This is a genomic window from Streptomyces sp. NPDC029216, from assembly GCF_040648015.1.
In the GTDB taxonomy this organism is placed as follows: domain Bacteria; phylum Actinomycetota; class Actinomycetes; order Streptomycetales; family Streptomycetaceae; genus Streptomyces.
In genome coordinates this window covers 1-57,529 of the sequence record NZ_JBEZWL010000033.1, presented here as the reverse complement: position 1 = coordinate 57,529, position 57,529 = coordinate 1, and the positions used below count along the sequence as shown (strand labels likewise).

49 protein-coding genes and 3 tRNA genes (1 of these 52 cut by a window edge) are annotated in these 57,529 nt (G+C 72.8%); 19 read left to right on the top strand and 33 right to left on the bottom strand.

Translation table 11 applies throughout. From position 1 onward, the window contains the following. Both AB0F18_RS15195 and AB0F18_RS15190 read left to right on the top strand, forming a co-directional pair. Positions 1-909 carry the 3' portion of a hypothetical protein gene (locus tag AB0F18_RS15195; protein WP_362059785.1) on the top strand. 663 nt of this gene lie to the left of the window's left edge, so the window shows 909 of its 1,572 coding nt (coding positions 664-1,572); its start codon lies off the left edge, out of view; the stop codon is at positions 907-909. Then, complete coding sequence (locus AB0F18_RS15190; protein WP_362059782.1) at positions 906-2,237, top strand: AAA domain-containing protein; 1,332 nt, start codon at positions 906-908, stop codon at positions 2,235-2,237. Before AB0F18_RS15195 ends, AB0F18_RS15190 begins: the two co-directional genes overlap by 4 nt. A gap of 42 nt (positions 2,238-2,279) precedes the next feature. On the opposite strand, the gene AB0F18_RS15185 is transcribed toward AB0F18_RS15190, so the two are convergent. Continuing rightward, a complete protein-coding gene (locus AB0F18_RS15185; protein WP_362059779.1) occupies positions 2,280-2,762 on the bottom strand; it encodes a MarR family winged helix-turn-helix transcriptional regulator in 483 nt (160 codons plus the stop codon). A 136-nt stretch (positions 2,763-2,898) separates the two neighbouring features. On the opposite strand from AB0F18_RS15185, the gene AB0F18_RS15180 reads away from it, so the two are divergent. The 4 genes from AB0F18_RS15180 (at position 2,899) to AB0F18_RS15165 (ending at position 4,661) form a co-directional block, all read left to right on the top strand. Further along, on the top strand, positions 2,899-3,456 hold the full coding sequence (locus AB0F18_RS15180) for an NAD(P)H-dependent oxidoreductase (RefSeq protein WP_362059776.1): 558 nt from the start codon (positions 2,899-2,901) through the stop codon (positions 3,454-3,456). 74 nt (positions 3,457-3,530) lie between these two features. Further along, a complete protein-coding gene (locus AB0F18_RS15175) occupies positions 3,531-3,875 on the top strand; it encodes a hypothetical protein (RefSeq protein WP_362059773.1) in 345 nt (114 codons plus the stop codon). Between the two features lie 134 nt (positions 3,876-4,009). Beyond that, positions 4,010-4,597: a bifunctional DNA primase/polymerase gene (locus AB0F18_RS15170; protein WP_362059770.1), complete on the top strand. Its 588-nt coding sequence runs from the start codon at positions 4,010-4,012 to the stop codon at positions 4,595-4,597. Continuing rightward, positions 4,588-4,661, top strand: a tRNA-Lys gene (locus AB0F18_RS15165). Before AB0F18_RS15170 ends, AB0F18_RS15165 begins: the two co-directional genes overlap by 10 nt. 73 nt (positions 4,662-4,734) lie before the next feature. Here AB0F18_RS15165 and AB0F18_RS15160 read toward each other — a convergent pair. After that, positions 4,735-5,976: a M6 family metalloprotease domain-containing protein gene (locus AB0F18_RS15160; RefSeq protein ID WP_362059767.1), complete on the bottom strand. Its 1,242-nt coding sequence runs from the start codon at positions 5,974-5,976 to the stop codon at positions 4,735-4,737. Between the two features lie 330 nt (positions 5,977-6,306). On the opposite strand from AB0F18_RS15160, the gene AB0F18_RS15155 reads away from it, so the two are divergent. Next, positions 6,307-8,253, top strand: coding sequence for an EAL domain-containing protein (locus AB0F18_RS15155; RefSeq protein ID WP_362059809.1), 1,947 nt, complete (start codon positions 6,307-6,309; stop codon positions 8,251-8,253). A 103-nt stretch (positions 8,254-8,356) separates the two neighbouring features. Here the strand turns inward: AB0F18_RS15155 and AB0F18_RS15150 are convergent, their stop codons facing one another. Both AB0F18_RS15150 and AB0F18_RS15145 read right to left on the bottom strand, forming a co-directional pair. After that, positions 8,357-10,057 carry a glycosyl hydrolase family 18 protein gene (locus tag AB0F18_RS15150; RefSeq protein WP_362059764.1) on the bottom strand — a complete coding sequence of 567 codons (1,701 nt, stop codon included), beginning with the start codon at positions 10,055-10,057 and terminating at the stop codon, positions 8,357-8,359. Between the two features lie 276 nt (positions 10,058-10,333). Then, entirely contained in the window at positions 10,334-11,458 is a 1,125-nt protein-coding gene (locus tag AB0F18_RS15145) for an LLM class flavin-dependent oxidoreductase (RefSeq protein ID WP_362059761.1), read from the bottom strand. A 250-nt stretch (positions 11,459-11,708) separates the two neighbouring features. Here AB0F18_RS15145 and AB0F18_RS15140 point away from each other — a divergent pair, with 250 nt between their 5' ends. Next, positions 11,709-12,467 (top strand): IclR family transcriptional regulator C-terminal domain-containing protein, encoded by a 759-nt coding sequence (locus AB0F18_RS15140; protein ID WP_362059759.1) that lies wholly within the window; start codon positions 11,709-11,711, stop codon positions 12,465-12,467. Between the two features lie 95 nt (positions 12,468-12,562). Here the strand turns inward: AB0F18_RS15140 and AB0F18_RS15135 are convergent. From AB0F18_RS15135 to AB0F18_RS15110, 6 genes are all read right to left on the bottom strand, one after another. After that, a tRNA-Lys gene (locus tag AB0F18_RS15135) sits at positions 12,563-12,636 on the bottom strand. Between the two features lie 58 nt (positions 12,637-12,694). Further along, on the bottom strand, positions 12,695-13,414 hold the full coding sequence (locus AB0F18_RS15130; RefSeq protein WP_362059756.1) for a hypothetical protein: 720 nt from the start codon (positions 13,412-13,414) through the stop codon (positions 12,695-12,697). A gap of 50 nt (positions 13,415-13,464) precedes the next feature. Then, positions 13,465-15,258 carry an AMP-binding protein gene (locus AB0F18_RS15125; protein WP_362059753.1) on the bottom strand — a complete coding sequence of 598 codons (1,794 nt, stop codon included), beginning with the start codon at positions 15,256-15,258 and terminating at the stop codon, positions 13,465-13,467. Between the two features lie 26 nt (positions 15,259-15,284). Next, positions 15,285-15,896, bottom strand: a complete 612-nt coding sequence (locus tag AB0F18_RS15120) for a lytic polysaccharide monooxygenase auxiliary activity family 9 protein (protein WP_362059750.1) — start codon at positions 15,894-15,896, stop codon at positions 15,285-15,287. Between the two features lie 226 nt (positions 15,897-16,122). Continuing rightward, a complete protein-coding gene (locus AB0F18_RS15115; protein WP_362059747.1) occupies positions 16,123-17,298 on the bottom strand; it encodes an SPFH domain-containing protein in 1,176 nt (391 codons plus the stop codon). A gap of 2,198 nt (positions 17,299-19,496) precedes the next feature. Continuing rightward, a complete protein-coding gene (locus AB0F18_RS15110) occupies positions 19,497-20,984 on the bottom strand; it encodes a peptidoglycan-binding protein (RefSeq protein WP_362059806.1) in 1,488 nt (495 codons plus the stop codon). A gap of 248 nt (positions 20,985-21,232) precedes the next feature. On the opposite strand from AB0F18_RS15110, the gene AB0F18_RS15105 reads away from it, so the two are divergent. Beyond that, positions 21,233-21,306, top strand: a tRNA-Lys gene (locus AB0F18_RS15105). A 66-nt stretch (positions 21,307-21,372) separates the two neighbouring features. Here the strand turns inward: AB0F18_RS15105 and AB0F18_RS15100 are convergent. From AB0F18_RS15100 to AB0F18_RS15040, 13 genes are all read right to left on the bottom strand, one after another. Continuing rightward, positions 21,373-22,035, bottom strand: a complete 663-nt coding sequence (locus tag AB0F18_RS15100; RefSeq protein ID WP_362059744.1) for a class F sortase — start codon at positions 22,033-22,035, stop codon at positions 21,373-21,375. Beyond that, on the bottom strand, positions 22,032-22,637 hold the full coding sequence (locus AB0F18_RS15095; RefSeq protein WP_362059741.1) for a hypothetical protein: 606 nt from the start codon (positions 22,635-22,637) through the stop codon (positions 22,032-22,034). The genes AB0F18_RS15100 and AB0F18_RS15095 overlap by 4 nt, the downstream gene beginning before the upstream one ends. A 138-nt stretch (positions 22,638-22,775) precedes the next feature. Continuing rightward, positions 22,776-23,555, bottom strand: a complete 780-nt coding sequence (locus AB0F18_RS15090; protein WP_362059738.1) for an HAD-IIA family hydrolase — start codon at positions 23,553-23,555, stop codon at positions 22,776-22,778. Positions 23,556-23,662: 107 nt separating this feature from the next. Further along, entirely contained in the window at positions 23,663-25,249 is a 1,587-nt protein-coding gene (locus AB0F18_RS15085; protein WP_362059735.1) for an alkaline phosphatase family protein, read from the bottom strand. A 94-nt stretch (positions 25,250-25,343) separates the two neighbouring features. Continuing rightward, a complete protein-coding gene (locus tag AB0F18_RS15080; protein WP_362059732.1) occupies positions 25,344-26,423 on the bottom strand; it encodes a 2-aminoethylphosphonate ABC transporter substrate-binding protein in 1,080 nt (359 codons plus the stop codon). A gap of 42 nt (positions 26,424-26,465) precedes the next feature. Next, positions 26,466-27,263, bottom strand: coding sequence for an ABC transporter permease subunit (locus AB0F18_RS15075; protein WP_362059730.1), 798 nt, complete (start codon positions 27,261-27,263; stop codon positions 26,466-26,468). Further along, positions 27,250-28,065 (bottom strand): 2-aminoethylphosphonate ABC transporter permease subunit, encoded by an 816-nt coding sequence (locus tag AB0F18_RS15070; RefSeq protein ID WP_362059803.1) that lies wholly within the window; start codon positions 28,063-28,065, stop codon positions 27,250-27,252. Before AB0F18_RS15070 ends, AB0F18_RS15075 begins: the two co-directional genes overlap by 14 nt. A gap of 178 nt (positions 28,066-28,243) precedes the next feature. After that, positions 28,244-29,293: an ABC transporter ATP-binding protein gene (locus AB0F18_RS15065; RefSeq protein ID WP_362059727.1), complete on the bottom strand. Its 1,050-nt coding sequence runs from the start codon at positions 29,291-29,293 to the stop codon at positions 28,244-28,246. Continuing rightward, entirely contained in the window at positions 29,290-30,033 is a 744-nt protein-coding gene (locus tag AB0F18_RS15060; protein WP_362059724.1) for a phosphonatase-like hydrolase, read from the bottom strand. The genes AB0F18_RS15065 and AB0F18_RS15060 overlap by 4 nt, the downstream gene beginning before the upstream one ends. Positions 30,034-30,038: 5 nt before the next feature. Continuing rightward, positions 30,039-31,160, bottom strand: coding sequence for a TIGR03364 family FAD-dependent oxidoreductase (locus tag AB0F18_RS15055; protein ID WP_362059721.1), 1,122 nt, complete (start codon positions 31,158-31,160; stop codon positions 30,039-30,041). 147 nt (positions 31,161-31,307) lie between these two features. Next, on the bottom strand, positions 31,308-32,081 hold the full coding sequence (locus tag AB0F18_RS15050) for a GntR family transcriptional regulator (RefSeq protein ID WP_362059718.1): 774 nt from the start codon (positions 32,079-32,081) through the stop codon (positions 31,308-31,310). A gap of 582 nt (positions 32,082-32,663) precedes the next feature. Further along, positions 32,664-33,425, bottom strand: a complete 762-nt coding sequence (locus tag AB0F18_RS15045) for a hypothetical protein (RefSeq protein WP_362059715.1) — start codon at positions 33,423-33,425, stop codon at positions 32,664-32,666. 1,151 nt (positions 33,426-34,576) lie between these two features. Then, positions 34,577-36,082, bottom strand: coding sequence for an ROK family transcriptional regulator (locus AB0F18_RS15040; protein ID WP_362059712.1), 1,506 nt, complete (start codon positions 36,080-36,082; stop codon positions 34,577-34,579). 56 nt (positions 36,083-36,138) lie between these two features. Between AB0F18_RS15040 and AB0F18_RS15035 the strand changes: the two genes are divergently transcribed. Together AB0F18_RS15035 and AB0F18_RS15030 are read left to right on the top strand one after the other, a co-directional pair. Next, positions 36,139-37,254 (top strand): Gfo/Idh/MocA family oxidoreductase, encoded by a 1,116-nt coding sequence (locus AB0F18_RS15035; protein ID WP_362059709.1) that lies wholly within the window; start codon positions 36,139-36,141, stop codon positions 37,252-37,254. Between the two features lie 192 nt (positions 37,255-37,446). Further along, positions 37,447-37,890: a hypothetical protein gene (locus AB0F18_RS15030; RefSeq protein WP_362059706.1), complete on the top strand. Its 444-nt coding sequence runs from the start codon at positions 37,447-37,449 to the stop codon at positions 37,888-37,890. An 84-nt stretch (positions 37,891-37,974) separates the two neighbouring features. Here the strand turns inward: AB0F18_RS15030 and AB0F18_RS15025 are convergent, their stop codons facing one another. The 4 genes from AB0F18_RS15025 to AB0F18_RS15010 form a co-directional block, all read right to left on the bottom strand. Continuing rightward, positions 37,975-38,832, bottom strand: a complete 858-nt coding sequence (locus AB0F18_RS15025; RefSeq protein ID WP_362059703.1) for a fumarylacetoacetate hydrolase family protein — start codon at positions 38,830-38,832, stop codon at positions 37,975-37,977. 132 nt (positions 38,833-38,964) lie between these two features. Continuing rightward, positions 38,965-39,723: a YidC/Oxa1 family membrane protein insertase gene (locus AB0F18_RS15020; protein ID WP_362059701.1), complete on the bottom strand. Its 759-nt coding sequence runs from the start codon at positions 39,721-39,723 to the stop codon at positions 38,965-38,967. A 121-nt stretch (positions 39,724-39,844) separates the two neighbouring features. Then, entirely contained in the window at positions 39,845-40,105 is a 261-nt protein-coding gene (locus AB0F18_RS15015; protein WP_362059800.1) for a DUF6412 domain-containing protein, read from the bottom strand. A gap of 123 nt (positions 40,106-40,228) precedes the next feature. Continuing rightward, complete coding sequence (locus tag AB0F18_RS15010) at positions 40,229-40,747, bottom strand: class E sortase (RefSeq protein ID WP_362059797.1); 519 nt, start codon at positions 40,745-40,747, stop codon at positions 40,229-40,231. 395 nt (positions 40,748-41,142) lie between these two features. On the opposite strand from AB0F18_RS15010, the gene AB0F18_RS15005 reads away from it, so the two are divergent. From AB0F18_RS15005 to AB0F18_RS14980, 6 genes are all read left to right on the top strand, one after another. Further along, positions 41,143-42,147 (top strand): SEC-C domain-containing protein, encoded by a 1,005-nt coding sequence (locus tag AB0F18_RS15005; RefSeq protein ID WP_362059698.1) that lies wholly within the window; start codon positions 41,143-41,145, stop codon positions 42,145-42,147. A gap of 108 nt (positions 42,148-42,255) precedes the next feature. Continuing rightward, positions 42,256-43,788 (top strand): ATP-binding protein, encoded by a 1,533-nt coding sequence (locus AB0F18_RS15000; protein ID WP_362059695.1) that lies wholly within the window; start codon positions 42,256-42,258, stop codon positions 43,786-43,788. After that, a complete protein-coding gene (locus AB0F18_RS14995; RefSeq protein WP_362059692.1) occupies positions 43,781-44,758 on the top strand; it encodes a PD-(D/E)XK motif protein in 978 nt (325 codons plus the stop codon). The genes AB0F18_RS15000 and AB0F18_RS14995 overlap by 8 nt, the downstream gene beginning before the upstream one ends. A 16-nt stretch (positions 44,759-44,774) precedes the next feature. After that, positions 44,775-47,732, top strand: coding sequence for a Z1 domain-containing protein (locus AB0F18_RS14990; protein WP_362059689.1), 2,958 nt, complete (start codon positions 44,775-44,777; stop codon positions 47,730-47,732). Between the two features lie 24 nt (positions 47,733-47,756). Next, positions 47,757-48,743: a DNA cytosine methyltransferase gene (locus AB0F18_RS14985; RefSeq protein ID WP_362059686.1), complete on the top strand. Its 987-nt coding sequence runs from the start codon at positions 47,757-47,759 to the stop codon at positions 48,741-48,743. A gap of 55 nt (positions 48,744-48,798) precedes the next feature. Further along, positions 48,799-50,076, top strand: coding sequence for a DNA cytosine methyltransferase (locus AB0F18_RS14980; RefSeq protein ID WP_362059683.1), 1,278 nt, complete (start codon positions 48,799-48,801; stop codon positions 50,074-50,076). A 21-nt stretch (positions 50,077-50,097) separates the two neighbouring features. Here the strand turns inward: AB0F18_RS14980 and AB0F18_RS14975 are convergent, their stop codons facing one another. The 6 genes from AB0F18_RS14975 to AB0F18_RS14950 all read right to left on the bottom strand — a co-directional run bounded on the left by AB0F18_RS14975 (position 50,098) and on the right by AB0F18_RS14950 (position 56,282). Further along, the gene (locus AB0F18_RS14975; RefSeq protein ID WP_362059680.1) at positions 50,098-50,988 is read right to left on the bottom strand and encodes a DUF6339 family protein; all 891 of its coding nucleotides are present in this window, start codon (positions 50,986-50,988) and stop codon (positions 50,098-50,100) included. Positions 50,989-51,044: 56 nt separating this feature from the next. Then, on the bottom strand, positions 51,045-51,974 hold the full coding sequence (locus AB0F18_RS14970; protein ID WP_362059677.1) for a hypothetical protein: 930 nt from the start codon (positions 51,972-51,974) through the stop codon (positions 51,045-51,047). 50 nt (positions 51,975-52,024) lie between these two features. After that, positions 52,025-54,118, bottom strand: a complete 2,094-nt coding sequence (locus AB0F18_RS14965; protein WP_362059675.1) for a helix-turn-helix transcriptional regulator — start codon at positions 54,116-54,118, stop codon at positions 52,025-52,027. A 79-nt stretch (positions 54,119-54,197) separates the two neighbouring features. After that, entirely contained in the window at positions 54,198-54,659 is a 462-nt protein-coding gene (locus AB0F18_RS14960) for a very short patch repair endonuclease (RefSeq protein ID WP_362059672.1), read from the bottom strand. A gap of 37 nt (positions 54,660-54,696) precedes the next feature. Then, entirely contained in the window at positions 54,697-55,692 is a 996-nt protein-coding gene (locus AB0F18_RS14955) for a hypothetical protein (RefSeq protein WP_362059669.1), read from the bottom strand. Between the two features lie 38 nt (positions 55,693-55,730). Further along, entirely contained in the window at positions 55,731-56,282 is a 552-nt protein-coding gene (locus AB0F18_RS14950; RefSeq protein ID WP_362059666.1) for a GNAT family N-acetyltransferase, read from the bottom strand. Positions 56,283-56,431: 149 nt separating this feature from the next. Here AB0F18_RS14950 and AB0F18_RS14945 point away from each other — a divergent pair, with 149 nt between their 5' ends. Both AB0F18_RS14945 and AB0F18_RS14940 read left to right on the top strand, forming a co-directional pair. Beyond that, on the top strand, positions 56,432-56,608 hold the full coding sequence (locus tag AB0F18_RS14945) for a hypothetical protein (protein ID WP_362059663.1): 177 nt from the start codon (positions 56,432-56,434) through the stop codon (positions 56,606-56,608). A 74-nt stretch (positions 56,609-56,682) separates the two neighbouring features. Further along, the gene (locus tag AB0F18_RS14940) at positions 56,683-56,982 is read left to right on the top strand and encodes a hypothetical protein (RefSeq protein ID WP_362059660.1); all 300 of its coding nucleotides are present in this window, start codon (positions 56,683-56,685) and stop codon (positions 56,980-56,982) included. Positions 56,983-57,529: the final 547 nt, after the last annotated feature.

Sequence of the window (57,529 nt, the reverse complement as noted above, 5' to 3'; positions counted from 1 at the left end):
TCGGGCGCCGCATGGGCGCTGCGGGCGGAGCTCGGCCGGGACCGGGACGGCCAGCTGCTGGTCCCGCCGGCCGGCCCGGCCACCGACCCGCTCTTCGACAACAAGCTCCTCGCACCGGCGATCGCCAGGTTCGACGCGGCGCGGGCGGCGGGAGAGCCGCGTGACGGCGACACCGCGCGGCTCGCCGAGCGGGCGGTCCGGCGGCTGGTCGTGGACCAGATGCAGAGCACGTGGTGGCAGACCTGGGAGGCGATCGACCTGCTGCGCGCCCTGCCGCCGGGTGAGCGGACCGAGGAACGCTGGACCCGTGACCGCTGGTCCTTCACCGGCCACCGCGACCGGATCCGGGCGGGCGAGCCGCCGCAGCCGCGCCGCGACGACGCGGTGACAGCGGCCCAGAAGCTGGCCACGCGGGAGACCGAGCAGGTACGGCTGGACGCGCAGGAGGCCCTGGACGACCCGCTGGTGATGGCGGGCCGGCGGTTCGCGGGCGAGGCCTTCGCCGGTGAGGTCACCGAGGTGGTGATGGAGTGGACGGAGGGCAAGCGGCCCCGGCCGCGTCCGCTGCTGACGGTGTCCACCGAGGACCGGCCGCAGCTGGCGGACGAGGGCGGCGGGAAGGTGTTCCGCTCGCTGGACGGCCGCCAGCAGGCCTTCGAGTTCGTCGGCCGCGAGGAGGACGGGCAGCTGCTGCTGCGCGTCCTCGACAAGATGGGCGCGGGCCGGGAGCCGGTGGCGGGTTCGGTGCCGGAGAAGGGCGACCGGGTGTGCTGGACCCTGTTCGAGCACGACGCGCGCGGCGGCCCGAAGCTGCCCGACCCGGAGAACACCCCGTGGACGCACGGCGGGCCGCCGGGCTCCGCGACCGCCCCCGCCCTGGACGCCGTGACCGACGAGGACCTGCTGTGACCACCGCCTTCGACCCGGGCGCGGCCGCCGGCCGGGCGACCGACGCCATCCTCCACGACACCCTGCACGGCAGCGAGCGGGGCGTGGTCGTCGACTCCCCGCCCGGGGCCGGCAAGTCGACGCTCGTGGTGCGCGCGGCCCGGGAACTGGCCGCCGCCGGGCGCCGGCTGATGGTGGTCGCGCAGACCAATGCGCAGGTCGACGACCTGGTGCTGCGGCTCGCCGCCAAGGACCCGGAGCTGAAGGTCGGCCGCCTGCACAGCAGCGACGCCGACGCCTACGACCCCGCGCTGCGGGAGCTCCCGTCGGTCACCCTCTCCGCGAAGCCGGCCGACCTCGCGGAACTGCCGATCACCATCTCCACGGCCGCGAAGTGGGCGTACGTGAAGGCGGAGCCCTGGGAGCACGCGATCGTCGACGAGGCGTACCAGATGCGCTCCGACGCGCTGCTGGCCGTGGCCGGGCTGTTCGAACGGGCGCTGTTCGTGGGCGACCCGGGGCAGCTGGACCCGTTCAGCGTGGTCGGCGCGGAGCAGTGGGCCGGGCTGTCCTACGACCCCTCCGCCTCGGCGGTGAGCACCCTCCTGGCCCACAACCCGCAGCTGCCGCAGCACCGGCTGCCGGTGTCGTGGCGGCTGCCGGCGACGGCCGCGCCGCTGGTCTCGCGCGCCTTCTACCCGTACTCGCAGTTCCGCAGCGGGACGGGTCCGGGCGAGCGGCGGCTCGCGTACGGGGTGCCGTCGGACGGCTCCGGCCCGGACCGGGTGCTGGACGAGGCGGCCGAGTCGGGCTGGGGCCTGCTGGAGCTCCCCGCCCGGCACACCCCGCGCACGGACCCGGAGGCGGTCGGGGCGGTGGCCCTGGTGGTCCGCCGCGCCCTGGACCGCGGGGCGGTCACCGCGGACGAGCAGTCCCCCGCCCCCTCCCCGCTGACCCCGGCCCGCGTCGCGGTGGGCACCGCCCACCGGGACCAGGCGGCCGCGATCCGCTCGGCCCTGGCGTCCCTGGGCGTCACGGGGGTCACGGTGGACACGGCGAACCGCCTCCAGGGCCGCGAGTACGACCTCACGGTGGTCCTGCACCCCCTGTCGGGCCGCCCGGACGCGACGGCGTTCCACCTGGAGACGGGCCGCCTGTGCGTCCTGGCCTCCCGCCACCGCCACGCCTGCGTGGTGGTGGCCCGGGCGGGCATAGCGGAACTCCTGGACGACCACCCGTCGACGGAACCGGTCCAGCTGGGCGCGACGATCAAGTTCCCCGACGGCTGGGAGGCCAACCACTCGGTCCTGTCCCACCTGGCCGAACACCGGGTGGCCTGGCGGCCGTAGGGGCTGATTCGGCCCGCGGGACGGGGGCGGCCGTGCGGCGGGCTATTTGCGCGTGGCGCCGAAGGTGCGGCGGAGGGTCTCGCCGATCTCGGCGAGGACGCGCAGTTGATCCGGCGTCAGGACGTCGATCAGGTGGCGGCGCACGGATTCCACGTGGTGGGGCGCGGCCGTGGTGATGGCGCCCACCCCGGCCTCGGTGAGGACCACCTCCGCGCCGCGGCCGTCGGTGGCGACCTCCTCGCGGCGTACCAGGCCGCGCTGTTCCATGCGGGTGAGCTGGTGGGACAGCCGGCTGCGGGACCATCGCATCAGCCCGGCGAGCGCGGTGATGCGCATGCGGTGGCCGTCGGTCGAACCGAGCACCGACAGGACGTCGTAGTCGGCCTCGGACAGCGCGCTGTCCTGCTGGAGGTCGCGGGCGATCTCGGCGTTGACGAGGGGGAACATCCGACGCCAGGCGTACCAGGCGTCCTGCTCGGACTCGGTGAGCCAGCGGGGGTGGGCGGGCTCGGGCACTTCGGTCATGGGGGCAGCCTAGCGAAGTGGGTGACACATCACTTACCTAGTTGACATATCACGCACTGTCGACTTCCCTAGGTGACACGTCAACAACAAGACTGTGCATCACACATCACGTCCGCATCCCAAGGGAGTTCACGCCATGACCCGCCTGCACGTCATCTCCTCCGCCAACCGCCCCACCTCCGCGGGCCGCCCGCTCGCCCGGTGGATCGCGGACCTCGCCCGCGAGCACGGCACCTTCGAGGTCACCCCGGTGGACCTCGCCGAGATCGCGCTGCCGTTCCTGGACGAGCCGGAGTTCCCCTCCAGCGGCAACTACGCCCACCAGCACACCCGCGACTGGAGCGCGCTCATCGACTCCGCCGACGCCTTCGTGTTCGTCCTGCCGATGTACAACGGCGGCTTCACCGCCCCCTTCAAGAACGCCGTCGACTTCCTCTACAGCGAGTGGCAGGGCAAGCCGGTCGGCCTGGTCAGCTACAGCGCGGGCGGCACGGGCGGCACCCCGGCCGCCGAGATGCTGCTGCCGGTGCTGACCCAGGTCGGCCTGGTGCCGGCCGCCCGCTCGGTGGCGGTCCCCGGCGTCCTCGGCCTGCTCGGCGCCGAGGGCTTCGAGGCCCCGGAGGGCCTGGCGGCGGAGGTCTCGGGCGTGCTCGACGACATCGCGGCGCTGGTGAAGGAGCCCGCGACGGCGTGACGCCGGGCACCCTTGCGCGGCGTTGGACAATAGAGGGTGGCCCCGGAGGACTACGTACGCGCAGGAGGACACGCATGGCTGAGCCCGAGCGGACCGAGCGGAGGCAGCGGCCCGCGCCGCTGCTCTTCGAGCCCTCGGAGGCCGTCGCGGACCCGGAGCACTTCTTCGACCTGGAGTCGATCGAGGACCCGCGGGAGCTGCTGGCCCGGGCGACGGAACTGACGCTGGCCTTCCGGGCCGCGCAGAACCGGGCGGAGGAGTTCCAGGCCCTGGCCGCGGCCCAGCTGGCGGACCCCCGCCGCTTCGACCGCCTGTCACCGGCAGCCATCGCCGAGGCGGCGGAATGGACCGAGGACTACGCCCGCCGCATGATCGAGTTCGGCGAAGACCTGCAGCGGGGGGCTACGCCGGAGGGGTGAGGGGGCGGAGTCGGGGGTCCCACCCCACCCCTACCCCCACACGCGCCGCGCAAGATAGCGCAATCCACCCCACCCCGTCCCGGTTTTCGGTAACTCGTGGGAACGGACACACTACGCGCGGTAGACAATGGCATATGACGATCCTGACGACGGCCCCCGGCCCGGCTACCGGTTCCGCGCCCGCCACCCAGGTCACCCCGCAGGGCGCCGCCTGGCTGGCCTCGGCTTCCGCGCATCCGAGGAGCACCCTCGCCGTGTGGGAGGGGAGGCCCGATGCCCCCGCGGTGCTGCCCTGCGGGACCGCGTTCGACGTCGTCAACGTTCCGGTCGTCCTCGGCCGGCGCATGCTGGACCTGCTCTGGGAGCGGGGCCCCGGCTCCGGGCCCGCCGCCGTGCACCGGGGGCGGATGCTGCTCTTCGCCTCCCCCGGCACCGCCCAGCGGCTCCCCGCGCTGCTCGCCTGGGAGGAGTGGGGGCCCACCGCTCCGGCCCCGGCCCCCCTCTGCCACGGCCACGGCGACGCCGTCACCGTGCCCCCGCTGGAGCCCGGCCGCGGGCCCTCGCGGTGGCTGGTGGCTCCGGACACGCGGCTGCCCTGGCTGCCCGGTCCGGACTGCCTCCTGTGGGCGTTCCTGCACGCCGCACGGGGTCTGGCCCCGGTATCGATTTTTGGTTCGGCGGATTCGGATGCTAATGTCTACGACGTCAGCAAGCGCCGCTAGCTCAGTTGGTTAGAGCAGCTGACTCTTAATCAGCGGGTCCGGGGTTCGAGTCCCTGGCGGCGCACAGACGGGAGAAACCCCCCACTCTTCGGAGTGGGGGGTTTCTTCGTTCGGCGGGGACGGGAGACGGCGGCGCCTCAGGTCGTGATCTTCACCGTGTACGCCCCCGACTGCGTCCGGTCCGCGACCTCGATCGTGATCCGCTCCCCCGGGACGGTGAAGGTCTCCCCGACCTCCAGCGGAGCGTCGGCCAGCGGTGGGTACACCGAGCGGTCCCAGCAGGCCTCCGTGCGCGGATGGCCGTCCAGTACCTCGATCGGACCGCCACCCGACGCCGCCTCGTTGCGGACCCGGTAGACCAGGACCCCCTCCGTGCAGGTGTCCCCGTCGTTGCCGGCGGAGCCCCGCGCCTCGACCGCGATCGCGCTGCCCGGGCCCGTACGGATCACCGCGAGCCGGGTGCCGCCCGTGCCGCCGGGCTGCAGGGGCTGCGCGAGCGGCTGGAGGGTGTGCAGGGAGGTCCCGGAGCGCACGCAGTCGACCTGGGAGGCGTCCAGCCAGCCCAGCTTCCACTTCTGCCAGGCGAACAGGTCCGGGGCCATCCCGAACTGGCTGCCCATGACGTCCCAGTCGCCGACGTACGTGTCCCAGTCGCCCTTGCCGTCCGTCGGCCGGTGGTAGAGGTCGGGCAGGTCGAAGACGTGCCCGGTCTCGTGCGCCAGCACGTTGCGGTCCGGCGGGTGCCGCTCGAAGACGGTGACGATCCGCCGCAGGTCGGTGCCGTCGGCCCGCAGGGGGCGGTCGAAGTTGACGACCTTGGTGGCGTCGGAGTCCACGCCGGGGGCGTTCGGGTCGGCGACGAAGTACACGATGTCGTACGCACTGAAGTCCACCAGCGGGTCGGCGGCGGCGACCGCGTCCCGCAGGTAGGCGGCCCGGGCGTCCGAGGCCCAGTCGCGCTGTATCCCGTACGCGGTCGACGGCCTGGGCATCCGGATCCACCGCTCCTGCGGGTGCGGGACCAGCCGGAACCGCCCGTAGGAGGCCCGCTCGAAGAAGTCACTGGTCGCCGGGAAGTAGTCGGCCGCCAGCTCGGCGGGGCTGACGGCGGTCTGGTGGTCGGGGAAGGAGAGGAAGACCATCACCGCGTTGAGGGTGCGCACCGGCTTGGGGTAGGCCCGGTTCCAGGTGTCCAGGCCGAGGGAGTGGTGCGCGGCCGTGCGGGTCAGCGCGCAGGGCCCTCCGGTGGCGGGTCCGGCGGCGACGGCGGGTCCCGCGACGAGCGACATGGCGGCGAGCGCCGTCATCGAGGTGAGGATGGCCGCCGTACTTCGCATGCGGGAGCAGTCCACTCCCCCGGGTGTCAGCTGACGCGGCACATCGACCTCCGGTGGTGGATTCGTCCTGTTCCATCCACCTTGGGGCGATTGTCCTACTTATGCACCGTTCCCCTGCCCCACACGAGTGAGCGCTACGGCAAGCCGGTGACCCACGGACTTCACGCCCCTGTCTACAGAACGTCACGATCGATCACGCGAGATCAGACCCGGGCCCGGTGCGCCCCCAGACGAGCGGAATCGATCACGCACCCGCGGCCGACGAGGCGTCAGCAACGGCCCGACGGGGCGTCAGCACGGCGACGGCCCGTGCCCCACACGGCGACGCCGCTGGATAGGGCCTCCGTCAGCCTCTATGATCGGCACACTTTCCTGCACCGACACTCACGAACACTGCGGGAGCCAACGGTGAACGGAAGCTCAGAGGGAACCGGATCGGCGGCCGACAGCATCCGATCGGCCCTTACGGAGCGTCACCCAGCAGTGCCGGCCGTGCCGGGCATGTCGGCGCCGCCGCCGAGGCTCACGGCCGGAGCCGCCGACCCCGGATCCGACGTCAGAGCCGCCTCGGCGATCGGCTGCGGCAGCGGCGAGCCGCGCGACTACCGCGCCGCCTTCGACGCGGCCCACCTCGCCATGGCCCTCGTCGGCCGCGGCGGGGACGTCATCGCCGCCAACCGGGCCCTCGCCGGCCTGCTGGGCAGCGAGCCGCACGAGCTCGCCGGGCAGTGCGCCGCCGACCTGGTGGACCTCGCCGCGGAGGCCCGCACCTGGCAGGCCTACCAGGAGGTGCTGCGCGGACGGCAGGCCCGGCTGCGCTGCACGCGCCGCCTCAAGCACCCCGACGGGCACTCCCTGTGGACCGAGGTCACCCTGGGCCCGGTGCCCGGCACCCCGGACGTCCTGCTGTCGGTCGCCGACATCAGCGACCGGCGCGACCTCCAGGCCCGGCTGCGCCACCTGCAGATGCACGACCCGGTGACCCGCCTGCCCAACCGGGCGCTGTTCTTCGAGCGGCTCTCGGCGGCCCTGGAGGCCTCGTCCTACGGCGGCGGGGCCGGGACGGGCCGGATCGGCCTGTGCTACCTGGACCTCGACGGGTTCAAGGCGGTCAACGACACCCTGGGCCACCGGGTCGGCGACCGGCTGCTGACCGCCGTCGCGGCCCGGCTGACCCAGTGCGCCGACCAGTCCGGGTACGGGCGTTCGGGCGGGCACCTCGTCGCCCGGCTCGGCGGTGACGAGTTCGCGCTGCTGGTCGAGGACTCCACCGGCACGGAACAGCTCGCGGAGCTGGCGCGCAGCGTGCTGGCCGCCGTACAGGAGCCCTTCGACCTGGCCGGGCAGCGGCTGTCGGTGTCGGCGTCGATCGGCGTGGTGGAGCGGGACGCGGCCGGGACCTCGGCGACGGGCCTGATGCAGGCGGCTGACACGACCCTGTACTGGGCGAAGGCCGACGGCAAGGCCCGCTGGACCCTCTTCGACCCCGAGCGCAACGCGCACCGGATGACCCGCCAGGCGCTGTCGAGTTCGCTGCGCCCGGCGGTGGAGCGGGGCGAGTTCGAGCTGGAGTACCAGCCGCTGGTGGACCTGGAGAGCGGGGTGGTGCGCGGGGTCGAGGCCCTGGTGCGCTGGAACCACCCGCAGTTCGGCACGCTGACGCCGAATCGGTTCATCGGCATCGCCGAAGAGGACGGGTCGATCGTCCAGTTGGGGCAGTGGGTGCTGCGTACGGCGTGCCGGCAGGCGCGGCGCTGGCAGATCGAGCAGCCCAGCGACTCGCCGGTGTTCGTGTCGGTGAACGTGGCGGTGCGCCAGGTGTGGGACTCGGACCTGGTGGGCGACGTCGCGGAGATCCTCGCCGAGACCGGGCTGGCCCCTCAGCTGCTGCAGCTGGAGCTGACGGAGTCCGCGGTGATGGGTTCGGCGGGGCGGCCCCTGCAGGCCCTCCAGGCGCTGAGCGACATGGGCGTGCGGATCGCCATCGACGACTTCGGCACCGGGTACTCGAACCTGGCCTACCTGTCGCGGCTGCCGGTGTCGGTGCTGAAGCTGGACGGCTCGTTCGTGCGGGGCTTCCGCTACGAGGAGGGCACGCACCCGAACCCGGCCGACGAGACCATCGTGGAGGCCCTGGTGCAGCTCGCGCACCGGCTGGGGCTGACGGTGACGGCCGAGTGCGTGGAGACCGCCGGGCAGGCGGCGCGGCTGCGGCGGGTCGGCTGCGACACCGGGCAGGGCTGGCTGTACTCGCGCGCGGTGGCCCCGGAGCGGATCGCCGAGATGATCAGCGCGCGGCCGGACGTGCGCCACCTCTGACGGGCGCCGTCCGGCGGACGCCGCCGCCCGGCAGACGCACGGCCGCCCCCGGCCTCGGCGGAGGCGCGGGGGCGGTCGGCGCTCGGCGCCGGGTGGGGGGCGATCAGCAGGCGCCGAGGTCCTTCCAGACACCCCATTCACCGGTGGTGCCGGGCACCTCGTTCTGCGTCCACCACTGGGCCTTCCACTTCCGGCCGTTGTACGAGACCTCGCTGCCGGCGGTGTAGACCTGGCCCGCGACGTACGCCGGGGTGCTGCCGCAGCCGGTGGTCGGCGGGGTCGTCGGCGGCGGGGTGGTGGGCGTCGTGGGCGGGGTGGTGGGCGTCGTCGGCGGGGTGGTGGGGGGCGTGGTGGCGCCGCCGAGGGCGTCGTTGATCTGGTTCAGCAGGGTGGTCTTGTCGTCCAGGCCGAGCAGGGAGTACATCATCGCGCCGGCCAGGCCGCGGCTCTTGCCGTAGTCGACCCGGGCCTGAATGGACTTCTGGTTCAGGCCGGTGAAGAACTCGCCGTCCTTGTAGAAGTACGAGGCCTTGGCCTGGTCGTCCCAGAAGGTGGTCGCCGGGTTGTCGACGATCCCGCCGAGCTCCTTGTAGTTGGCGATGCCGGCCTGCTGGGAGGTCGGACGGGCGCCGGAGGGGCCGGTGGCGGTCTGGGCGAGGCCGTTGGTGGTGCCGGCGGGGACGCCCTTCCAGCCGCGGTAGTAGAACTCGTAGCCGAGGGTCAGCTTGCCGGCGGGGAAGCCGCCCGCGATGCCGTAGGCCGGGTTGCCGTCGAGCCAGGAGTCGATGGCGTTCTTGATGCCGTACTTCTGGGTGCCCGGGGCGATCGGGTCGGTCGGGTCGGCGGCCGAGTTCAGCAGCGGGGACTGGTGGTACGTCGGCCCGTCGCCGTCCCAGGCGCCGTGCATGTCGTACGTCATGATGTTGGCGTAGTCGAGGTACGAGCCGATCTTGTCGGTCTCGATGTACTTGATCTTGTCCTGGCCGGCCGGGAGGGCCGCGGTCAGGAGGTACTTCTTGCCGCCGTTGGCCTGGCCGTAGGCGTCGAGCTGGTCGCGGAACTCCTTGAGCAGCAGCGTGAAGTTCTGCTTGTCCTCGGGGGCGTAGTGGTTGCCGAGGTGGCCGCCGGACGAGCCGGGGTACTCCCAGTCGATGTCGATGCCGTCGAAGATGCCGGCCGCCGCGCCGGGGCCGCCGTAGCCGTCGGCCTTGGGCAGGTTGCCCTTGATGTACTGGTCGATGCAGGAGGACACGAACTTCTTGCGGGAGGCGTCGGTCTTCGCCGCGTCGCTGAAGTACTTGGAGTAGGTCCAGCCGCCGATCGAGATGTTGATCTTCAGGTTGGGGTACTTCGCCTTCAGCTGCTTGAACTGGTTGAAGACGCCCACGATCGGCTGGTCCCACTTGTCGGCGACCCCGCTGACGCTGTCGGCCGCGCTGAAGGACTTGCTGTAGTCGGCGTACGAGTCACCCGCGCCGTCACCGGCGTTGGGGTTGTTGTCGTCGCCCGCCGCCTTGTTCGCCTCGAAGCAGGTGAGGTCGGTGGGGTGGATGTTGCCGAAGGAGTAGTTGATGACGTCGAGCTTGCCCGCGATGCCCCGGGTGTCGAGGTGCTTGGGGTAGAACGCGTTGCCGTACACGCTCCACTGGTCGTAGTAGGCGATCCGCACGCCGCCGGCGGCGGTGCCCGAGGCGGTGGCGGCGTCGGCGGCCTGGGCGGTACCCAGTCCCGCGAAGGCGGCCAGCGCTCCGGCTGCCAGCGCGGCCGTGGCGGCGGCCGCGACGAGGGGTTTACGGATGTGCATGAACTGCCTCCGGGGGGTGGGAGGGGAACGCATCAGCTTCGGGTGAGAGAAGTGATAGCGATCACGGCACACCCCAGTCAATGGTTTGGACCAAAGAAGGACTAGACCACTGAGCCGGTAAATGCCCTCGTCAGAGGCGTGGGAGCACAGAAGAAACCGCCCGCCACCCCGGGTGACGAGCGGTTTAAGGATGCCTTAGGCCATGCTCCGGCAAGGTTTCGGCAACAAACCAGCCAAACCCCGTTCTCCTGCGTCCGGTGGGGATCGAGCCCGGAACTAGAGGCCGGTCGGCATCCTGTACGCATCTGCGACGAGCGCGTACGAGCGCAGCCGGGCGGCCCCGCCGTGCCCGTTGGCGGTCAGCATCAGCTCGTCGGCGCCCGTCCGCTTCACCAGCCCGTCGAGCCCCTCGCGGACCTCGTCGGGGGTGCCGTGGACGACGTTCGCGAGCCAGCCGTCCACGAACTCCCGCTCCAGCGGCGAGAAGGCGTACGCGGCCGCCTCCTCGGGCGTCGGGACCAGCCCGGGCCGGCCGCTGCGCAGCCGGAGCATCGACAGGGCGCCGGCGAGCACCTGGGCGCGGGCCTGCTCGTCGGTGTCGGCGGCGAGCGCCGAGACCCCGATGAGGGCGTACGGGGCGTCCAGCACGGCCGAGGGGCGGAAGCTCTCGCGGTAGAGGTCGAGGGCGGGCAGGGTGCCGGCGGCGGAGAAGTGGTGGGCGTACGCGAAGGGCAGGCCGAGTTCCCCCGCGAGGCGGGCGCTGAAACCGGAGGAGCCCAGCAGCCAGATCGGCGGCCGCGCGGCGGGCCCCTGCACCGGGCCGGGCACGGCGTGGACCCGGGCGTAGGGGTGCCCGTCGGGGAAGTCGTCGTCGAGGAAGCGGGTCAGCTCGGCGAGCCGGCGCGGGAACTCGTCCGCCGCCTCGTCCAGCCGTCCGGGCCCGCGCAGCGCGGCGGCCGTCCGGGGGTCGGTGCCCGGCGCCCGGCCGAGGCCGAGGTCGACCCGGCCGGGGGCGAGGGCCTCCAGGGTGCCGAACTGCTCGGCCACGGCCAGCGGTGCGTGGTTGGGCAGCATGACCCCGCCCGAGCCGAGGCGGATGCGGGAGGTGTGCGCGGCGAGGTGGGCCAGGATCACCGCCGGGGAGGAGCTGGCGACGCCGGGCATGGAGTGGTGCTCGGCGACCCAGTGCCGGTGGTAGCCGCGGGACTCGGCGAGCCGGGATATCTCCACGCTGGTGCGGAGGGAGTCGTACGCGGTGCTGCCCGCGCCGACGGTGACCAGGTCGAGGACCGACAGCGGCACCGGCGCCTCGCCCCGGACGGTCCCGCGGACGGGGTCGGCTCCGGCTGCCGGACCCTCGGGTCCCCTGCCCTCGGGTCCCGTGCCCTCGGTGTCGCTCATCGTCGTCGCTCCCGTTCCGTCCGGCTCTCCTACGCCCCACGCGGCGTCCGTACGGAGAAGGGGAACGGCGGGCGCCGTCCGGTCATTCCCGGCAGACCGGGGCAGGTTCATGACCGTGGCATATGCCAAGTGGGTAGTCCCAGGCAGGGGAACTTGATTAAGCCATCAATCTCCCCAACAGACGCTCCACGTGGGCCTCTTGATGGCTATCGTGGTAGAGCAAGCGGTAACAACCTGGTAGGGGGAAACCGTGGCGCTGAAGCCCGAGCCGACCGCGCCGTTCCACTCGGTGCAGTACGCCCTGCGCGTACTCGAAACGATCTCGCGGCACACCGGCGGTGTGACCGACGTGCAGATCGCGCGTGAGACCGGCCTGCCCGCGGTCCATCTCGCTCCGATGCTCCTCATGCTGCGCCGGGAGGGGTACGTCCTCCAGGTCTCCGACGGCGCCTACGCCATAGGCGACTCCCTCGTCCTGCTCGGGTCCGGGGCCGACCGCCAGCAGGCCCTCCAGGAGAAGCTCCAGGACACCCTGGACCGGCTGCGCGACTCGGTCGGCGCGGCCGTCTACATCAGCCGTTACGTGGACGGCGAGGTCCGGATCACCCAGTTCGCGGACAGCCCGCGCACCCCGAAGGTCCACGAATGGGTCGACTTCCGCTCGGCGGCGCACGCCAGCGCGGTCGGCAAGTGCCTGCTCACCCAGCTCGACCAGAACGGGCGCCGCGACCACCTCTCCCGGCACAAGATCGCCCGGCTGACGTCCAAGACGATCGTGAACGAGCGGATCCTGTTCTCGAAGCTGGACAGCCAGCCGGCCACGGTTCCCGTGCTGGACCTCCAGGAGTACGCGGTGGGCACGGTCTGCGCGGCCGTCCCGATCACGGCCGGGGCGGCCGTGGGCTGTCTGGCGCTGTCCATGCCGGTCGAGCACGCCCACCGGCTGCGTGCCGCCGCCGACGCCCTGAACCGGAAGGCCGCGCCGCTGCTGCTGTCGCTCACGCTCTGAAGGGCGGGCCACCGGGGGCCACGAGGCCCTGCGGGCGGGGCCCGGAAAGCACTTCGGGCGGTTCCCGGTGAACCGGAAACCGCCCGAAGATCAGGTGCGCCGCCAGGGACTCGAACCCCGGACCCGCTGATTAAGAGTCAGCTGCTCTAACCAACTGAGCTAGCGGCGCTTGCTGACAGAGAAAATACTACCTGGTCCCGAGGGGTGCTCCAAACCAGGTTTCGCGGTCACCAGGGGAGGGCGGCGATCTCGGTCCCGTCGGGGGTGCGGACCCGGACCGTGCCGGTGTCCCCGTAGACCTCGTGGCGCCAGTCCGCGAAGACCTGCGCGACCCGGCGGGCGTCCTCGCCGAGGCCCTTGCCGACGGAACCGGTGGTGAAGGCGACCCGGGCCTCCGAGGTCCCGCCGGTCCTGCGGACCCGGACGTCCTTGACGCTGCCGGGCGGCATGAGCCCGTCCGCGCCGGTCCGGTGGCGGTCGTAGTAGGCGCCGAAGTCGCGGGTCATGTCGTACCAGCCGTCCACCACCGCGCAGGGGTGCGCGCCGCCGTCGGTGGGGGGCTGGGGGGTGGTGGCGGTCCGCTCCTCGGTGGGGGGCTCGGGAGGACGGGGCGGCTCGTCCTCCGTGGGCGGTTCCGGGGTGCGGGCCGTCTGCTCCTCCGTGGGCGGCTCGGGCGGGCGGGGCGGCTCGTCCTCCGTCGGCGGCTCGGGCGGACGGGGCGGCTCGTCCTCGGTCGGCGGCTCGGGGGCGCGGGCCGTCTCGTCCTCGGTCGGGGTGTCCGGGGCGGCCTGGCCGCAGGTCGGGGAGGCCGGGAGGGGAGAGGGCGGGGCCGCCCGGCCCGCGACGTGGGTGCCGCAGGCCGCCAGGGCGAGGCTCAGGAGCAGGCCCGCCGCAGCCGCCCATGCCTTCGCGGCCGACGGCTGGGCCGGTGGTGTGGTGGTGGTCATGGGAACCCCCCTTTCCCTTGAAGAGGGGTCCGCGCTCCCCGCGGTTCCGCTCAGCGGTCCAGGAGGTCCCGGCGGCCCTGGGTCCCGTACACCGCCAGCAGCGCTTCCAGGGCCGGCCCGTCGAGGGGGCGGTAGGTCCCGGCGACGCGGTGCCAGACGCGTTCCGGGGCGAGGAAGCCGGTGCGGCGCAGGGCGGCCCGGTGGACCTTGTTCGTCGCCGTGACGGGCATGGCGTCGAGGATCCGGACGTAGCGCGGGGCCATCTTCGTCCCCAGGTCCGGCTGGGCGGCGAGGAAGGCGGTGAAGGCCTCCGGGTCGAAGGAGGCGCCCTCGCGCAGGGCCACGGCCGCCATCACCTGGTCGCCCGCCACCTCGTCCGGGACCGCGTACACGGCGACGGCGGCCGCCGCCTCCCAGCGGGCCAGGATGTTCTCGATCACCGCGGCGGCCAGGTTCTCGCTGTCGACGCGCAGCCGGTCGTCGGTGCGGCCGGCGAAGTAGAGGAATCCGTCCGGGTCGCGAAAGAACAGGTCACCGGTCCAGTACCAGCCCGCACGGGTGCGGGCCGCCTCGGCCTCGGGGTTGCGCCAGTAGCCCTCGAAGTGGCTGCGGCCCCGGTTGACCAGCTCGCCTATGGCCTGCTCCCCGTTGCGCAGGCGGCCCCGCGCGTCGAGGACGGCCGGGGGGCATTCGCGGCCCGTCTCCGGGTCGACGACGGCCAGGTCGTCGCCGGCCCCCGCCCGGCCGAGGGCGCCCGGCGGGGTGTCGGGGGTCCTCTGGACGGAGGCGCCGCCCTCGGTGGCCCCGTAGCCCTCGACCAGGCGGACCCCGAACCGCTCGGCGAAGCGGGCGGCGTCCACGGCCCCGGCCTCGGTGCCGAAGCCGAGGCGCAGGGTGTGGTCACGGTCGTCGGGACGGGGTTCGGTGGCCAGGAGGTACTGGACGGCCCGGCCGACGTAGGTGAAGTAGGTGGCCCCGTAGCCGCGTACGTCGTCCAGGAAGGCGGAGGCGGAGAAGCGGCGGCGCAGTGCGACGGGGGCGCCGGCGGCGAGGGCGGGCAGCCAGCAGGCCATGACGGCGTTGCCGTGGAAGAGGGGCATGCAGACGTAGTGGACGTCGTCGGGGGTGACGCGGAAGTGGCGGGCCAGGGAGTGGCCGGCGGCGGCGAGCCGGCCCTGGCTGCAGACGGCGGCCTTGGGGGCGCCGGTGGAGCCGGAGGTGAAGTAGAGGAGCAGCCGGGTGTCCGGGCGGGGGCCGCCGGGGCGGACGTGGGCTTCGCCGGGCTTGGCGGCGGCGTAGGGGGCGAGCAGGGTCTCGTACTCCTCGGTGCCGGTCACGAGGATGCGGACGCCGGGCAGGTCGAGGCCGCGCAGGAGCGGGAGGTGGGCGGGCTCGGTGACGAGGAGGCGGCAGTCGGTGTGCAGGACGTCGCGGGCCAGTTCGGGGCCGCGCCGGGTGGGGTTGATCCCGGCGACGGCGGCCCCGGCGAGGGCCGCCGCGCCGAGCCAGAAGGGGAACTCGGGGGTGTTGTCGAGCAGCACCCCCACGTGCGGCTCCGCCCCGGGCGGCAGGAGGTCGGCGAGGAGCGCGGCGCGGGCGGCGGCCTCCTGGGCGGCGCGGTGGCGGCTGAGGACGGTGGCGGGCGTCGGGGTGTCCGCCCCGGGGGTGGCCGCCGCGCCTTGTGTGCCTTGTGCGCCTTGGCCGCCTTGGCCGCCTTGCCTGGCTTGCACGCCTTCCGCGCCGTACTTCAGCCCGGGCCGGTGGTCGCCCCACTGGTGCGCGATGAGCTCCGCGACGGTTCCGGCCGCGCGTTCGGCTTCGGTCGTGGTGGTCGTCGTCCGCATGCCGCCGGAGGGTAGCTGACGTTGCGTCAGAACTGAACGTCGGAGCAGGCGTAGAAGGCCATCGCGGTGTCGTTGACGGTCCAGACGGCGAGGATCATGTGCCGTCCGGTCTTGCCGGCGGGCATGGTGCCGCGGTGGATCGTGGTCATGTCGGGGCGGCCGCCGTTGTAGGGGACGACGAGGAAGGGCTGGGGATCGAGGGAGGCCCGGGTGAGGGGCTTGGTGGGGTCCCAGCCGTTCTTGGTGACGTAGTACCTGAAGTCGGTGGTGGAGTGGTTCGCGGTGAACTGCCAGCGGAAGTCGAAGCTCTGGCCGGAGTTCACCCGGGTCGCGGGCCAGGTGCCGCCGCGGGGGTCGTCGAGCTGGGCGAACTCGCTGTGGCCGCCGGAACAGATCTGGCCGTCGGCGGGGCCGGCCGCCGGGAAGCCCTTGTAGCCCTCGACGCTCTGCGGCTCCCACTGGATGGGGCCGCAGTCGGGGACGGTCTTGTTGGCGCAGAGCTTCTGGCGGCTGATGGGGGTGTCGGTGTAGCCGTGGCCGCTGGCGGTGGGGGCGGTGAACAGGGTCGCGCCGGCGAGGAGGGCGGCGCCGAGTGCGGCGGCGCCGGCGGCGCGTCCGGGTATGGGGAAGGAACGCATGGTGCTCCTTGGGCGTGTGGGGGGGGAGGGCCTGGCGGGGCGTACGCGCGCGTGGGGACGGGCGCGGTGGCGGTGCTGGGGATGGGGATGGCGGTGAGCGGTGGGGATGAGCGGGGTTAGGTCTAGACCAAGTCCCACAGTATTGACGGGAGTTGGCCATGTCTATACCAATGTGAAAACGGGTGGTCCGGTCGTTACCGGCCACCCGTTTTCGCTGGTACGGCTGTTACTGGTCGGACCTGCCGGTGTAGAAGGCGACGGTCAGGTCCTTCACGAGGGCCTTGCGCTCGTAGTCGTCGAGCTCGACGATCCCGCGCGAGGTGAGCCGGTGGACGGTGTCGTCCACGGCGTCGACGACGGCGGTGAGGACGGTGTCCCGGTGCTTGGCGTCGATCGCGGCGACCCGGCGGCGGCGCATCGCCTCGGCGACCTCGGGGGCGTACTCGATGCGGGTGGGCTGGGCGGAGAACACCTCGATGCCGATGGCCTCGGTCTCGGCGGCGAGGGTCCGGGTGAGCGCATCGCCGACGGCTTCGGCGTCGCGCAGGGTCGGGGCGTCGTCGTGGAAGGCGTCGGCGGGGAGCCGGGACAGGACGCGGGCCGTGGCCGACTCCACCTGCTCGGCGAGGTACTCGGTGTGGTCCTCGACGGCGAGGGTGGCGCGGGCGGTGTCCCGGACCTGCCAGACGACCTGGACGACGACCTGGAGGGCCAGACCGCCCGAGTCGACGGCGGGCATGGGCTCGCTGCGCCAGTGCCGGAGCCGGACGTCGACGCGCTGGCGCAGCAGGAGGGGGCTGATCCAGGTCAGGCCGGTACGGCGGACGGTGCCGCGGTACCGCCCGAAGAGGGTGAGCACCCAGGCGTGGCCCGCCTTGGCCCGGCCGAGGCCGCCGAGGGCGAGGAGGGTGACGACGCCGAGGAAGGCGAGCGGGGGCCAGTGGGTGGCGCGGAGTCCCGTGTACGGGCGGGGCGGCACCCCGAAGGCGGCGACCAGGGTGGCCGGGACCACCCCGGCCCGCCACAGCACGGTGGCGCAGCCGGTGAGGGCGAGGGCCCCGACGACCACGGCGATCCATCCGGGGAGCACGGGCCCGCGGTGCTCGCGGAGCCGCTCGTCCCCCCGGGGGACCCGCCGCCCGGCCGTCACCGCCCGCTCGGCGGGGCGCCGGGCCGGGGTGGGGGCGGGCGCGGGGGCCTCCGGGCGGGCCCGGAACGGCAGATGGACGGGCACGTCGGTCACGGCGGCCCCGCGCACGGGGCGAACGCGCGCGAGCCCGGGGGTGTCACCCTCCCCGCCCGCCCCGTCCCTGCCCCCGATCCCGCGGGCGACGGCCTGTGCGACGATCTCGGCCACCCCGGGCCCGGGCACCCCGACCCCCTGCGGACGCGGAATCCCCACGCCGGCCTCGGCCTCCCCCTCCCGGGGGGCAGCGGCGGGGCCTCGCGCCTCCGCACGGACGCCGTGCCCCTGCGATCCGCGGGGTGCGGCCGGGTACGACGCCTCGCTGGGGGCTGCGCGGTCGGCGCGGGTGGCCGGCGGCGGCTGCTCCGCACGGGGCGGCGCGTCGGCCGGGGTGGCCGGGTGCGGCAAGTCCGCCCAGGCGGCGGATGCCTGCGGCTCGGTACGGGTCCTCGTGGCGGGAGCGGCGGGGGACGGTTGCTCCGCCCGAGCCGCGGGAGCCTGCGGCTCGGTACGGGCAGCGGGCCGATGCTGGCCGCTGCGGAGAGCTGGGTCCAGCGACTCCGTCCTGGTGGCGCGGTCCTGCGGCCCGCCCTGGGCGGCGCAGGGCTGCGACTCCGCCGACGCGGCGAAGGAACGCGGCCCGGTGCGGTCGGATGGAGTGGCCGGGTGCGGCAAGTCCGCCCAGGCAGCGGAGACCTGCGGCTCGGTACGGGTCCGCGTGGCGGGAGCGGCGGGGGACGGTTGCTCCGCCCGAGCCGCGGGTGGCTGCGGTTCGGTACGGGCGGCGGGCCGATGCAGGTCGGTGCCGAGGGCCGGCTCCAGCGGCTCCGTCCCGGTTTCGTGGCCCTGCGGCCCGCCTTGGGCGGCGCAGGGCTGCGACTCCGCCGACGCGGCGAGGGGACGCGGCCCGGTGCGGCCAGCCGGAGAGTGCGGCCCGGTCCGCGCGGCGGAGGCAGCGGGGGACGGTTGTTCCGCCCGAGCCGCGGACGGCTGCGGCTCGGTACGAGCGGCGGGCCGATGGTGGTCGGTGCGGGGGGCCGGGTCCGGCGACGCCGTCCCAGTGGCGTGGCCCTGCGGCCCGCCGTGGGTGGCGCGGGGCTGCGGCTCGGTGCGGGGGGCCGGGGTGACCGGGTGCTCGGGCTCGCCGGCCCGCTCCTCCCTGCCCCCGGCCCCTCCGAACCGGACCGGCACCCGGAGCGCGTCGTCGACCGCAACCTCCGGTGCGGGCAGGACGGTTCGGATCGGGGCCGTCACCTCCGGCGCGGACCTGGTTTCCCGGACCGCTCCGCTCGCCTCCGGCCGGGGGACGGCAGCCCGAGCCGTGGTGGTTCCTTCAGGTGCCCCGTGCTGGGCGGCGGGGGCAGCCGCGCGCGTCCCGTGCGACAGCGACAGCCGCGGGTCGGCGTACCCGTGGGGCGCCCGGGCGGTCCGGCCGCACGCCTCGGGCGGCCCGCCCGGCACGGTGCCCACGCCGTACGCCTCCGGCGGGGCGGCAGGCGCCTCGGGCGAGGCTGAGTGCGCGGTGCCCGCGCCGTACGCCTCGGGCGCACCGGCCGGCGCCCATGACGAGGCAGCATGCGCGGTGCGGGCGCCATCCACCTCGGGCTGACCGGCCGGCGCCTCGGACGAGGCGACGTGCGCTGTGCGGGCGCCATCCGCCTCGGGCCGGGCGACCGGCGCAGTGCCAGCGCCGTGCGCCTCGGGCGAGGCAGCATGGGCGCCGGGCGCCTGTGGCGGGCCGGCCGACGCGGTGCCGGCAGCGCCGTATGCAACAGGCGGGCCGGCAGGCGCCTCCGGCGAGGCAGCATGCTCGGTGCGGGTGCCATCCACCTCGGGCAGGGCGACCGACGCAGTGCCCGCGCCGTATGTCTCGGGCGGGGTAGCCGGGGCCTCCGGCGGGGCGGAGTGCGCGGTGGGGGTGCCGTGCGCCTCCGGCCAGGCAGCGTGCGCGGTGCCGGTGCCGGGTGCCTCGGGCAGGACGACCGACGTAGTGCCCGCGCCGTACCCCTCGGGCGGGGCGGCCGGCGCCTCCGGCGAGGCAGTGCGCGTGGTGCCGGCGCCAGGCGCCCCGGGCAGGGCGACCGACGCGGTGCGGGCGCCGTACGCCTCCGGCGGGCCGGCGGGCGCCTCGGACGAGGCAGCATGCGCGGTGCGGGCGCCGGGCGCCTCGGGCGGCGCGGCAGGCGCGGTGCGGACGCCGTGCGCCTCCGGCGAGGCAGTGCGCGTGGTGCCGGCGCCGTACGCCTCGGGCAGGGCGACCGACGCGGTGGCCGCGCCGTACGCCTCCGGCGGGGGGCCATCCGGCTCCGGCGAGGCAACGTGCGTGGTGCCGGGCGGGGTGGACCGGGCCGGGGGGCGGGGGTGGAGGGTGCCTGTGGTGTGTGTGGTGCGGTTGGGGTGCATCGTTGCCTCCGTCATGCGAACAGCCGGCGCCAGGTTTCCGGGCCCGGGTAGCCGTCGGCCATGGCGCCGCGCCAGCCCTGCGCGCGCTGGAAGGCCTCGACGTTGCGGCGGTCGGCCTCGGTCCAGGTCTGGCCGGGGCCGGAGGTGTAGTACTTGCCGAAGCCCTTCTGCAGCAGCCGGCGGCCCATCGCGGCGATCGCCGGGTGGGCGTGCCCGGGGCGGAAGACCGCAGGACCGGGGTACGCCGGAACCCCGGCCGGGCCAGGACGGGCGGCCGCCGGAACCCCGGCCGGACCGGGACGGGCGGCCGCCGGGACCCCGGCCGGGCCGGGACGGGACCTCGGCGGGGCCCCCGCGGGGCCGCGGGACGGCGGGGGCGTCGTGCGGCCCGTCGGGACGATGTCGTTGCCCTGGCGCTGGACCAGGAGGCGCCAGGTGTGCTCGCCGGGGATGCCGTCCGCGTCGGCGCCCGTCCAGCCCTGCGCCAGTTGGAAGGCCTCCGTCGCCTGCCGGTCGGCCTCGCTCCACTTGGTGCTCGGCCCCTGCGGGTAGAACCGCAGGGCGCCCCGGTCGATCAGCATCCGGCCGAGCTCGGCGACGTACTTATTGTCGGCGCCGGGGCCGAACTTGGACGCGCCGGGGAAGGTGACCGTGCCCGCCGGCTGCTGGGCGGGCGGCACCGAGTCGCCGCCCGGAAGGATCCCGCCGGCCACCCCGTTGAACCGGTACGGGACGTACTTGGCGCCGTTGTTCCAGTACCCGTACGGCGTCGCCAGCCGGCGCGTGTTCGGCCGGGTCTGCTCGTACGCGACGTAGTGGGTGTGCGTCTCGTCGACCCAGCCGCCGAAGAGGACCACGTGCGAGCCGTTGTTGGGGTCCGCCGGGTTGTGGAAGAGGAGCATGTCCCCCGGCAGCAGCTCGTCCTTCGTGATCTTCGTGGCGAAGGTGTCGAGGCTGCCGGTCCACTCGTTCGTCCCGAGGTTCCAGGCCATGGAGACGTACCCCGAGCAGTCCTGCCGGTATCCGTCCGTCCAGTACTCGGACATGCTGTAGGGGACCTGGGCCTCCAGCCACAGCTTCGCCCGGTTGATGATCGTGGCCCGGTCGATGCGCCGCGCCAGGGAGGGCCCGCCCGGCCGGCCCGGCCCGTGGGACGGGGGGCGCCCGGCGGTGGGCGGGCGGCCGTGCAGCGGGGCCCGGCCGCCCTGCGGGCTGCCCGGGGTGTCCCGGCCGTCCGAGGGGCCCGGCAGCGGTTCGGACGGACGGGGCTTCGCCGGGGCCCGGTGGTCCGCCAGCGCGGCCGCCGGCCCGCCGCCGCCCAGGACCACCCCGGCCGCCGTCGCCAGCACCAGGGCCCGCCGGGCCCCGCGTACGGCCGGGAGCCCGCCGTCCCGCAGCGCTATGGTCCGCCCGCGCACGAGGGCCCGGCGCCGCTGTGCGCACCCGAGGCACACGCAGTCGCCGGCGGGCTCGTACTCCTCGAAGACAGGCATCGGCATCGGCGTCGGCATCTGCACGTGCACCGGAGGCTGCGTCGTCATGCGGTTCCGTCCACTCCCCTGATCGGTCCTGATCGCTCCTGCTCGTCACCGGGCCGGCCGGGCGCGTACCCGACGGAGCGTCAGATGCGGCTCGGCCCAGACATATCGTGCACGACAAACCCCTCAAACATGGGTTAATCGGACAACGCGGGCGCGGCTGGTCACGAGCACCTCTGGAAGTGGGGTAGAGTTTTCTCTGTCAGCAAGCGCCGCTAGCTCAGTTGGTTAGAGCAGCTGACTCTTAATCAGCGGGTCCGGGGTTCGAGTCCCTGGCGGCGCACAGACAGAGGAAGCCCCTCGCAGTGAAAGCTGCGAGGGGCTTCTTCATTTGGGGGCCGGGAGCGGGCTAGGCCGGGGTGCCCGGTCTGGTGCCCGCGCCCGTCAGGTACGCCGAGACCACCACGTTCGCCGAGTACTGCCCGGCCGCCTTGTCGTAGGTCCCGCCACAGGTGACCAGCCGCAGTTCGGCGCGGCCCTCGACCCGGGGGCCGTACGCCTTGTGCGGGTCGAAGCCCGCGCGCTCGTAGACCCGTACGTCCTCGACGGTGAACTCGGCGACCGTCCCGTCCGCCCGCGCCACGCGGACCTTCTCCCCCGGCTTGACCGAGCTCAGGCCGAAGAACACGGCCGGCTTGGACTTGGTGTCCACGTGCCCCACCATCAGCGCCGCCCCCGCCGCGCCGGGCGCCGGGCCGGCGCCCCACCAGCCCACCGTGCCCGGGAGCTCGTACGGCGGCGGCTCGATCGCCCCCTGCCGGTCCAGCCCCCGCGCGATCACCGGCGCCTGCACCCCCAGGGACGGTACGTCGACCCGCGCGGGCATCGCCGCGGTCAGCGGGGGCCGCGCCGCCGGGAGGCCCGGCCCCGCCGGCCCTCCCGCCCGCCCGGCGAGCGGGCCGGCCGGCACCCCGGTGATCTCCTTGCCCCACAGCCACAGGCCCAGCACCAGCACCGACCAGGCGGCGAAGGTCAGCAGCCGGCCTCCGACCGCGGGCGCGGGCCCGCTCATCCGCCGTTGCGGCGGCGGCGCAGGGTCAGGGCGCGGCCGGCGACCGCGAGGGTGGCGGCGGCGGCCAGGACGGCACCGACCACGGTCTGGGGCAGGCCGGGGCCGTCGCCGTGGTGGGTCTTCTTCGCCGCGGAGGCCATCCGGGTGGTCTCCTCGACCTGGGCGGCCATGGCCCCGCCGCCCGCGTGGACCGGCCAGACGGGCGAGTGGTGGGGGTCGGGGCGGTGGTGGTCGCGGTGGCGGATCTCCAGGGAGCCGCGCAGGCCGTCGTCGCGGCCCTCGCACCTGACCCGGACCTCGTGCCATCCGGGGTCGGCGTGCGAGCGGATCTCGGCCTCACCGAAGAGGGTGCGGTGGTCCTCGTGACCCTTGCGCAGCCGGACCTCCGATTCGAAGACGGGGGAGCGGGCCACCGCCCAGTCACCCTCGCAGGCACGGACACGGATCTTGACGCGGCCCCCCGGTTCCGCCGGGTTCGGCTCCACGGAGACACCGCCGCGGTCCCCTTCGAATCCGAGGGCGGCGGGGGCGGTCACGGCGGTGCAGGCCGCCAGGGTCACGGCCACCGCCGCGGCACGGAGAGCGATCAGAGAACAGCGCATGGTGAACCTCCTCAACAAGGAGATTCACGCGCGGCGCGCCGCTCCGCATCCGGAGCGGCGCTCTCTTGGCCCGTACGTGTCAGCCGTACGCGCTAACGCGGGACCGCGCCGGGTCCCCCGGCCGGCCCACCGCGGGGGTCACACCAGGTCGACGAGGTCCGCGATGGAGTTCACCGTGCGGGTCGGGCGGTAGGGGAACCGCTCGGTGTCCTCGACCGTGGTCAGCCCGGTCAGTACGAGGAAGGTCTGCATGCCCGCCTCCAGGCCGGCCAGCACGTCGGTGTCCATCCGGTCGCCGATCATCGCGCTGCTCTCGGAGTGGGCGCCGATGGCGTTGAGGCCCGTACGCATCATCAGCGGGTTGGGCTTGCCGGCGAAGTACGGCTTCTTGCCGGTCGCCTTGGTGATCAGCGCGGCGACCGCGCCCGTGGCCGGGAGCGGGCCCTCGGCGGAGGGGCCGGTCTCGTCCGGGTTGGTGCAGATGAAGCGGGCGCCGGCGTTGATCAGGCGGACGGCCTTGGTCATGGCCTCGAAGCTGTAGGTGCGCGTCTCGCCGAGGACGACGTAGTCGGGCTCGTGGTCGGTGAGGACGTAGCCGATGTCGTGCAGGGCGGTGGTCAGGCCCGCCTCGCCGATGACGTACGCCGTGCCGCCCGGGCGCTGGTCGTCGAGGAACTTCGCGGTGGCGAGGGCCGAGGTCCAGATGTTGTCCACGGGCACGTCCAGGCCCATGCGGCTGAGCCGGGCCTGGAGGTCGCGCGGGGTGTAGATGGAGTTGTTGGTGAGGACCAGGAAGGGCTTGCCGGACTCGCGGAGCCGCTTGATGAAGGCGTCGGCGCCGGGGATGGGGGTTCCCTCGTGGATGAGGACCCCGTCCATGTCGGTGAGCCAGGATTCGATCGGCTTGCGCTCCGCCACTGACTTCTCTCCGCTCTGGTGGCCTCTGACCTGTGGGTCTGTGGTCTGTACCACCACCCTAGCGGGCGCGGGCCGTGGGCGCCGTCGGCGTCCACGGCCCGGACGGCCTAGCCCAGGCGGACGTTGTCGACGGTCCAGAACCAGTTGTTGTTGCCGCTGTAGCGGAAGCGGACCTGGACGTCGGTCGCGCCCGCCGGGATCTGCAGCGGGAGGGACTCGGCCCGGGCGACGGCGTCGGCGGTGTACGTCTTCACCACGGTCGGGGCGCCGCCGTTGTACGAGACGAGGACCTGGGCGGTCTGGCCGGGCTCGTGGCGGTAGTGCGTCTGGAAGTCCAGGGTGCGCGTGGAGCCGCCGGTGACCGCCCACTTGGGGGTGACGAGGGTGGAGTCGAAGCCGCCGGTGTGGGTCTTGTCGTCCCACTCGTCGGAGTCGGCGACGGCGAACACGTCACGGGAGCGGACGTTCAGCTCGCGCCACTGGTCGCGCTGCGCCTGGCTCCAGAACTCGTCGGTGACGAAGGCCCATCCGGCCCACTCGGTGACACCGCCCGTACCCATCTTCGAGTTGTCCACGGACCAGCCGGCGGGCGGGGTGTGGGTGAAGCCCTTCACCCCGGCCGGGATGCCGGTCTCGTCCACGCGGGCCTGGAGGGCGGGGCGCAGGCTGTCGAAGGGGTCGTCGTCGGCGCTGTCGAGCGGGACGCCGTCCAGTCCGGTGGTGGGGACGCCGACCTGGGCGAGGGCGGTGGCGGCGACGTCGACGAGCTTGACGTCGTCGCGTACCGAACCGGCCGGGATCCCGGCGCCCTTGGCGATGACGAAGGTGCCGCGCTCCTGGAGGGTGGAGCCGCCGTGGCCGCCGGCGTCGGTGTGGCCGTGGTCGGTGGTGACCAGGACCTTCCAGTTCTCCTGGGCGTAGGCGGGGCGGGCCTTGACGGCAGTGAGGAGCTGTCCGACGAGGGTGTCGACGCGGCCGATGGCGTCGAGGTACTGCTGGCTGGCGGCGCCGTAGGAGTGGCCGGCGCCGTCGACCTGGCCGAAGTAGACGAAGGAGGCGTCGGGGTTGCCGTCGCGCAGTTCGGCGGAGGCGGCCGTGGCGGTCTTCGGGTCCTCGGTGCCGTAGCCGTCGCGGTCGCCCTTGAGGGAGAGGCGCTTGTCGACCTTGGCGGAGAAGACCGGGCCGCCGGCGTCGGTGGAGGTGAGGGGCTCCCAGTCGGCGGCCGCGTAGGTGTTGAGGGCGGGCTTGGCGTTCTCGGCGCGGGTGAGGAAGTCGGGGTGGGTGCCGTAGTTCTTGCCGGTGAAGGTGTTGTCCTTCACGCCGTGCTGGTCGGGCCATACGCCGGTGGCGATGGTGGACCAGCCGGGGCCGGAGGAGGTGGCGGCCATGGGGTTGGCGTAGAGGGTGCTGCGGGCGGTGAGGCCTTCGGCCATCAGGCCTTTGAGGTGGGGGGCGTTGGCGGCCTTGACGCGGTCGAGGACCACGCCGTCGAGGCCGATGACGAGGACCTTGCCGGTGGTGGTGGCGGAGGCCGCGGTGGCGGCGGCCTTGGCCGCGGCCTCGGCGGCGGCTGTGGCTGTGGCCGGGTCGGTGGGGGTGGCGGCGGCGGCGGTGGTGAGGCCGAGGGTGGTGGCGAGCAGGGCCGTGGCGGTGGCGGTCACGGCGAGGGTGCGTCCGCGCAGGACAGGGGACACGTACTCCTCCAGGAGCAAGTGAGGGTGGGATCTCGGTCCAGACCCGTTATCTGTTCGATACGGTTCCCGGTGGGGGTGACCGGGAGGTGAAGGCTCAGCTGCCGGTCGCGGACTTCCACGCGTCGACGTAGCCCGTGAGGTTCTTGTCGATGTCGGCCCAGTCCGGCTCGAAGACCTCGACGCCGGTCATCAGCTTGGTGAGCTCGATGGCGTTGGCGTCGGTCGGCTTGACGTCCGTACGGGCCGGGAAGCCGCCGCCGACCTCGCTGACCAGCTTCTGGGCGTCCTCGCCGAGCAGGTGGTCGAGGAGCTTCTTGCCGTTCTCGGCGTGCGGGGCCTTGGCGACCAGGCCGGCCGCGTACGGGAGGGCGAAGGTGGTGGGCTTGCCGCCGTCCTTGGCGGGGAACCAGATGCCCAGGTTGGGCATGGACTTGGACTGGGCGAAGTTCATCTGGACGTCGCCGTTGGCGACGAGCAGCTCGCCCTTGTCGGTCTTCGGCGCGAGCTTGCTGGTGGAGGACGACGGGCCGACGTTGTTGGCCTGGAGCTTCTTGAGGTAGTCCATGGCCTGGTCCTTGCCGCCGAAGTCGTGCATGGACTTGACGAGAACGGCCGTACCGTCGCCGGCGACGCCGGGGGTGGAGTACTGGAGCTTGCCCTTGTACTTGGCGTCGAGGAGCTCCTCCCAGGTCTTGGGGGCGGAGCCGAGCTCCTTCTTGTTGTAGACGAAGCCGAAGTAGTTGTTGACGACGGAGGTCCACTTGGCGTCGGCGGCCTTGTCGGCCCCGTTGACCTCGTCGGAGCCCTGCGGGGAGTAGGCCTGGAGCAGGCCCTTGCCGTCGGCCTGCTGGATGAAGGGCGGCAGGGTGATCAGTACGTCGGCCTGGGTGTTGGTCTTCTCGCGGACGGCGCGCTGGACCATCTCGCCGGAGCCGCCCTCGACGTACTTGACCTCGATGCCGGTCTTCTTGGTGAAGTCGGCGAAGACCTTGTCGTACCAGCCGTCGCCCTTGTCGCTCTTGAGGCCGTCGGCGCTGTAGACGGTGACGACCTTCTCGCCGCCCTTCGCGTCGGAGGCGGGGGTGGAGGAGGAGCCGCAGGCGGTGAGGGTGGCGGCGAGGGCGAGGCCGCAGGTGACGGCGGCGGCGGTGCGGAGCAGGAGGGCTCTGGGCACGGGGGTTCCTTACGGGGGGAAGGGGAAGGGCGGGGCGGGGGATCAGCGGTAGGAGGCTCGGGTGCGGATGCGGGAGACGGCCAGGAGGACCAGCAGGGTGGTGGCCATCAGCACCACGGCGACGGCGGATCCGGCGAAGAGCGAACCGCGGTCGGTGGCGGTGAAGATCCGGACCGGGAGGGGCATCCAGTCCGGGGGGTAGAGCATCATCGTGGCGCTCAGCTCGCCCATGGACAGGGCGAAGCAGAGTCCGGCGGCCGCCGTGAGGGACGGCAGCAGGAGGGGGAGCTTGACCCGCCACAGCACGTACGCGGGACGGGCGCCCAGGGAGGCGGCCGCCTGCTCGTACGCGGGGTCGAGACGCACTATGGCGGCCGAAACCGACTGATGGGCGAACGCCGTGACAAGAATCGTGTGCGCCAGGACCACGATCGTGCTCGTGCCGTTGAGCAGCAGCGGGGGCTTGCTGAACGCGACCAGGACGGCGAGGCCGACGACCACGGACGGCACGGCGACCGGCAGCATGAACAGCGCGTCCAGGGTGCGCTTCCCGCGTCTGCCGAGCGCGGCGGCGGCCAGGGCGGCCCAGGTGCCGGTGGTGAGCGCGAGGAGGCTGGCGGCCAGGGCGGTGACCAGGGAGGTGGTCAGGGCCCGGAGGGATTCGCCCTGGACGGCGGAGGCGTAGTTCCCGGTGGTGGGGCCGGAGGGGAAGGCGCCGGACCAGTGGGTGGAGAAGGAGGCGGCCACGACCACGAGGAGGGGCAGGGCGAAGAGGGGGACGAAGAGGACCCCGAACAGGCCCCAGGCCGCCCAGCGGCCGCCCTTGCTATGCACCAGCACGCTTGCCCACCACCCGGTAGAGGCCGAACAGGCCGACGGATATCGCGATGTTGACGACGGCGACCACGCAGGCGGCCGGGTAGTCGGATTCGAGGATCGCCTTGCCGTAGACGAGCATCGGGAGGGTCGTGACGCCCTTGGCGCCGGTGAACAGGACGATCCCGAACTCGTTGAGGCACATGACGAGGACGAGGCTGCCGCCCGCCGCGAGGGCGGGCAGGGCCTCGGGGAGGATCACCTGTCGGACGATCCGGGCGGGGCGGGCGCCGAGGCCGGCGGCGACCTCCAGCTGGGCGGTGTCCAGCTGGGAGAAGGCGGCGAGCAGCGGGCGCATCACGAACGGGGTGAAGTACGTGATCTCTGCGAGGAGGACGCCCCAGGGGGTGGTGAGGAAGTGGAACGGGCCTTGGGTGCCGCCGAGGGCGTCCGTCCAGAGCCCGTTGGCCATGCCGACGGTGCCGTAGATGAAGAGGAGGGCGAGGGTGATGAGGAAGGAGGGGAAGGAGAGGAAGACGTCGATGAACTTGGCGACGGCCTTGGCTCCGGGGAAGGGGACGAAGGCGATGACCAGCGCGAGGGTGAAGCCGAGGAGGAGGCAGCCGGCGGTGGCGGCGAGGGCCAGCCAGACGGTGGTCCCGAGGGCGTCGCGGAAGGCGTGCGAGGCGAAGACGGCGGAGTAGGCGTCGAAGGCGCCGCCGCCGTTGTCGGGGGTGAGGGACTGCTGGACGACGAGGGCGAGGGGGTAGAGGAACACGAGCCCGAGCAGGGCCACGGGCGGCAGCGCCCAGAGGGCCCGGGGCAGCCTGGTCCCCTGCCGACTCCCCTGCGGGGTCGCTTCCCGGGGTGGCTTGCGGGTGCCGGGCGGGGGCGGTACGGGGCCGGGTGCCGGGGTCGGTGCGGTGGTGGAGGGGTGGGGGGACTGGGGCTGGGGCGAGGGCAGTGGGGCCGGGCGGGGCGGGGCCGTCGGGGGGCGGGCGGGCTCAGGCATCGGTGACCCCCGCCGCCAGGAGCACCCCGTCGCGGGGCTCGAAGTGGAGGGTGACCTCGTCGCCCAGGGCCGGGGTCTCCCGCAGCTCGGGGAGGTCGGCCTTGACGCGGTGCCCGCCCACGTCGACGTACAGCCGGTGCGTCGAGCCGCGCCACTGCACCTCGGTGATGGTCCCGCGCAGGGCGTTGGGGCCCTCGCCGAGCCCCAGCAGGTGCGGCCGTACGCACAGGGTGGCGGTGGAGCCGGGGGCCGCCGGGCCCCGGTCGAGGGTCAGCGGGCGGCCCGCGAAGACCGCGCCGGCTTCGGCGACCGTCACCGGGAGCAGGTTGGCGTTGCCGACGAAGGACGCGGTGAACTCCGTACGCGGCGCCCGGTACAGCTGCTGCGGGGTGCCGCAGTCCTGGAGGCGGGCGCGGTCCATGACGGCGATCCGGTCGGCCAGGGTGAGGGCCTCGACCTGGTCGTGGGTGACGTACAGGACGGAGACGTCGGGGAGTTCGCGGTGCAGCCGGGCCAGTTCGGCCAGCATTCCGGAGCGCAGCTGGGCGTCGAGCGCCGAGAGGGGCTCGTCGAGCAGGAGGACGCCGGGGCGGATGGCCAGGGCGCGGGCGATGGCCACCCGCTGCTGCTGTCCGCCGGAGAGCTCACGGGGGTAGCGGCGGGCGTAGGCGGCCATCCCCGTCATCTCCAGGGCCTCGGTGACCCGGGCCGGGATCTCGGCCTTGGGGGTCTTCTGGGCGCGCAGGCCGAAGGCGACGCTGTCCTCGACCCGCATGTGCGGGAAGAGCGCGTACTGCTGGACGACCATCCCGATGCCGCGCTTGTGCGGCGGGAGGGCGGTGACGTCCCGACCGCCGATCAGCACCCGTCCGGCGGCGGGCCGGACGAAGCCGGCGACGGCGCGCAGGGCGGTGGTCTTGCCGGAGCCGGAGGGGCCGAGGAGGGCCATGACCTCGCCGGGCTCGACGGTCAGGTCGAGGGAGTCCAGGACGGTGGTGCCGTGGTAGGCGACCGAGACGCCGTCGAAGCGGATGCCGCTCACGAGGACCCCGTGAGGAGGGCGAGGAGGGCGGGGAGTTCGGCGACGGAGCCGAGGACGTGCGTGGCGCCGTGTTCGGTGAGGGTGGCGTGGTCGTGGGCACCGGTGAGGACGCCGGCGACGACGCCCGCGCCGGCGCGGCGGCCGCTGAGCATGTCGTACGCCGTGTCCCCGGCGACGACGGTCTCGCGTACGTCGGCCACGGCGCCGGTGCGCAGGAACGCGGCCAGCACCATGTCGGGGTAGGGGCGGCCGCGGCCGCCCGCGTCGGCGGGGCAGAGGGTGAGGTCGGCCAGGGTGCGCCAGCCGAGGGCGTCGAGGATGGCGTCCTGGGTGACGCGGGCGAAGCCGGTGGTGAGGGCGACGGTGTGGCCGTCGGCGCGGAGCTCCTCGATGGTCTCGCGGGCGCCGGGGATCGCGGCGATGAGGCCCGCGTCGACGAGTTCCGCGTAGGCCTGTTCGAAGGCGGAGTTGGCGAGCCGGGCGCGTTCCTCCGTACGGAAGAGGTGGCGGAAGACGGAGATCTTCGACTCGCCCATGGTGTCGCGGACGTACTGGAGCTTCTCGGCGTGGGCGGGGGTGCCGGGTTCGACGCCGAGGCGTTCGGCGGCGCGTTCGAAGGCGCGCTCGACGAGGCCGCCGTCGGCGACGGTGGTGCCGGCCATGTCGAGGACGATCAGCTTCTTGGGGGTGCGGGTTCCGGTCGCGCCGGCCGTGTCGGTCGTGTTGCTCGTGTCGGTCATGCGGCTCACCAGCCCAGTTCGTTCGCGGTGGTTTCGGCGATCGCGGGCGAGCAGGTCATGCCCCGGCCGCCCGGTCCGGTGACGAGCCAGACGCCTTCGCCGACCTGCTGGCGGTGGACGACGCGGCTGGTGTCGGTGCACTGCGCGTACACGCCCGCCCAACGGTGCCTGGTCTTGGGCAGCGGGCGGCCGAGGAAGGACTCGACGACCTGGGTGAGGTGCTCGTAGGGGTCCTCGACGGTGTCGAACGCGAAGGGGTGCTCGTACTCGTGGGTGTCGCCGATGGTCAGGCCGCCGTCCAGGCGCTGGACCATCAGCAGCTGCATCTTGTGCGCGGCGGCGACGGGGCTCTGGGCCTGCTCGGCGTTGAGGACGTCGAGCGCTTCGCCCTGGTAGGCGGGGTAGTAGCGGAAGCTGTCGGCGTCCGCGACGGAGGTGGTGAGCGGCTCGCCGAGCGGGGCGGTCTGCATCATCTGGAGCCGGACGCGGCGCACGGGGAGGTCGGGGGCGAGTTCACGGACCAGGCCGGAGAGCCAGGCGCCGGTGGCGAGGACGACGGCGTCGCCGCGGTGGACGTCGCCGTGGTCGTCGCGGACGGCGGCGGGGCCGGCCAGGTCGCGGACCTCGCGGCCGGGCAGGAAGGCGTAGCGGCCGGAGGCGGCCAGGGCCTCGCGCAGGTGGAGCTGGGCGGTGCGCGGTTCGACGGCCGCGTCCCGCTCGCACCACAGGGCGGCCTCGAAGGCGCCGCGCAGGGCCGGGTTGATGGCCCTCGCCTCGGCGGCGGTGACCAGTTCGTAGCCGCGGGCGGCGGCGTCGGGGCGGGCGACGGCCGCCTCGGCGACCGCGTACTCACGGGCGTTGCGTACGGGGGTGAGGGAGCCGATGGCACGGAAGCCCAGGCCGGGCACCTCCGCGCTGATCCGCTCCCAGAGCTCGCGGGCCCGCAGGGCGGTGTCGAGCTCCTCGCCCCCGGCCCGGCCGCTGACCCAGATCTGGCCGAAATTGCGCAGCGAGGCCCCGCGGGCCTCGGCCTCGCGCTCGATCTGGACGACCTCGTGGCCGCGTTGGACTGCTTGCCAGGCGTGCATGGTGCCGACCACGCCGCCTCCGACGACTATGACTCTCACGCCGTCCACGGTCGGGGCGGTCCGTGACCCGGGAGGATCGGGTGGGCGACGGGTCGGTGAACAGCCCTCGACGCTTGGACTAGACCCGTTATCTTTCTGTGATGTGAGTTCGCCCGGTTTGCCGCTGATCTTCGGATACGGCGGGGACTATTCGGGCCGCAGGCGGGTCGTGAAGCTGAACCGGTCACCACGGTAGAGCGAACGCACCCGCTCCAGCGGCCGCCCGTCCTGGTCCCGGGAGAAGCGGTGGATGAGCAGCATCGGCAGGGCGGGCGGGGTGCCGATGAGCAGGGCCTCGCGGGGGGTGGCCAGGACGGTCTCCAGCTTCTCGTCGGCGTCCCCGAAGGAGATGCCGAGGCTGTCGCGGAGGTATCCGTAGAAGGAGGAGTCCGGCTGGAAATCGACGTCGAGGCGGGGGGCGCGGGAGACCCGGACGTACGTGCTCTCCAGGCCGACGCGCTCGTCGTCGGCGAGCAGGACGCGCTCCAGGTGCCAGACGGGCTCGCCGGCATCGGCGCCGATGCCGGGGGCGAGTTCGGGCGGGCAGGGGAACCGCTCCAGGCCGATGAGGTGACGTCCGGGCCGGCGGCCCTGGCGGCGCACGCCCTCGGTGTAGCTGGCGAGGGACAGGGGCTGCTCCAGCTTGGGCCCGGCGACGACGGTCCCCCGGCCCGAGCGGCGGAGCCGGCCCTCCAGCAGCAGCTCGCGCAGGGCCTGCCGCACGGTCTCGCGGGCCACCTCGTACCGCTCGGCGAGATCCCGCTCGGTGGGCAGCGCCCCGCCTTCGCCGAGCTCGTCGAGGAGCTCGGCGATGCGGGCCTTGACGGCGTAGTACTTGGGGATCCGGCCGTGCTCGGGAATCCCGGACCGAACGGGCGAGCCGGGGCGGTGGGGGGCGGGGTACGGGGTCTGTTCTTCCACGGTCGGACTGTACGCGCGGGAGGTGTACGGGGCGGGTCGCGGGCGGGGGGGGAGGGGGGTCGGGCCGGGTTCGGCTGCCGGGCGGTTGCGGCGGGGCGCCCAGGGCAACAGGCGGTCACGGCGAGCCGCCCAAGGCGACAGGTGGTCACGGCGGGCCGCCCAGGGCACCGGGCGGTCACGGCGAGCCACCCAAGGCACCGGGCGGCTACGGCGGACCGCCCAAGGCACCGGGCAGTTACGGCGAGCCACCCAAGGCGACCGGCGGTCACGGCGAGCCGCCCCAGGCACCGGGCGGTCACGGCGGACCGCCCAAGGCACCGGGCAGTTACGGCGAGCCACCCAAGGCGCCAGGCGGTCACGACGGACCTGCCTAGGGCACCGGGCAGTTACGGCGGACCGCCCAAGGCACCGGGCAGTTACGGCGAGCCACCCAAGGCGCCAGGCGGTCACGACGGACCTGCCTAGGGCACCGGGCGGTTACAACGGGCCTGCCCAGGGCACCGGGCGGTCACGGCGAGCCATCCCAGGCGCCAGGCGGTCACGGCGAGCCGCTCAAGGCGACCGGCGGTTACGGCCGGCCGCTCAAGGCGCCGGGCGGTTACGGCGCAGGCGGCGGGCGCCGAGCAGCAGGCCGCCGCCGACGGCCAGGGCGGCGACGGCTCCGGCGCCGTAGGCCCACTCGCGGGGGCCGGTGTGCGCGAGGGAGCCCGCCGTGACGGGTTCCTCGGGGCCCTCCACCGAGAACCGGTACCCGCCGGCCTCGCCGACCCACTCCCCGTCGTCCCCCTTCTTCTGCACGAGGGCGGCGTCGGCGACGACCTCACCGAGGGGGGCGTCGGGAGCGAAGGCGAGCTGCACCTTGACGGTGGCGGAGCCGCCCGCCGGCACGGAGAAGCCGGGGAAGGCGTCCTTGCCGTCGAACACCGCGATGATCTCGTCGCGGTCGCTGCGCTCCAGGCTGACGGGGTACGGGCCGCCTGGGGCCTCGAACTCCATGCGGAGGTGGGCGGGGCGCAGGGCCCGGGCGGCGTCGGTGAAGACGATGACGGGGTGGATCGCGGTGCAGGTGCCGGCGGTGGTGTTGGTCAGGTCCAACAGCCAGCTCTGCGGGCCGCCGCCGGCCCGGTAGACCACGGGGCCGCCGCGGATCCGGGCCCCGATGGGGAAGGCGCCGCTCTTGCCGTCCCCGCAGGTGGCACGGGCGCGGGAGGGCAGCGCCGGTGCGGGCATGGCGGGGGCGGGCGCGGGGTGGCGGGCACCGCCGGTGCCGGTGTCCGCGGTGGCGGGGGGTGCGGCGAAGGTGAGGAGGAGGGCGGTGAGGGCAAGGGCGTTGCGCAGTCGCATGGAAGACCTCGCTGCTCGCCGGACGGAGTAATGATCGGACGAGGCGACAATCACCCCGCCGTGCCCGCACCTTCCCACGCCCCCACAACCACACCCCACCCCCACGCCCGACTCCTCCCGCTTTACCCCCGGATGGCCCCGATGACCCCCGGCCACACGACCACCAACCGAATCCGCCCGCCCCAACTCCACCCCCGCCGATGGTCCTGGGCCGGAACCCCCAGACGGGCTCCGGCCCCTCGGCACCCAAGCAAGGAACGCCGAAAGCCCGGCCAGGAAACCAACGCCACCACCCCACCCGACCCACACCACACAGCACAACCCGCTCCGAGCCACCAGCCCACCCGGCCCCGCCACCCAGCCCACGCAGCCCCGCCAGCCGGCCCGCACCGCGACCTTCCGCCGTCGTGCAGCCCGCGCGCCGGACCAGGACCACGCAGCCCCGCCAGCGGGCCCGCCCCGCCCGCACCCCACCAACTGGCCCAGAACCACCCGGCCCCGCCACCGGACGCAGCACGGCCCACGCCGCCCCCAGCCCACCTGACCCGCCCGCCAGGGCCACGCGCCCCCGGCCGACCCGCACCACCCAGCCACCCGGCGCCGCCCGACCACCGCGCCTGGCCCAGGCCAACCAGCCCACCCGCACCGCCAGCGCCGCCCGACCCGCGCCGCCCCACCGCTGCCGCGCGCCGCCCTACCTCGCATCGGGACCGTTCAGCCCCGCCACCCCGGCGCCGCCCAACCTCCCCGTCTTGCTCAGGCCAACCAGCCCACCCGGCACCACCCGACCCGCACCCCCACACACCCACCCGGCAGCACTCGGCACCGCCCGACCTGCGTCGCCCCCTCCTGCAGGCCGCCCTACCGCCCAACAGGGCCACTCAGCCCCGCCACCCCGCGCCGCCCAACCTCCGCGCCTGGCCCAGGCCAACCGGCCTACCCGGCACCACCCGACCCGCACCGCGCACACCCGCAGGCACCGCCGGCACCGCCTGGCCTGCGCCGACCTACCGCCCAACAGGGACACTCAGCCCCGCCACCCGGTGCCGCCCGACGTCCGCGTCGTGCCCAGGCCAACCAGCCCACTCGGCACCGCCCGACCCGCACCGCCCTACCCCGGCCCACCAGGACCACGCAGCCCCGCCGGGCAGTCACCCGTGCCCGAACAAGGCCCCCAGCACCAGCTCCGCCGCTCCCTCGGCGACACCCGCCGGCGCCAGCCCCACCGCCGCCGGCTCGTCGCCCAGGCAACGCTCCGCCAGCACCTCGCGCACCCCCCGTACGAACACCTCCGGCGCCGCCTCCACCACCCGGCCCCCCAACAGCACCTGGTCCACGTCCAGCAGCGCGACCAGGTTCGCCGCCCCCTCCCCCAGCACCCGCGCCGCCTCCGGCAGGTCGCCCCGGGCCACCGCCTCCAGGCAGAGCACCTCCAGGCAACCCCGGCCCCCGCACCGGCAGCGCGGGCCGTCCAGCCGCAGCACCTGGTGCCCGAACTCCCCCGCCCCCGACCGCGTGCCCCGGTAGACCACGCCGTCCAGCCGTAGCCCCGCTCCCAGCCCCGTCCCGACGTGCAGGTACACGCAGGACCCGGAACCCACCCCGCCGGACCCACCCCACGCCCCGGAACCCCCCGGGTTCCCAGGCACCCCGGAGACCCGAGGGACCCCGGAGACCCCCGGAACCCCGGAGACCCTCGGGACCCCCGAGACCCGCGGGCTCCGTGACACCCCCGGGCTCCCGGACACGCCCGATACGCCCGCTACCCCTGAGGCCCCCGATTCCCCTGACGCCGCCGAGGCCCCCGAGGCCTCAGCGCCCCCCACACCTCCCAGCCCCTCTGGTCCCTCCGACCCTCGAACGCCCACCAGACCCTCTACACCCACCGCCCCCTGCGAACCCCTGAAGCCCTCCGGACCCTCCACACCTACCGACCCCTGAGGACCCCCCAAGCCCCCCGGACCGCCCACACCCACCGACCGCTGAGGACCCCCCAAGCCCCCCGGCCCACGCATCCCCCCCACCGCAACCCCGGCATTGGTGTCCTTGTCCACCACCACCGGCACCCCCAGCCGCCCCGCCAGCACCCCCCGCAACGGAAACCCCTCCCACTCCGGGAACCCCGTCACCCGCCCCAGAACCCCGCTGCGCCAGTCCAGCGGACCCGGAGCCGCCACCCCCACGCCGAGCAGCGGCACCCCGGACGACGCACCCCCGGAAACCCGCGCGACCGCCCGTACCACCGCGTCCACCACCGCCTCCGGCCCCGCCCCGAAGTCCAGCGGGCCGTCCCATTCCGCGACGGTGCCGCCCGCCAGGTCGACCCGCACGGCCCGCAGGGCGTCCCGGTCCACGTGCACGCCCACCGCGTGCCGCGCACCCGGCACCAGCCGCAGCCGGGTGCGCGGCTTGCCGCCGGTCGAGGCGTCGCGGCCCGCCTCGGCCACCAGGCCCTCCGCCGCCAGCCGGGCGGTGATCTTGCTGACGGCCTGCGGGGTGAGCCCCGTACGGGCCGCGAGCTCGGCACGCCCCAGCCCCGGCCCCCCGGCGGCGCGCAGCAGATCCAGCAGCAGGGCCTCGTTGTGCCCGCGCAGCGCCGGCAGGTTCACCCCGCTCCGGCCTCCGCCGCCGCCACCTTCCGCGTTTCCCCTGTTCACCCGCCCATTGTCCACCCTCCTTGCACTTACACAACACTGTTGCCAAAGTGGCTCCCATGAACGCCACCCCCTCCGCCTCCACCACCCCCTCCCCCCTGCGCGTAGCGCTCATCGGCTACGGACTCGCCGGCTCCGTATTCCACGCCCCGCTCGTGTCCGCGACCGAGGGCCTTGTCCTCGACACCGTCATCACCTCCGACCCCGGCCGCCAGGCCCAGGCGCGCGAGGCGTACCCCGGCGTCCGGATCACCGCCTCCGCCGACGAGCTGTGGGACCGTGCGGGCGACGGCGAGGACTCCCTCGGCCTCGTCGTCATCGCCTCCCCCAACAAGACCCACGTCCCGCTCGCCACCGCCGCCCTGACCGCCGGCATCCCCGTGGTCGTCGACAAGCCGCTCGCCGCCACCGCCGCCGAGGCCCGTGAACTCGCCGCCCTCGCCGAGCGGACCGGCACCTTCCTCTCCGTCTTCCAGAACCGCCGCTGGGACAACGACTTCCTCACCGTCCGCCGCCTCCTCGCCGACGGCGAGCTCGGCGAGATCCAGCGCTTCGAGTCCCGCTACGAGCGCTGGCGCCCCCAGCTCAAGGGCGGCTGGCGCGAGTCCGGCGCGCCGGAGGAGGTCGGCGGGCTGCTGTACGACCTCGGCAGCCACGTCGTCGACCAGGCGCTGGTGCTGTTCGGGCCGGCCGTGCGGGTCTACGCGGAGACCGACGTGCGCCGCCCGGGCGCCCAGACCGACGACGACACCTTCATCGCGATCACGCACGCGAACGGCGTCCGCTCGCACCTCTACGTCAGCGCCACCGCCGCCCAGCTCGGCCCGCGCTTCCGCGTCCTCGGCTCGCGGGCGGGCTACGTCAAGTACGGCCTGGACCCCCAGGAGGCCGCCCTGCGCGAAGGGCTGCGGCCCGGCGGCGCGGACGGGCCGGCGTGGGGCGAGGAGCCGGAGCACCTGTGGGGGCGGCTCGGCTCCGGCGAATCCCCGTTGACCGGCGGCGGGGACCCGGTGCCGACGCTCCCGGGCGACTACCCGGCGTACTACGCGGCGGTGGCGGAGGCACTGCGTACGGGCGGACCGGCCCCCGTCACGGCGGACGAGGCGGCGCACTGCCTGGCGGTGCTGGAGGCGGCGCGCACTTCGTCCCGTGACGGGTCGGTCGTCGCCATGTGATCCGTCCTGTCGCCAAAACGACGTTTTACGGGCAGACAAACGATCCATCCTGCACAGGCTGCCGACAAGCCCGCCGAGGACCGCCGGGCGGCGAAGGACCGGGCGGCGAGCGAGGCGATCCTGGCCGGCCCGGCCCGCGCTCCCCGCGTCCGCGAGGCGGCCGCGAAGGCGCTCAAGGGAACGGCCGAGCAGATGCGGCGGTTCCCGACGGTCGAGCCGGCGGAGCAGCAGTTCGACGACGACGCGGCCAAGATCTCCCGGATCCACAACGACGGCGGCCGCGCCGTGAAGGCCGCCGCGGTGGAGGCCCTCCGGAAGCAGGACAAGGCCCGCCTGGAGGACGCCCGCGTCGAGATGCCGCACATGCTGAACGGCGCCGGCAGGGGCATCACCAAGGCGGTGAACGAGCTGATGGACCACGGGACGCGCGAGCAGATCCGCGAGTTCGCCGCCACCGGCCGGCACACGGCCCGGTCCAAGGACGAGAGCCACGGCACCGGCACCAGAATGGGCACGGGCACGGCCGGCGCCAAGGGCGGCGTCCAGCCGGCCGTCGCCACGGGCACCGGCAAGGGCAGGGCTACGGCAACACCGCCCCGGCCGGCGGCTCCTCCTCCGGCCCGCTCGCCGGCCTGACGCCACCCGGTACGCACGACGAGGGGCGGGCCGCCACGAGCAGCCCGCCCCTCGTCGCCCTACGGGCCCCGAGGCCCTACGGCACTACGCGCTCTTGAACTCCTGGCGCTGGCGGCCGAGCCCCTCGATCTCCAGCTCCACGACGTCACCGGCCCGCAGGTACGGCTTCGGCTCCGGCTGGCCCATGGCCACGCCCGCCGGGGTGCCCGTGACGATCACGTCGCCGGGGTACAGCGTCATGAACTGGCTCAGGTACCGCACGACCTCGCCCACCGGGAAGATCTGGTCCGAGGTGTTGCCGTCCTGCTTGAGCTCGCCGTTGACCCACAGCTTCACGTCGAGGACCTGCGGGTCCGGGATCTCGTCGGCGGTGACCAGCCAGGGGCCGAGCGGGGTGAACGTCTCGCAGTTCTTGCCCTTGTCCCAGGTGCCGCCGCGCTCGATCTGGAACTCGCGCTCCGACACGTCGTTGACCAGCGCGTACCCGCCGACGTGCGCCAGGCCCTCCTCGGCGGAGCCCAGGTAGCGGGCGGTGGCGCCGATGACGACGCCGAGCTCGGCCTCCCAGTCGGTCTTCACGCTGCCGCGCGGGATGAGCACGGTGTCGTCCGGGCCGCCCACGGTGTCCGCGGCCTTCAGGAACAGGATCGGCTCGGCCGGCGGCTCCGCGCCGATCTCGGCGGCGTGCCCGAAGTAGTTCAGTCCGATGCCCACGACCTTGCCGATCCGGCCGACCGGGGAGCCGATCCGCAGCCCCTCCGCGTCGAGCGCCGGAAGCTCACCGCCCGCGGCGGCGTCCCGTACCCGGGACAGCGCGGACTCGTCGGCCAGCAGTGCCCCGTCCACATCCGTGATCAGGCCGGACAGGTCCCGAAGGGTCCCGTCCTGGTCGAGGAGCGCGGGGCGCTCCGACCCGACGGGTCCGACACGCAGCAGCTTCATGGGCATTCTCCCGTGGTCGTGGGTGGTCGGCCCATGGGCATGCCGAAGACGCCCGCGGGCCGGCCGATGGGTTGCGGCCATCGGAGGATTGGCTGATCCTCCAAGATGGCCGACCAATCCGCAAGACCCTGTTCACAGACTGGAACGCGCCCCTCCACGCGCCCCTCCACGCGCCGCTCCGTCCGCTGCTCCGCGCGCCGCTCCGGCCTCTCCTGCGCGCACCACTCCGTCCGCTCCGGCCGCCGCTCCGTCCGCCGCCCCCCGCGTCGCCCGCCGCTGGAGCCAGGCCCGCTCGGCGACCGACCAGGCGGTGGTGGTCAGCAGGTACAGCCCGGCGGCCAGCGGTACGACGGCGGCCGTGATCAGCGTCCCGAACGACAGCAGCGGCAGTACGCCTCCCACCCGGCGCATCGCCGCCACCTGCTCGGCACTCAGCGCGGCCGGCGCCCCTCCCGCCCCCTTCGCCGCGGGCAGGACGGGCGCGGGCGCGGCCGCGGCAGCCCTCCGCCCCCGCACCGCGCTCCACGCGGCCACCACCGCGATCGCGGCGAACAGCCCGAGGAACACCAGCCCCTGCGGCCCGAACAGGCCGCCGTCCTCCAGCGCCCCGGCCCACCGGCTGCCCAGCGGCGCGGCGAACAGCCGGTGCCCCAGCAGCTCGCTGCCGGAGGAGAAGGACCGGTACATCAGGAAGAACACCGGCAGCTGCAGCAGCATCGGCAGGCACCCCGCCATCGGGGTCGCCGCGCGGAACGCGGCACGGCCCAGCGGGAACAGGGCGAGCCGTACGAGCAGGGTGAACAGCACGATCGCGGCAGCGGTCGCGGACTCGGCCAGTACCGGCTCCAGGAGCCGGCCCAGCTCAGCAACAAGATGGGTGAAAACGGACACGTGGGCCCTCCGAAGGGTCTCGTCAACGTCGAAGAAGGTGCATTTCGGCGCGACGACCCGCGAGGGGCGGCAACAACGATCAGTCAGCAGAAGAGCAGAAGGCAGCAGATGCTGCGCGCCCCTACGCGGCCGTCAGGACGGGACGGCCGGGAGCCCTGGGCCGCGACCGGCCCGAGGCGTCGGGATCACGCTGCGGCAGGAACGCCGTGCGCTGCTCGCGATCACGGATCGCGGTACGTATTCGGTGCGGCGGCACGGGCCGCACCAGGCACCCCGCCAGCACGGCGGCACCCACGGCGACGGCGGCGGCCAGCACGACCATCCCGGCCGCCAGCCCGGCCTCCCCGGACAGCAGCCCGAGGACCCCGACGACCAGCAGCAGGGCGACGAGCAGGGACGAGAAGGAGAAGGTGAGGAAGAAGGCACGCAGACCACTCACCCGAGACGAACGAACCACCTGAACCACCCCCTCGCTCCATTCATCCACCAGAACTCACGAACGATACTAACGGCCCGCACCGACAACGTTCCTGAGGGTCCCCCAGATCACCATCCGGTACTTGGACGTGTACTCGGGCGTGCACGTCGTCAACGTGATGTAGGACCCGGGCTCCTCGTACCCGTACCCGGGCTTCACCCCGCTGCGCGGCACGGGCGCGATGACCCCCACGTCCCCCGGGCTCGTCTCCCCCAGCACCTTCCCCACCACGTACACGTACCGCCGCCCCCGTACGTCGACGAGCACCTCGTCCCCCACCACCAGCCGGTTCAGGTACCGGAACGGCTCCCCGTGCGTGTTCCGGTGCCCGGCCAGCGCGAAGTTCCCCTCCGCCCCGGGCTGCGCCGTCCCCGGGTAGTGCCCGACGTACCCCTTGTCCAGCACGGCCCGCTTGTCGACCCCCTCCGCGACGGGCACGGCCAGCCCCAGCCGCGGAATCCGCAACACCCCGTACGCCTCGTCCCGCGCCGGCACCGGAACCGGCCTCCCGCCCTTCCCCGCACCAGACCCCCCGGAGCCCGGCACACCCCCCTGCGCCCCCCTCCCCGCACCAGCAGCCCCTCCACCCGCCCCATTACCCGAAGCCCCCGCAACTCCATCCCCCACCACAGGCGACGGCGCCCCCTCCTCCCCTTCCCGCTGCTCGGCCTCGGCCCGCCACCCCTTCTCCAGCGCCGCCACCCGCCGCTCCGCACCCGCCGCGGCCTGCCGATTGGTCCACCACACCTGATGCACCACCAGCAACGCCACCACCACCCCCACCGTGGTGATCACCTCGGCGCCCACCCACAGCAGCCGCGCGAGCCCGGCCCGGCCCGGCCGCCGCCCGCCCCCTTGCACCACCACGCGCACCCGATCCCGCACGGCCGGCACCCTAAGACTTCCCCCCTCAACTGACCAGCGGCAGTACCGTGTGAACCATGCGCCCCGACACGCCTGCAGAGCACATCGCCGAAGCCGAGCGCCTCATCCGCACGGCGACCCGCTACCCCGAGGACCAGGAGCCCCTGCTCCTCCAGGCCGCGGCCCACCTCGAACTGGGCGACGCCCGGGACCGCGCGAGCGCGCTCTACGACCGCCTCCTCTCCTCCTCCCCCGCCAACCCCCACCTGATCAAGGCCCGCCAGGCCGCGAACCTGTGGGAGTACGGCCACGAGGCCGAGGCCCGCGCCCTGATCTCCGGCATCCGCGCCGCCGCCCCCGCGGACCCGGCCCCCTGGGAGGTCATCGCGGAGGCCCTCGAATCCCACGACGAGCTGGAAGCCTCACACGAGTGCTTCACGGAGGCCGCCGCCCTCCTCACCTCGGAGGACACCCCCCTCACCCAGGCCACCACGGCACTCCTGACGGGCCGCCACCGCGTCCGCCGGCTCCTCGCCCTCCCCCACGACGACTGGGACATGGTCGCCGACACCCGCCACATCGGCCCGATCCCGCTGGACGAGCTCCACGACCCGAAGCGCATCTGGGCCCTGGGCTCCAACGACCCGGCGGAACTCCGCGCCGAGATCGCCCGCCTGCGCGCCGAACTCGGCGACCGCCGCGCCGCCCTCTCGCGCCCCTTCCCGGTGGCCCTCCTCCACTGGCCCGCCCGCGAACTGGCCGAGCTCCTCACCAGCTACCCCACCCTCGCGTCGGAGTACCCCTCCCACGAGGCCCACCTGGCGAAGGTCGAATCCTCCCTCCGCACCCTGGCCGCCTCGGGCACCACGAACCTCGGCATCGTCACGGGCAGCGTCCCCTCGTACGAGGCCTTCGCCGCCTCGGAGAAATCCTCCCCGGCCTCCCCGTCCCTCCTGGCGGAATACGCCACCACCCTGGCCGCCCGAGGCAAAGCCACCCCCTGGCCCCCCACCCCCACCGCCCCCTGCTGGTGCACGTCGGGCAAGCCGTACGCGGAGTGCCACGGGAGCGCCGTCTCCTGACCCCTGGGGCACTTCATCTCCCCTTGTAACGCTCAGGTCACCCGAACCCGCCTTTGCCCGCCACGCGGATTAGGCTCGTGCCCGATTCGACAATCTTCGAGGCAGGCAATGACCGACGACTGGCAGTTCGAGGTTCCCACCGCAGGCAGCAAGCATCTTCCGCCCGATGCCCGGTACATGGAGGCGCTCAGCAGCCAGGGATACGGGTTCGAGGTGGCCATCGCCGATCTCGTCGACAATTCCATAGACGCCGGCGCCCGGGACGTCGTGATCCATTTCCTGCGCGACGAAGACCGACTCGTGAGCCTCCTCGTGATCGACGACGGCAAGGGCATGAACGAGGAGGAGCTGGACGTCGCCATGACCGTCGGAGGTCGGCGCGACTACGACGCCCGGGCGCTCGGGATGTTCGGCACAGGGCTGAAGTCGGCCTCCTTGAGCCATGCCTCCGCCGTCACTGTCGTGACCAAGACGCGTCGGACGCGGGCGGTCGGACGTCGCTGGCTCATGGAGCGTGCCGTACACGGCTTCCAGTGCGACATCGTCACGCCGGACTATGCACAGACCCTGATGGACCGGTATGCACAACGGCCGATCACCTGGCAGGGCACCGTCATCCGCTGGGACGGCGTGAAGAACTTCCCCCGCTCCGGGGGTGGCGGGCAGACGGATCGCTACCTGCACCGCACCATCAACCGGCTCGGCCTCCAGCTCGGGCTGTACCTGCACCGTTTCCTCGCCCGTGACGACTTCAACATCACGATCGCCGTCGAGGACGTCAACACCGGCACCGAGTACATGAACTTCGGTGTCGAGCCCCTGGACCCGTTCGGCTATCCGGTGCCGGGACACGCCGACTACCCACGGCGTTTCACCGCACACCTCGCCTCGATGGATCCGGTGTCCCTCGACGCACACGTGTGGCCGGCCAAATCGACCCTGGACGGGTACAAGGCCGTGGGTTCGGTGCTCGATCGCCAGGGCTTCTACTTCTACCGCCACGACCGTCTCGTACAGGCGGGCGGCTGGAACAATTTCCGTCAGCCCGATCAACACCTGGCCCTTTCGCGTGTCGCCATCGATCTTCCCCCGGCCGGGAACGACGTGTTCCGGCTGACTGTGAAGAAGGAGGGCGTCGAGGTCTCCCCCGAGTTCACAGCCGCTTTGGAGGAGGCGAGGGACACCGACGGTCGACGGTTCCTCGACTACATCGGCGACGCCGAGGCCGTCTACCGCGAGGCACGCAAACGGGCCGGCACCACTCGCAAGCCGGTCGTGGGGCCGGGCAAGGGCTTCGATCCGGTGGTGCGCGAGGCGATCGAGGACGAGCTTCCACTGATTCCCGGCGAGGAGCCCATCGCCATTCGTTGGCAGGAACTCGACAACGGTCTCTTCTTCGAGGTCGACCGCGAGAATCGCACCATCGCGCTCAACCGGCACTACCGGTCGGCCGTTCTCGGCGGCCGGCGCGGCGGGCTGAACGACGCGCCGACCATCAAATCCCTGATGTACCTGCTGCTCCATCAGGTGTTCGAGAAGGAGTACAGCGGCAGTCGAGAGAAGGACAATCTTCAGCTGTGGCAGGCCATCCTGGTCGCCGCCGCACGGACCGAGATCGAGCGCATGGGCGAAGATGACTGACAGAGGCCTCCCGGAACTCCCCTGGTCAACGGTCGAGCACTATCTGGGGGAGAAGCAGGCCACGAGCTATCGGCTCTCCCCGCCCACCGCTCCCCGAGCGGTCTGGTACGAGATCGGGGACGGTGGGCAGACGATCTCACTCCAAGTCGAACTCGACCGGCACCAGCAGCCTCCGCGCTCCTCGCTGCCCGCCGTGGGCATCGACCAGGTCTGGCGCGACGGCGCCCGCATGGCCCGCATCCACACCACACACGTGGCTTTGATGCGCGATTTCCACGATCTCCTCATCGCCGTCGCGGATCGCATCGTCACGGGCGAACGCGATCTCGGTGACGCCTTCGAGGAAACGGTGCACGCCTGGGGAGAGCTCCTCAACCGCCCGCGAGGTCTCGGCGTGGAGGGGCGTATCGGTCTGCACGGTGAACTGGCCGTGCTCCGCGCGGTGGCGCGTACCCACGGGTGGGCCGGTGCGATCGACGCCTGGACCGGCCCCCAGGCCGAGCAGCACGACTTCGGGCTGTCCACCTCCGACCTGGAGGTGAAGACCACCACCGCCGAGGAACGCCGCCACACGATCCACGGCATACGCCAGCTCACGGAAACGGAGGGCCGCCCGTTGTGGTTCGCCTCGCTTCAGCTGACACGCGGCGGACTCGGTGGACGCTCTCTGGGTGAATCGGTGGCCTCCGTCGTCCGTGACACCCGTGCGGCGGGCCGTATCGCATCGATCCGGCTGGAGAGCGCCCTCTCCTCCTCCGGATGGAGCGAGAGCGATCCGGACGACGAACGTTGGAGCCTGCGGACCGCGCCGCTGCTCGTCCCGGCCGACCGGCTCCCCAGACTGACCGAGTCGATGATTCCCGACCCCGTACGGAAGCACATCTCGTCGGTCGACTACCGCATACACGTGGACCACTTGAGCACCGAGCCCGGCTCACCGGTGGACCTCACCGATTTCCGTCTTCCGTGAACGACGAGGACCAACAGTGACGAACATCGAAGCCCTGCGTCTCGCGCTCCACAGTGCCGTGCTGTCCGACCTCGACGGCAGCAAGCCCAAGGGACTGGCCCGGGCCCTCGAGTACCAGGCCGAGGACATGGAGCCCGAAGCCGCGGTCTGCGCCGACGAGGCGGACTTCCAGAGCGCCCTGAAGGATGCCCACTCCACACACCGGCTGGTGGAGCTCTGGCGCAGACAGCTCACTCGATGGGACTACGCGGAACAACCGGCGTGGACCGCGACCCAGCCACGCACCGACGAGCGCCGAGACGACATCCATCGGCTGCTCAAACTCGAGGCGGCCACACGCATACTGCTCGACACCTTGATCCCCGTGTCGAAGGCCGCGGGCGCCGTCGTGATCAGCCCCGAGCACAAGCCCTGGTACACCCCCCAGTCCCAGCTCAGCCGCCCCCACTACTGGCCCGCGTACCGAGCGCTCCTCACCGAGAAGGGTTGGCCCGAGGACGCCGTGGCCGCCCTGGACGTGGCGACCGACCAGGTGGTGGAGCGGTTGGCGGACCCCACGGATCCGGCCGTCTACCAGTCCAAGGGCCTGGTCGTGGGTTACGTCCAGTCCGGGAAGACCGCGAACTTCACCGGTGTCATGGCCAAGGCCGTCGACGCCGGCTACAGGCTGGTGATCGTCCTCGGCGGGACCCTCAACATGCTGCGCGCCCAGACCCAGCGCCGCCTCGACATGGAGCTCGTCGGACGCGAGAACATCCTGCGAGGAGCGGACGCGACGGAATCGGACTACGCCGACGACCCGGCATGGACATCCGGAAAGTTCGTGACGTTCGGCAGCCTTCCGTCCGCGCTCGGTGCGTTCGACATCGTGCGCATGACGACCCGGAACGACGACTACAAGAGCCTGCTCCAGGGCATCACCGCGCTGGAATTCGAAAAGCGTGAACCGGCGCTGCCGCTCTACCACCAGGAGAACCTGCACCGCTCCTCGGCCCGGCTGATGGTGGTCAAGAAGAACAAGACGGTTCTTTCGAAGCTCGTCAAGGACCTCGGGAAGATCAAGACCCCGCTCGCGGAAATCCCCGTCCTGATCATCGACGACGAGTCGGACGAGGCGTCGGTCAACACCTCCAAGCCCGACAAGCAGCGGAGTGCGATCAACGAGCAGATTTCCAAGCTCCTGAACATGCTGCCCCGAGCGCAGTACGTCGGCTACACGGCAACGCCGTTCGCGAACGTCTTCGTGGACCCCAGCGACACCGAGGACATCTTCCCCAAGGACTTCCTCATCTCGCTGCCCCGGCCTGAGGGATACATGGGCGCCCGCGATTTCCACGATCTGGACTCGGACCTGGAGGAGTCGGAGCGTACATACGCGAACTCCAACGAGAAGGCTCACGTCCGCGACATCGTGGACGACGACGCGGACGACACCTGTCTCCAGCAGGCCATGGACATGTTCGTGCTCACCGCCGCGATGAAGCTGTACCGCGAGGACGTGGGTGGTCTCGGCGACGGCCGGTTCGAGCACCACACGATGCTGATCCACGAGTCCGTTCACACCGGAGTCCATCGTGAGCTGCACGATCGTGTGCTGAGGCTCTGGCACGACGCCGGCTACACCGGGCCGCGCGGCCACGCGCGTCTGCGTGAACTGTTCGACACCGACGTCGCCCCGGTGTCGGCCGTTCGCTCCGACGGCCATGCCGTTCCCGGCTCGTACGACGAGCTGATGCGCTACGTCGGCCCCGCGAGCGTACGGATCGGCGGCGACGACCGCCCGATCATCGTCGTCAACGGCGACCAGGACCTGGAGACCGGCGAGGCGGATTTCGACAAGCGTCCCATCTGGAAGATCCTCATCGGCGGGCAGAAGCTGGCCCGTGGATTCACGGTCGAGGGGCTGACGGTGTCCTTCTTCCGCCGCCGGGCGGGCAACGCCTCCACCCTCATGCAGATGGGCCGCTGGTTCGGTTTCCGCAAGGGCTATCGCGACCTGGTCCGCCTCTACCTCGGCCGCAAGGAGACGATGGGGCGCACCGAGGTCGATCTGTACGACGCCTTCCAGGCGATCTGCCTCGACGAAGAGGCATTCCGATCCGAGCTCCACCGGTATTCGGTGATGGTCGACGGGCGCCCTCAGGTCACTCCTGCCGAGATTCCTCCCCTGGTTTCCCAGCACCTGCCGTGGCTGAAACCGACCAGTCCGAACAAGATGTACAACGCTCGGCTGGAACTCGTCCGGTCCGCGGGCCGCTGGGAGGAGCCGACCGCATACCCGCAGAAGGCCGAGGACCTCCGGCACAACACCCGGCTGTGGCTTCCCGTCCTCGAAAGCCTGGGGCACCAGGCGGAGACCTACGGTTACCACTACCGGGACGAGGGGGTCACCCACCGATTCCGCACCCTGCGGGGAACGCTCTCGGCGGCGGAACTGCTGGAGACCGTCGCCAAGCTTCGCTGGGAGGTTCCCGAACAGTTCCCTCCGCACCTGCGCTACATCGAGGAGATCACCGCGGCCGGCAAGGTGGACGACTGGGTGGTGCTCGCACCTCAGCACGCCTCGGCCGCGGACGCCAAGACCGTGGTCCTCGGCTCGTCCGGGCGGGCGTACTCGTGGTTCTCGCGCGACCGGCGCGCGGATCGCGGCCCACTCTTCGGTGCGATCAGCGACAGGAAGCATCGCGGTGTCGCGCACCGGATCGCGGGCGCCCTCGGGGACTCCGGGGACCCGGCGACCGAGAGGCTGGTCGCCGATCGTCGCGGCGCTCTCGTGCTCTATCCGATCATTCAGACCGCGCACCAGGGCCTGATCGACGCGAACCGACGCATCGATCCGGACAAGATCGTTATGGCGTTCACCTTCGTGGCCCCGGCATCCGCGCACAGCGCGAACGGACAGGTCGTCCATTTCACGACCATCTCCTCGAAGCAGAGTGCGATCATCGACGTCACGGAGATCGACAACCGCTGATCTCCCGCAGGCCTGGGGGGCGGCATGAACACGCGGGAAACGGAACGACTGCGCTCGGTCGACATCTGCTCGGGTGCCGGCGGGCTCGCCCTGGGCCTGGAACAGGCCGGATTCGATCCGGTGCTCCTTCTGGACAATCGCGAGGTGGCCTGCCGGACCCTGCGCGCGAACCGCCCGTCCTGGAACGTGCTCGAAACGAACCTGCTCGACTTCGACCCGTCCGAGCACACCGACACCTACGACGTCGATCTGCTGTCCGCCGGGCTTCCCCGCGTCAAGGCCACCGCGGCCGTGGCCCGGCGCGACAGCGAGGCCGAGCTCGAACTGCTCCGGGCGACGATGTTGCTCCTGTATGGCGTGCAGCCGCGTGCCCTGCTGGTGGAAAACGTTCCCGATCTCGTGACCAAGCCCGACTACGGGCCGATTCGCGCCTATGTCGAGAAGGAGCTGGAGCACCTCGGGTACCGACACCGGTGGTTCGTGCTCAACGCCGCCGACCACGGGGTGCCGCAGACGCGGCGCCAGGGCGTTCTGGTGGCCTTCAAGGGGGACGTCCTGGATGCCTTCGTCCAGCCGAGCCCGACGACCCCGGTCCACGCAACCGTGGGCGAGGCGTTGTTGGAGTCGATGTCGGCTCGTGGGTGGGAAGGGGCGAAGCGGTGGGCGGCTCAGGCCGACGAGCCGGCTCCGACCCTCGTCGGCGGTTCGTGGGAGCGTGGCGGGGCGGACCTGGGCCCCACGGGAACCAAGAAGGCCTGGGCGCGCATGGGTGTGGACGGTGCCACGGTGGCGGACTCCGTTCCTGACGCCGACTTCCGCTGGGACCCCTCCCTCGGCCGCCCCGGCATGATGCCGCTCACAGTGGCCCAGGCCGCCCGTCTCCAGGGCTTCCCCTCGGACTGGCGGATCGAGGGGCGCAAGACCGCCATGTACCGGCAGGTCGGACACGCCTCTCCTCCGCCCGTCGGACGGGTCCTCGGCACCGCGATCGCCGCGGCGTTGCGGGCTTGACGGACGCACGGAAGAGTGGATTCCCAGTGTGGCGCGGTGACTACACTTGACCCTCATGACCAGAAAGCAGCCCCAGTCGTTTCGCCCCGAGCAGATCCGCGTCATGGACCTGTTCGCCGGCGCCGGGGGCTTTTCTGCGGGCTTCCAGCGCTACACCCCGAACGGGGGGGCCAGTCCTTTCACGCCGGTCGCGGCCGTCGAGTTCGACCGGGCGGCGGCGACGACGTACGCGGCGAACTTCGGGGGCTCGCACGTCTATGCCGGGGACATCACAGACTTCGACCCCACGCCTTTCAAGGGTCAGGTCGACGTGATCATGGGTGGTCCCCCTTGCCAGGGGTTCTCGGGTCTGGGCAAGGAGGACCCGACGGACCCGCGTAACGAGCTCTGGCAGGAGTACGTGCGGGTGGTCGCCAAGGTCCATCCCAAGGTCTTCGTGATCGAGAACGTGGACCGCTTCCTGAAGTCACCGCAGTACGCGGAACTGGTCTCGGCCTCGACCACCCCCGGCCACCCCCTTCACGACTACACGGTCGTGCCCGCGGTGATGAACGCGGCCGACTACGGGGTGCCGCAGGCGCGGCGGCGTGTCATCGTCATCTGCACCCACAAGGACTTCGCCGAGCCCCTGCGGCATCCCGACCCGACCCACCACAAGCACGGGTTCGACCCCGACGAGGCACAGGGTTCCCTTTTCGACCCGACGTCCGGGGGGCCGGCGCTGCCGCGCTGGGTCTCGACCGACGCCATCTTCGAAGCCTCCGCGCGACGCCCCCTGCTGGAGCGCATGCCCGAACCCCGGGCCACTTCCCCATCCCCTGGTGATGTCCCCGGGCACTACCTCACGACGGACCTGCACTTCGGCCGGCGTCCCGAGGATCTCTCGCGGGCCCGTTACAAGGCGATCCCACCGAACGGAAATCGCAAGGACCTTCGCGGCATCTATTACCGCCTCGACCACTCGGGCGAAATTCGACTTTCCACGGACGAGAACTACAACCGCCTCAAGGGCGAGGAGTTCTATCTGTCGACCGCAAGCTGGGACAATCACAATTCGGGTTCCGGCGACGTCATGGGACGCCTGCGAAGGGGAAAGCCCTCGGTGACCATTCGCACCGAGTTCTACAAGCCCGAAAAGGGACGCTACCTCCACCCGACGGAGGACCGTCCGATCACCCACTACGAGGCCGCACTCATCCAGGGCTTCCCCGAAACGTTCCACTGGCACGGGACGAAGATCGAGATCGCTCGCCAGATCGGGAATGCCGTGCCCGTCGGGCTCGGTACGACCCTGGCCCGCTCCATCCACAGCTTCCTGAGCGAGCACGCCTGACACACTCCGTCGGCCGGCCGATCAGGCCTGGTCCGACGGCTTCGTCAGCATCACCCCGTCCGCCGATCGTGGCGCCGGCACACCGGCCTTCCCCGTCGACCGGTCCCGCAGGGGCGCCTCCGCGAGAAGCCTCTCGAACAGCGGCACCAGGGCCTCGACGGCGGGGCCTCGCACCGCACCGTCCTGCGGGCCTTCGGGGAGCCGGTCCCACGGCGCCGCCGCCGCGTCCTCCGCCTCGTCGATCCAATCCTGAAGCGCGTCCGTGTCCGGACCGCGATCGGGCGCCAGTACCTCGTACACCAACGTGCTGCCCGCCGCGTTCACAGCGGCCGAGAGGGCGTTCACGTGATCGGCGAGGCGGGATCCACCGGCCTCGATACGTCGTTCCAGAATGCTCAGGATCGCCTGCGCCGTCGGCCGATGGTCGATGACGTCGAGACGCATCGTGGTCTGCAGCACGTCCTGCCACCGACACGCCGTCTCGACAGGACGGTAATCAGCCCCGTCCCGGAAGAGCTCCGCCGCCCACCAGAGCCGGGAGAACGCCTGGGTGTAGTGAGCGCCGCAGAAGCGCGAGGCCGTCGCGACCCCCGGGCCGGCCTCCGTGTCGGAGCCGTGATGCCGCCACGCGACGTAGTCGGGGGCGACCACCATGGCCAGGAAGTTCCACACCCGACTGTCGGCCGCCTCGGCTCGCGTCATGCGCAGAGTGGAGTGCAGCCGGGGTGCGAACCATCCGTCGGCTGAGGTCCGTTCGTCCCGGAAACGACGCATCGCCTCCTCCACGAGGACCCGGACCGGCTCCGTCCGCCACCGGTGCTGGTCGCGCAGTGCCTCGGAAGCCTTGCGGAGTGCGACCTGAGGCGGCCGCTCCTGACCCGTCTGCACCGCTCGACTCAGGTACTTGGCCACCGAGGCGTCCGACAGCAGACCGAGCGTGGCGGGGAGTTCCTCCACCGCAGCACGATTCACCTCGCGTCACCCTTTCCTTCCAGGTGCTGGAGAGCCCGCACCGCGTTCGTGAGGTTCCTCGTCGCACGACTGCGCCGGCCTGCGGCGAACTGCACGCCGGTCTGGAGCTCCGACCAGCCGTATCCCTTGGAGCGCCGCTCGGCGATCTCGTACAGGGCATCCGTCGGTTGGCGCCCCGGCAGCACGTCGGGCAGCATCGCCCGAAGCACCGATTCCCGCCAGCCCTTCGGAACGAGCGGGGTACCGTCCTCGTCCGTCTCCAGGTCGCTGATCGCCGCATGGAACATGGCTGTCCAGGCATCCTGGGCGATCTGAGTCGTCGCAAGATCACGCAGCATCCGCTCGGCCGGACTGCCGCCGGTGCCGTGCAGGGCCTCCGTCAGTCCTTCGACGGCCGCGATGTTCAGGTACACCGTCGGAACGTCACCGGTGGTCTCGACGATCCATGCGGAATCCTTGTACGGCCGGAGCCATCCGTGGGCTTCGTCCGTGAAGTCCACTTCGACGATCTCGATCTCACGCTGCCGGACGGGGGCCGAGGCCTGCAGGTCGACGTACCAGTCCTGCGTCGCGGTCGCCACGGATCGGCCGGGCACCCCGTCCACCGTCGCCACCACCACGACGCCCAGAGTGGCCCGCCGGAAGTACAGGGAACGATCGAGCTCGATCGTTCCCTGCATGGTTCCGTCCGCAGCCTTGGACAACACGGCGGTAGAGCGGGCGTTGGTCGCCTTCTCGGAGAGCACAGCCAGGAACACGACGTCCGACCACGGCCCCTCCTCGACCTCCCCCTCCGGGAAGGTGACCGCGACCTTCAGTCGCGCCCGATCCCACCGCCCCCGCCCCGACTGGTGCAGAGCCACGGCACGGTCGGATGCCGAGATCATCGAGTAGGGGAGTTCACGGCCGTCCACCGAGACGGACACGACCCTCGATTCGACGTCTCCGAAGAGCGTCCGATAGGGAAAGACAGCCGTCATGCCGAACCTCCGCGAGCCTTCTGGACCTCCACGACGAGCCGGGCATAGGCGCTGCGCACCGGATGCGTGGCCGGGTCGGTCGTCGCGCGGAACACCGCGCTGCGCACCCCCGGTTCAATGACCAGGTCACCGCGTTCCACCCGGCAGTTCTCGTCCGGTTCGAGCTCGGCCCAGGAGACCACCGGGCGCCCGCCGGATCGGACGTCGAACTTGGCCACGGGCGTCAGGCGCCATGGGTCCTCCGCGACGGGCAGCCTGATCTCCACGGTGACGTGCCAGGCTCCGGATTCCCCGACGCGCGCACGGACGTCCCGTACGACCGGGAAGCTCTGGACTCGGCGCTGCGTCCCCGTCGGCGCATCCCATCGAAGCAACTCCCGAAGCGCTGCCGGCCCACCACCGGTCTTCGTCTCCCGCCTCCCGACGAGAGCGCGCACGGCCTTGTCCACGTCGCCGCGGAACTCCTTGAGGCGGGCCACCGCGCCGCGTTCGTAGAGGGAGGTCAGCTCCTCCGTCCGATCCCAACGATCGTGCTCCGGGGGCTCGGACGCGCGCAGGAAGGCCTCGGCTTCCGCCACGTCCTCCCCGCTCCGGTCGGTCGCGAACCCCGCGAGCAGCACCGCCTGGAAGGGCATCGTGCCCAGAGGCAGTTCCCGGGGCCGGTGCTCGCTGATGGTCATCCGGTTTCCCCGCATGGACACCACGCGGCTGTGCCGCTCGTCCGTGTCGGCCGCGGGCGTGAGCAGCAGCACGGCCCGGTGCTCCCGCCCCTTGCCCCCGGCCCTTCCCCGGCCCTTCAGAGGCGTCACGATCAGCGGCACCTCCACACGGGCCACCTGGTCCTCGGACGTGAGGCTGTCGACCGTGTCGCCGTCGAGGTGGGCCTGGAGAGCACGGCTCAGGGCGGGATGACGAAGGTGCGGGTCGACCCGTTCCTCCCCTACGACCACCTCCCCGTCCCGGAGGGTTCGAACGCTCGCCTCCAGAAGAGGTCCCGCCGCGACCCCACCGATCATCGCCGCCCAGAAGCCGTCGGCCAGCGAACGAACGAGCTTGTCGTGGAGGTCTCGGAGGTCTTCGGCGTCGCCCGACGCGTCGTGGGCGCCGACCACGAGGAACGAGGTGCCGGGCTCGTTTCCCTGCCGGTCGAGGTGCAGGCGGCGAACCGTCTCTTCGTCGGCCCACCACGACCGGGACACGTCCTTGTGCGCCGGGTCCGTGTCCGGCTCACCGAACCAGGCCGGACCGGCGAAGGCCTCGCCCGCGACCTGATGCCACGGCAGGTCGAGACGCCCGATGACCCGCCGTTCCGTCCGTCCCTCGTGCGGTTCGGAGAGAGTGGAGTTGATCAGGACCAGACCGAACCGGCTGGCGGCCCACAGAGTGGCCTTGCCCAGCCCGTACGACCCTCCCGCCCGTCCACCGGCTCGCTTGTGGCTGTCCAACTGGCGCCGGACGACGGCGGCGAAGCGACCGTCCTGGTACTCGGGTCCGGTGAGCCCCGTGGCGTTGTGGTCGTCCACCCGCAGCAGGAGGAGGGAATCCTTCGACACCAGGTCGTCCAGCGCCGCCCTGAGACTGCGCGAGACCTTCTGCTCGGCCGAGGCCGCCTGTTCATAGTGCGGGCGCAGGTCGTCCCACTGCATGGCGTCCAGGAACGACGCCAGGTGCGAGCCCGTCAACTCGTGCAGGGTGTACCGCACCCTGACCGGGCCGTTGCTGTCGAGACGCTCGTCGAGCGCGTTCTGGGTGGCTTCCCTGGCCAGCACCGCCATGTCGGCATCGAAGGCGAACGCGGCCGCATTGCCGTACTCGCGCCCCCCGTCAGCATGAGCGGTGCGGTGATGCCACTGCAAGGGGCGACCGGGTGCCACATCGGTCGTACGGCTGTCGACCAGATCGGGGCTCGTGCCGAACACCTCCGCCAACGCGTTCTTGGCCTCTTCGCGCGGCTCGGCGCGCCCGTTCACCCAAGCGGAGACCGCGGCGCGGGTGAGCCCCAGACGCGTCGCCAGATCCGACTGCGACATGTCCATGCGCGCCAACTGTCGTGCGAGCCACGGGCCGAACTCCTCGCCGCGCTGCTCCATGCGTCGTCCTCCGCTGTTCGCCCCGACCGCCGCTCTCCACGATCACTGTAACAGGGCTTATTTGACATGGGAGATGATGTCAAATATCGAGGGACGCTCCGCTGGACCCTCGCTTCGGAACACGTTCGGCGCGACGGGCGGCGACGGTCGCCAGCACACGTGCCGCCGCCTCGTCGACGCTCTCGTGCTCCCAGACGCGCAGCACCAGCCAGCCGGCCTCGGCGAACCGGGCATCGGTGTCGAGATCGCGGCGCCGGTTGCCCTCGATCTTCGTCCGCCAGAAGTCCGCGTTGTTCTTGGGCCACGTGGCATGAAGGGGGCAACCGTGCCAGAAACAGCCGTCCACGAAGACCGCCACGCGCGCAGGGCCGAAGACGATGTCCGCCTCGCGGCGTACGCCCTTCACCGGCTTGCGATGGATCCGGTAGCGAACCCCGGCGGCATGCAGCGTCCTGCGCAACGACACCTCCATGGAGGTGTCGCGGCTCTTCTGCCTGCTCATCCGCGCGCGCACGGCGGCCGTCGTAGCGAGTTTCTCCACGACTCCATTGTGGACCGGTCACGACCTGCGCTCCCCGTCAGATGGGCAGGGCCAGCTGTTGGTGGCCGCGGGCTGTGAGGGTGGGTGGGGTGGGGCGGGGGGTGGTGAGGGTCAGGAGGGTGCGGAGGGCGGTGAGCACCTCCGTCGGGGTGTCCCGGATCATCGACGGGGTCGCGCTGACCACCAGGACGCCGTGGGATTCCAGGCGGAGGCGGCGGCGGAGGGTGGCGTGCCAGGCGTCGCGGGTGTAGTGGTACTCCGCCGAGTCGATCTCCAGGGCCACGCCCTCGTCGGGCCAGTAGGCGTCCGGGCTGGCCAGAAAGGCGCCGTCCGGGGTGTAGAGGCGGGCGTTCCACAGCGGGGTCGGGAGGTCGGTGCCGGTGAGGACGTCGCGGGCCTGGGCCTCGGCGACCGAGCGGACCCCGGCCAGGAGTTCCCCGGCGGCGGTGCGGACCGCGGGGCGGGACAGGAGGCGGGAGGTGCGCAGTTCGGCGTGCAGGTCGTGCGGGTGGCACCAGCCGGACTGGACGACCTGGGCCAGGACGGAGCGGACCCGGTCGGGGGTCGGGCAGCGGGCGGCGAAGTCGGCGGCGGCGCGGACCGGGCGGGCGCTGGGCACGCCCGAGACGGTCAGGGTGCCCGGCCAGCGGGAGGTCGTCACGGGGCGGACCCGTGCGGTGGGGGTGAGCCGGCGGGGGCTGCGGATCAGGACGTCGGCCGGGGCCGGCGGGGCGTCGCGGATGCCGAGGAGGGCCAGGGCGGCGCCGCCGGTGAGGGCGGCGGTGTCACCGGAGAGGGGGTCCGCGGCGGGTTCGGCGGCGTACAGGACGGCGGCCAGGGCGCGTTGGCGGTGGTCGGGCGGGCCCGTCTGGAGGAGGTAGACGCGGGGCAGCAGGCGTTGCCAGGGGCCGCCGGGGCGGGTGCGGGAGGTGATGGTGGTGCGGGGGATGCCGATGGTGGTGGTGAGTTGGTGGTGGGTGGCGAGGTTGAGTTGTTTGCGGGCCAGCGGGGCGGGGTCCTTGTGCGTGTTCATGGCCCCGGTATGCCCGGCCGGATGGCTTCTAGCCGCCCCTATCGGGTGGGCCGGGGGCGGCCGGGGTGGTCCGGGGAGAGGAAGACGATCACGTTGGTCTCGGTGCCGGGGAGCGGCGCTACCTCGTGCCAGCCGAGCCGGCGGTAGGTGGCGACCGTGTCCTGGGCCAGGCGGGAGGTCAGGAGCCAGGCGCGGTGTTGCGGGGCGTCGGCGGTGATCTCGGTGAGGAGGGCCCGGCCGGTGCCGGTGCCGCGCGCGTGGGCCCGTACGGCCAGTTCGTCTATCTCCAGGGCCCCGAGCAGCAGCTCGCGCACCCGGTCCGGGCCCAGCTGGGCGGCGACCTGGGGGTATCCGCGGCCTCGGGGGAAGGGGGACGGGGTCAGCCAGGCGGTGGCGAAGCCGTCGACGCCGGCGGGGGACTGGGTGAAGGCCGTACGGAATCCGGGGCGCCGGACGTCGGCCTGGAGGCGGGCCGCGAACTGGCGAATGGTTTCTGCGTCTTCGTTCCAGGGCGGGGCGGAGAACACCTCGGTGTAGGTGTCCAGCAGCTCGTCGGCGAGGTCCAGGACGGTGCGGCCATAGGAGATCACGTGCGGCTCCGGTGGGGGTTTTGGGCTGGAAGACCGAAAATACGTGGTTGGGGTTCCCGAAGGGGGTGGTAGGGAGAACCCGGCGTGTGTGCGACAAATCGACCGCGGTATTTGCGTGTCGCGGGGCGGCGCGGGGCGTTGAGCAGCCCGTGGACAGACTGCTGCGGGCGGCCGGGCAGTGCGCGCTCGCCTTCCTCCTCGTCCTCGGGGTCGTGGCGCTGCTGCCGCACGCGCTGCGGGAGGCCGTGCCCCACGCCGTGGTGGGCGGGGCCGTGCTCGCGCTCGGGGCGGTGGGCGTCCGCCGGGCTTCGAGGCGTCCGCGTTAGCCTCGTGAGCGGTTAGCGCATGAATCGCACGAATCGCATGACATGACTTTTACGAGACGACGAGGGAGTTCGACATGGCGCGGGTACCGAGTTCCGCGGTGGCGGCGGCCGGGCTGATCGGCGGTTACGCCGTTGCTCGCTGGACCAAGAAGCGACCCCTGGGCGGGGTCGTGCTCGGCGCCGCCGGGGTGGTGGCCGGGCGTGAATGGCACCGCCGCGGCGGGGTGCCGGCGGCGGCCGGGCTGGGTGCGCTCTACCTCGCGGGGTTCGCGGGCGCGCACCCGCTGGCCAAGAAGGTGGGCGCCTGGCCGGCGGTCGTCGGAGCGGCGAGCGTAGTGGCCGCGGCCGCCTGGGCGGTTGCTGACCGGGGCTGACCGGCGGCGATGTGGCCCAGGGGGCGGGCTGGCGGGATCCGCCGGGGGGGCGTCCGGGCAAAGAGCAGCGCGTAGCGATCTGAGGCGCCAGGGGCGTCCGGAGACCCTCCTGATCGTCCTCGGCCACGGGCAGCGGACGCCGAGATCTGGGCAGCGCGTAGCGATCTGAGGCGCCAGGGCCGTCTGGAGACCCTCCTGATCGTCCTCGGCGACGGGCATCGGCCCCGGACGGGCAGCGGACGCCGAGATCTGGGCAGCGCGTAGCGATCCGGGGCGCCAGGGCCGTCTGGAGACCCTCCTGATCGTCCTCGGCTACGGGCATCGGCCCCGAACGGGCAGCGGACGCCGAGATCTGGGCAGCGCGTAGCGATCCGGGGCGCCAGGGGCGTCCGGAGACCCTCCTGATCGTCCTCGGCCACGGGCATCGGCCCCAGACGGGCGGCGGACGCTGAGAACCCGTTGTTCTATCGAGCGTGGGGGCGTTTGGGTTCGAACAGGGTTCTGGGTCGGGTGATGTTGCGAGTGTCCGGGCATGAAGGCAGGGCCT

What these genes read in the sequence shown, in the direction of transcription:
- AB0F18_RS15095 (WP_362059741.1), bottom strand. Translation starts at nt 22,637, where the DNA reads ATGCGCTGTTCTCTGATCGCTCTCCGTGCCGCGGCGGTGGCCGTGACC.
- AB0F18_RS15120 (WP_362059750.1), bottom strand. Translation starts at nt 15,896, where the DNA reads ATGCGTTCCTTCCCCATACCCGGACGCGCCGCCGGCGCCGCCGCACTC.
- AB0F18_RS15025 (WP_362059703.1), bottom strand. Translation starts at nt 38,832, where the DNA reads ATGAAGCTGCTGCGTGTCGGACCCGTCGGGTCGGAGCGCCCCGCGCTC.
- AB0F18_RS15175 (WP_362059773.1), top strand. Translation starts at nt 3,531, where the DNA reads ATGGCTGAGCCCGAGCGGACCGAGCGGAGGCAGCGGCCCGCGCCGCTG.
- AB0F18_RS15185 (WP_362059779.1), bottom strand. Translation starts at nt 2,762, where the DNA reads ATGACCGAAGTGCCCGAGCCCGCCCACCCCCGCTGGCTCACCGAGTCC.
- AB0F18_RS15150 (WP_362059764.1), bottom strand. Translation starts at nt 10,057, where the DNA reads ATGCACATCCGTAAACCCCTCGTCGCGGCCGCCGCCACGGCCGCGCTG.
- AB0F18_RS15125 (WP_362059753.1), bottom strand. Translation starts at nt 15,258, where the DNA reads ATGCGGACGACGACCACCACGACCGAAGCCGAACGCGCGGCCGGAACC.
- AB0F18_RS14980 (WP_362059683.1), top strand. Translation starts at nt 48,799, where the DNA reads ATGACCAGAAAGCAGCCCCAGTCGTTTCGCCCCGAGCAGATCCGCGTC.
- AB0F18_RS14995 (WP_362059692.1), top strand. Translation starts at nt 43,781, where the DNA reads ATGACTGACAGAGGCCTCCCGGAACTCCCCTGGTCAACGGTCGAGCAC.
- AB0F18_RS15145 (WP_362059761.1), bottom strand. Translation starts at nt 11,458, where the DNA reads ATGAGCGACACCGAGGGCACGGGACCCGAGGGCAGGGGACCCGAGGGT.
- AB0F18_RS15035 (WP_362059709.1), top strand. Translation starts at nt 36,139, where the DNA reads ATGAACGCCACCCCCTCCGCCTCCACCACCCCCTCCCCCCTGCGCGTA.
- AB0F18_RS15060 (WP_362059724.1), bottom strand. Translation starts at nt 30,033, where the DNA reads ATGACCGACACGAGCAACACGACCGACACGGCCGGCGCGACCGGAACC.
- AB0F18_RS15045 (WP_362059715.1), bottom strand. Translation starts at nt 33,425, where the DNA reads ATGCGACTGCGCAACGCCCTTGCCCTCACCGCCCTCCTCCTCACCTTC.
- AB0F18_RS15130 (WP_362059756.1), bottom strand. Translation starts at nt 13,414, where the DNA reads ATGACCACCACCACACCACCGGCCCAGCCGTCGGCCGCGAAGGCATGG.
- AB0F18_RS14985 (WP_362059686.1), top strand. Translation starts at nt 47,757, where the DNA reads ATGAACACGCGGGAAACGGAACGACTGCGCTCGGTCGACATCTGCTCG.
- AB0F18_RS15030 (WP_362059706.1), top strand. Translation starts at nt 37,447, where the DNA reads ATGCGGCGGTTCCCGACGGTCGAGCCGGCGGAGCAGCAGTTCGACGAC.
- AB0F18_RS14940 (WP_362059660.1), top strand. Translation starts at nt 56,683, where the DNA reads ATGGCGCGGGTACCGAGTTCCGCGGTGGCGGCGGCCGGGCTGATCGGC.
- AB0F18_RS14955 (WP_362059669.1), bottom strand. Translation starts at nt 55,692, where the DNA reads ATGAACACGCACAAGGACCCCGCCCCGCTGGCCCGCAAACAACTCAAC.
- AB0F18_RS14965 (WP_362059675.1), bottom strand. Translation starts at nt 54,118, where the DNA reads ATGGAGCAGCGCGGCGAGGAGTTCGGCCCGTGGCTCGCACGACAGTTG.
- AB0F18_RS15180 (WP_362059776.1), top strand. Translation starts at nt 2,899, where the DNA reads ATGACCCGCCTGCACGTCATCTCCTCCGCCAACCGCCCCACCTCCGCG.
- AB0F18_RS15005 (WP_362059698.1), top strand. Translation starts at nt 41,143, where the DNA reads ATGCGCCCCGACACGCCTGCAGAGCACATCGCCGAAGCCGAGCGCCTC.
- AB0F18_RS15000 (WP_362059695.1), top strand. Translation starts at nt 42,256, where the DNA reads ATGACCGACGACTGGCAGTTCGAGGTTCCCACCGCAGGCAGCAAGCAT.
- AB0F18_RS15100 (WP_362059744.1), bottom strand. Translation starts at nt 22,035, where the DNA reads ATGAGCGGGCCCGCGCCCGCGGTCGGAGGCCGGCTGCTGACCTTCGCC.
- AB0F18_RS15170 (WP_362059770.1), top strand. Translation starts at nt 4,010, where the DNA reads ATGACGATCCTGACGACGGCCCCCGGCCCGGCTACCGGTTCCGCGCCC.
- AB0F18_RS15110 (WP_362059806.1), bottom strand. Translation starts at nt 20,984, where the DNA reads ATGCCGATGCCTGTCTTCGAGGAGTACGAGCCCGCCGGCGACTGCGTG.